Origin of the sequence: Micromonospora mangrovicola (genome assembly GCF_047200535.1) — a bacterium.
GTDB lineage: Bacteria > Actinomycetota > Actinomycetes > Mycobacteriales > Micromonosporaceae > Micromonospora.
Window position 1 is genome coordinate 1 of record NZ_JBJZOG010000033.1, and the last position, 55,397, is coordinate 55,397.

Annotated in this window: 56 protein-coding genes and 4 pseudogenes (1 of these 60 running past the window's edge); 20 read left to right on the top strand and 40 right to left on the bottom strand. The window is 74.8% G+C overall.

The features are described 5' to 3' along the window. Positions 1-222 precede the first annotated feature (222 nt). Complete coding sequence (locus tag ACL02O_RS15605; RefSeq protein WP_412818786.1) at positions 223-771, bottom strand: GNAT family N-acetyltransferase; 549 nt, start codon at positions 769-771, stop codon at positions 223-225. A 160-nt stretch (positions 772-931) separates the two neighbouring features. Between ACL02O_RS15605 and ACL02O_RS15610 the strand changes: the two genes are divergently transcribed. Beyond that, positions 932-1,582: a LysE family translocator gene (locus ACL02O_RS15610; protein WP_412818787.1), complete on the top strand. Its 651-nt coding sequence runs from the start codon at positions 932-934 to the stop codon at positions 1,580-1,582. Positions 1,583-1,600: 18 nt separating this feature from the next. Here the strand turns inward: ACL02O_RS15610 and ACL02O_RS15615 are convergent, their stop codons facing one another. Next, the gene (locus ACL02O_RS15615) at positions 1,601-2,362 is read right to left on the bottom strand and encodes a beta-galactosidase (protein ID WP_412818788.1); all 762 of its coding nucleotides are present in this window, start codon (positions 2,360-2,362) and stop codon (positions 1,601-1,603) included. Between the two features lie 41 nt (positions 2,363-2,403). On the opposite strand from ACL02O_RS15615, the gene ACL02O_RS15620 reads away from it, so the two are divergent. From ACL02O_RS15620 to ACL02O_RS15635, 4 genes are all read left to right on the top strand, one after another. Further along, entirely contained in the window at positions 2,404-3,624 is a 1,221-nt protein-coding gene (locus tag ACL02O_RS15620) for an ROK family transcriptional regulator (protein WP_412818789.1), read from the top strand. Positions 3,625-3,674: 50 nt separating this feature from the next. Further along, positions 3,675-3,887, top strand: a complete 213-nt coding sequence (locus tag ACL02O_RS15625) for an ATP-binding protein (protein WP_412818790.1) — start codon at positions 3,675-3,677, stop codon at positions 3,885-3,887. A gap of 87 nt (positions 3,888-3,974) precedes the next feature. Next, on the top strand, positions 3,975-4,130 hold the full coding sequence (locus tag ACL02O_RS15630; protein ID WP_412818791.1) for a hypothetical protein: 156 nt from the start codon (positions 3,975-3,977) through the stop codon (positions 4,128-4,130). A gap of 24 nt (positions 4,131-4,154) precedes the next feature. Continuing rightward, complete coding sequence (locus ACL02O_RS15635) at positions 4,155-4,469, top strand: substrate-binding domain-containing protein (RefSeq protein WP_412818792.1); 315 nt, start codon at positions 4,155-4,157, stop codon at positions 4,467-4,469. Between the two features lie 38 nt (positions 4,470-4,507). On the opposite strand, the gene ACL02O_RS15640 is transcribed toward ACL02O_RS15635, so the two are convergent. The 4 genes from ACL02O_RS15640 to ACL02O_RS15655 are packed head-to-tail and all read right to left on the bottom strand — an operon-like array spanning position 4,508 to position 7,896. Continuing rightward, positions 4,508-5,017, bottom strand: a complete 510-nt coding sequence (locus ACL02O_RS15640; protein WP_412818793.1) for an NUDIX hydrolase — start codon at positions 5,015-5,017, stop codon at positions 4,508-4,510. Positions 5,018-5,026: 9 nt separating this feature from the next. Beyond that, positions 5,027-5,881 (bottom strand): SDR family NAD(P)-dependent oxidoreductase, encoded by an 855-nt coding sequence (locus tag ACL02O_RS15645; RefSeq protein ID WP_412818794.1) that lies wholly within the window; start codon positions 5,879-5,881, stop codon positions 5,027-5,029. Further along, positions 5,878-7,191: a flavin-containing monooxygenase gene (locus ACL02O_RS15650; protein WP_412818795.1), complete on the bottom strand. Its 1,314-nt coding sequence runs from the start codon at positions 7,189-7,191 to the stop codon at positions 5,878-5,880. The genes ACL02O_RS15645 and ACL02O_RS15650 overlap by 4 nt, the downstream gene beginning before the upstream one ends. Positions 7,192-7,245: 54 nt before the next feature. Next, positions 7,246-7,896, bottom strand: coding sequence for a TetR/AcrR family transcriptional regulator (locus ACL02O_RS15655; RefSeq protein WP_412818796.1), 651 nt, complete (start codon positions 7,894-7,896; stop codon positions 7,246-7,248). A 73-nt stretch (positions 7,897-7,969) separates the two neighbouring features. Here ACL02O_RS15655 and ACL02O_RS15660 point away from each other — a divergent pair, with 73 nt between their 5' ends. Genes ACL02O_RS15660 through ACL02O_RS15670 form a run of 3 tightly spaced genes read left to right on the top strand, consistent with a single transcriptional unit; the run spans position 7,970 to position 11,096 of the window. Then, positions 7,970-9,316, top strand: coding sequence for an MFS transporter (locus ACL02O_RS15660; protein WP_412818797.1), 1,347 nt, complete (start codon positions 7,970-7,972; stop codon positions 9,314-9,316). 12 nt (positions 9,317-9,328) lie between these two features. Then, the gene (locus ACL02O_RS15665; RefSeq protein WP_412818798.1) at positions 9,329-10,447 is read left to right on the top strand and encodes a hypothetical protein; all 1,119 of its coding nucleotides are present in this window, start codon (positions 9,329-9,331) and stop codon (positions 10,445-10,447) included. 58 nt (positions 10,448-10,505) lie between these two features. Then, on the top strand, positions 10,506-11,096 hold the full coding sequence (locus ACL02O_RS15670; protein ID WP_412818799.1) for a pyridoxamine 5'-phosphate oxidase family protein: 591 nt from the start codon (positions 10,506-10,508) through the stop codon (positions 11,094-11,096). A 17-nt stretch (positions 11,097-11,113) separates the two neighbouring features. Here ACL02O_RS15670 and ACL02O_RS15675 read toward each other — a convergent pair whose 3' ends face one another. Next, positions 11,114-12,601: a peptide MFS transporter gene (locus tag ACL02O_RS15675; RefSeq protein ID WP_412818800.1), complete on the bottom strand. Its 1,488-nt coding sequence runs from the start codon at positions 12,599-12,601 to the stop codon at positions 11,114-11,116. 224 nt (positions 12,602-12,825) lie between these two features. Here ACL02O_RS15675 and ACL02O_RS15680 point away from each other — a divergent pair, with 224 nt between their 5' ends. Further along, entirely contained in the window at positions 12,826-13,167 is a 342-nt protein-coding gene (locus ACL02O_RS15680; RefSeq protein WP_046564157.1) for an RNA polymerase-binding protein RbpA, read from the top strand. A gap of 67 nt (positions 13,168-13,234) precedes the next feature. Here ACL02O_RS15680 and ACL02O_RS15685 read toward each other — a convergent pair whose 3' ends face one another. The 5 genes and pseudogenes from ACL02O_RS15685 to ACL02O_RS15705 all read right to left on the bottom strand — a co-directional run bounded on the left by ACL02O_RS15685 (position 13,235) and on the right by ACL02O_RS15705 (position 18,076). Next, positions 13,235-13,753, bottom strand: coding sequence for an FxsA family protein (locus ACL02O_RS15685; RefSeq protein WP_412818801.1), 519 nt, complete (start codon positions 13,751-13,753; stop codon positions 13,235-13,237). Between the two features lie 55 nt (positions 13,754-13,808). Next, positions 13,809-14,597, bottom strand: coding sequence for a polyprenol monophosphomannose synthase (locus ACL02O_RS15690; RefSeq protein ID WP_412818802.1), 789 nt, complete (start codon positions 14,595-14,597; stop codon positions 13,809-13,811). Then, positions 14,593-16,258, bottom strand: a pseudogene (gene lnt / locus ACL02O_RS15695) (apolipoprotein N-acyltransferase); the annotation flags it as partial. The gene ACL02O_RS15690 and the pseudogene lnt, both read right to left, overlap by 5 nt. Positions 16,259-16,361: 103 nt before the next feature. Further along, entirely contained in the window at positions 16,362-17,045 is a 684-nt protein-coding gene (locus ACL02O_RS15700) for an ABC transporter ATP-binding protein (RefSeq protein WP_412818803.1), read from the bottom strand. After that, a complete protein-coding gene (locus tag ACL02O_RS15705; RefSeq protein WP_412818804.1) occupies positions 17,042-18,076 on the bottom strand; it encodes an ABC transporter permease in 1,035 nt (344 codons plus the stop codon). Before ACL02O_RS15705 ends, ACL02O_RS15700 begins: the two co-directional genes overlap by 4 nt. Before the next feature lie 221 nt (positions 18,077-18,297). Between ACL02O_RS15705 and ACL02O_RS15710 the strand changes: the two genes are divergently transcribed. Together ACL02O_RS15710 and ACL02O_RS15715 are read left to right on the top strand one after the other, a co-directional pair. Further along, positions 18,298-19,512, top strand: a complete 1,215-nt coding sequence (locus ACL02O_RS15710) for a sensor histidine kinase (RefSeq protein WP_412818805.1) — start codon at positions 18,298-18,300, stop codon at positions 19,510-19,512. Next, complete coding sequence (locus ACL02O_RS15715) at positions 19,509-20,144, top strand: response regulator (protein WP_412818806.1); 636 nt, start codon at positions 19,509-19,511, stop codon at positions 20,142-20,144. The genes ACL02O_RS15710 and ACL02O_RS15715 overlap by 4 nt, the downstream gene beginning before the upstream one ends. A 607-nt stretch (positions 20,145-20,751) precedes the next feature. On the opposite strand, the gene ACL02O_RS15720 is transcribed toward ACL02O_RS15715, so the two are convergent. The 6 genes from ACL02O_RS15720 to kdd form a co-directional block, all read right to left on the bottom strand. After that, positions 20,752-22,086: a glutamate mutase L gene (locus ACL02O_RS15720; protein ID WP_412818807.1), complete on the bottom strand. Its 1,335-nt coding sequence runs from the start codon at positions 22,084-22,086 to the stop codon at positions 20,752-20,754. Beyond that, positions 22,083-22,475: a 3-aminobutyryl-CoA ammonia lyase gene (kal, locus tag ACL02O_RS15725; RefSeq protein ID WP_412818808.1), complete on the bottom strand. Its 393-nt coding sequence runs from the start codon at positions 22,473-22,475 to the stop codon at positions 22,083-22,085. The genes ACL02O_RS15720 and kal overlap by 4 nt, the downstream gene beginning before the upstream one ends. After that, entirely contained in the window at positions 22,472-23,233 is a 762-nt protein-coding gene (kamE, locus tag ACL02O_RS15730; RefSeq protein ID WP_412818809.1) for a lysine 5,6-aminomutase subunit beta, read from the bottom strand. The genes kal and kamE overlap by 4 nt, the downstream gene beginning before the upstream one ends. Next, complete coding sequence (gene kamD / locus ACL02O_RS15735; RefSeq protein ID WP_412818810.1) at positions 23,230-24,792, bottom strand: lysine 5,6-aminomutase subunit alpha; 1,563 nt, start codon at positions 24,790-24,792, stop codon at positions 23,230-23,232. Before kamD ends, kamE begins: the two co-directional genes overlap by 4 nt. A gap of 101 nt (positions 24,793-24,893) precedes the next feature. Next, positions 24,894-26,459: an amidohydrolase gene (locus tag ACL02O_RS15740; RefSeq protein ID WP_412818811.1), complete on the bottom strand. Its 1,566-nt coding sequence runs from the start codon at positions 26,457-26,459 to the stop codon at positions 24,894-24,896. A 4-nt stretch (positions 26,460-26,463) separates the two neighbouring features. Next, the gene (kdd, locus tag ACL02O_RS15745) at positions 26,464-27,525 is read right to left on the bottom strand and encodes an L-erythro-3,5-diaminohexanoate dehydrogenase (protein ID WP_459560885.1); all 1,062 of its coding nucleotides are present in this window, start codon (positions 27,523-27,525) and stop codon (positions 26,464-26,466) included. A gap of 144 nt (positions 27,526-27,669) precedes the next feature. Here kdd and ACL02O_RS15750 point away from each other — a divergent pair, with 144 nt between their 5' ends. Then, positions 27,670-29,076 (top strand): KamA family radical SAM protein, encoded by a 1,407-nt coding sequence (locus ACL02O_RS15750; RefSeq protein ID WP_412818812.1) that lies wholly within the window; start codon positions 27,670-27,672, stop codon positions 29,074-29,076. Between the two features lie 49 nt (positions 29,077-29,125). Here ACL02O_RS15750 and ACL02O_RS15755 read toward each other — a convergent pair whose 3' ends face one another. The 4 genes from ACL02O_RS15755 to ACL02O_RS15770 all read right to left on the bottom strand — a co-directional run bounded on the left by ACL02O_RS15755 (position 29,126) and on the right by ACL02O_RS15770 (position 30,559). Beyond that, positions 29,126-29,461, bottom strand: a complete 336-nt coding sequence (locus ACL02O_RS15755; protein WP_412818813.1) for a YnfA family protein — start codon at positions 29,459-29,461, stop codon at positions 29,126-29,128. Between the two features lie 79 nt (positions 29,462-29,540). Then, positions 29,541-29,957 carry a MerR family transcriptional regulator gene (locus ACL02O_RS15760; protein WP_412818814.1) on the bottom strand — a complete coding sequence of 139 codons (417 nt, stop codon included), beginning with the start codon at positions 29,955-29,957 and terminating at the stop codon, positions 29,541-29,543. Beyond that, a complete protein-coding gene (locus ACL02O_RS15765; RefSeq protein WP_412818815.1) occupies positions 29,954-30,283 on the bottom strand; it encodes a hypothetical protein in 330 nt (109 codons plus the stop codon). The genes ACL02O_RS15760 and ACL02O_RS15765 overlap by 4 nt, the downstream gene beginning before the upstream one ends. A gap of 81 nt (positions 30,284-30,364) precedes the next feature. After that, positions 30,365-30,559 carry a CsbD family protein gene (locus tag ACL02O_RS15770; RefSeq protein WP_412818816.1) on the bottom strand — a complete coding sequence of 65 codons (195 nt, stop codon included), beginning with the start codon at positions 30,557-30,559 and terminating at the stop codon, positions 30,365-30,367. 172 nt (positions 30,560-30,731) lie between these two features. Here ACL02O_RS15770 and ACL02O_RS15775 point away from each other — a divergent pair, with 172 nt between their 5' ends. Next, positions 30,732-31,343 (top strand): histidine phosphatase family protein, encoded by a 612-nt coding sequence (locus ACL02O_RS15775; RefSeq protein ID WP_412818817.1) that lies wholly within the window; start codon positions 30,732-30,734, stop codon positions 31,341-31,343. 74 nt (positions 31,344-31,417) lie between these two features. Here ACL02O_RS15775 and ACL02O_RS15780 read toward each other — a convergent pair whose 3' ends face one another. The 3 genes and pseudogenes from ACL02O_RS15780 to ACL02O_RS15790 all read right to left on the bottom strand — a co-directional run bounded on the left by ACL02O_RS15780 (position 31,418) and on the right by ACL02O_RS15790 (position 34,062). After that, on the bottom strand, positions 31,418-33,124 hold the full coding sequence (locus ACL02O_RS15780) for a CDP-glycerol glycerophosphotransferase family protein (protein ID WP_412818818.1): 1,707 nt from the start codon (positions 33,122-33,124) through the stop codon (positions 31,418-31,420). A 157-nt stretch (positions 33,125-33,281) separates the two neighbouring features. Then, a pseudogene (locus ACL02O_RS15785) lies at positions 33,282-33,786 on the bottom strand (Lrp/AsnC family transcriptional regulator); the annotation flags it as partial. Positions 33,787-33,840: 54 nt separating this feature from the next. After that, the gene (locus ACL02O_RS15790; RefSeq protein ID WP_412818819.1) at positions 33,841-34,062 is read right to left on the bottom strand and encodes a DUF433 domain-containing protein; all 222 of its coding nucleotides are present in this window, start codon (positions 34,060-34,062) and stop codon (positions 33,841-33,843) included. Between the two features lie 122 nt (positions 34,063-34,184). On the opposite strand from ACL02O_RS15790, the gene ACL02O_RS15795 reads away from it, so the two are divergent. Then, entirely contained in the window at positions 34,185-34,520 is a 336-nt protein-coding gene (locus ACL02O_RS15795; protein WP_412818820.1) for a YciI family protein, read from the top strand. Here ACL02O_RS15795 and ACL02O_RS15800 read toward each other — a convergent pair. The 3 genes from ACL02O_RS15800 to ACL02O_RS15810 are packed head-to-tail and all read right to left on the bottom strand — an operon-like array spanning position 34,517 to position 37,985. Next, positions 34,517-35,713 carry an RNA polymerase sigma factor gene (locus ACL02O_RS15800; RefSeq protein WP_412818821.1) on the bottom strand — a complete coding sequence of 399 codons (1,197 nt, stop codon included), beginning with the start codon at positions 35,711-35,713 and terminating at the stop codon, positions 34,517-34,519. The two genes, ACL02O_RS15795 and ACL02O_RS15800, sit on opposite strands and share 4 nt — an antisense overlap. A 23-nt stretch (positions 35,714-35,736) precedes the next feature. Further along, positions 35,737-36,879, bottom strand: coding sequence for an acyl-CoA dehydrogenase family protein (locus ACL02O_RS15805; protein ID WP_412818822.1), 1,143 nt, complete (start codon positions 36,877-36,879; stop codon positions 35,737-35,739). Further along, entirely contained in the window at positions 36,876-37,985 is a 1,110-nt protein-coding gene (locus ACL02O_RS15810; protein ID WP_412818823.1) for a M24 family metallopeptidase, read from the bottom strand. The genes ACL02O_RS15805 and ACL02O_RS15810 overlap by 4 nt, the downstream gene beginning before the upstream one ends. Before the next feature lie 141 nt (positions 37,986-38,126). Here ACL02O_RS15810 and ACL02O_RS15815 point away from each other — a divergent pair, with 141 nt between their 5' ends. Further along, positions 38,127-38,459 (top strand): putative quinol monooxygenase, encoded by a 333-nt coding sequence (locus tag ACL02O_RS15815; RefSeq protein WP_412818824.1) that lies wholly within the window; start codon positions 38,127-38,129, stop codon positions 38,457-38,459. 131 nt (positions 38,460-38,590) lie between these two features. Further along, complete coding sequence (locus ACL02O_RS15820; protein WP_412818825.1) at positions 38,591-38,809, top strand: hypothetical protein; 219 nt, start codon at positions 38,591-38,593, stop codon at positions 38,807-38,809. Between the two features lie 7 nt (positions 38,810-38,816). On the opposite strand, the gene ACL02O_RS15825 is transcribed toward ACL02O_RS15820, so the two are convergent. From ACL02O_RS15825 to ACL02O_RS15870, 10 genes and pseudogenes are all read right to left on the bottom strand, one after another. Further along, positions 38,817-39,713: a Gmad2 immunoglobulin-like domain-containing protein gene (locus tag ACL02O_RS15825; protein WP_412818826.1), complete on the bottom strand. Its 897-nt coding sequence runs from the start codon at positions 39,711-39,713 to the stop codon at positions 38,817-38,819. Next, entirely contained in the window at positions 39,701-41,095 is a 1,395-nt protein-coding gene (locus tag ACL02O_RS15830) for an ATP-binding protein (RefSeq protein ID WP_412818827.1), read from the bottom strand. Before ACL02O_RS15830 ends, ACL02O_RS15825 begins: the two co-directional genes overlap by 13 nt. A 6-nt stretch (positions 41,096-41,101) precedes the next feature. After that, the gene (locus ACL02O_RS15835; RefSeq protein WP_412818828.1) at positions 41,102-41,782 is read right to left on the bottom strand and encodes a response regulator; all 681 of its coding nucleotides are present in this window, start codon (positions 41,780-41,782) and stop codon (positions 41,102-41,104) included. A gap of 86 nt (positions 41,783-41,868) precedes the next feature. After that, entirely contained in the window at positions 41,869-42,423 is a 555-nt protein-coding gene (locus ACL02O_RS15840) for an AMIN-like domain-containing (lipo)protein (protein ID WP_412818829.1), read from the bottom strand. Positions 42,424-42,603: 180 nt separating this feature from the next. Then, positions 42,604-44,386, bottom strand: a pseudogene (locus ACL02O_RS15845) (IucA/IucC family protein). Continuing rightward, positions 44,383-44,958, bottom strand: a complete 576-nt coding sequence (locus tag ACL02O_RS15850; protein ID WP_412818830.1) for a GNAT family N-acetyltransferase — start codon at positions 44,956-44,958, stop codon at positions 44,383-44,385. Before ACL02O_RS15850 ends, ACL02O_RS15845 begins: the two are co-directional and overlap by 4 nt. Then, a complete protein-coding gene (locus ACL02O_RS15855; RefSeq protein ID WP_412818831.1) occupies positions 44,955-46,223 on the bottom strand; it encodes a lysine N(6)-hydroxylase/L-ornithine N(5)-oxygenase family protein in 1,269 nt (422 codons plus the stop codon). The genes ACL02O_RS15850 and ACL02O_RS15855 overlap by 4 nt, the downstream gene beginning before the upstream one ends. Positions 46,224-46,332: 109 nt before the next feature. Then, positions 46,333-47,826, bottom strand: a complete 1,494-nt coding sequence (locus ACL02O_RS15860) for a pyridoxal phosphate-dependent decarboxylase family protein (RefSeq protein ID WP_412818832.1) — start codon at positions 47,824-47,826, stop codon at positions 46,333-46,335. A 153-nt stretch (positions 47,827-47,979) separates the two neighbouring features. Continuing rightward, on the bottom strand, positions 47,980-48,816 hold the full coding sequence (locus ACL02O_RS15865; RefSeq protein ID WP_412818833.1) for a siderophore-interacting protein: 837 nt from the start codon (positions 48,814-48,816) through the stop codon (positions 47,980-47,982). Next, positions 48,813-49,845: pseudogene (locus tag ACL02O_RS15870) on the bottom strand (ABC transporter substrate-binding protein). The gene ACL02O_RS15865 and the pseudogene ACL02O_RS15870 overlap by 4 nt, the downstream one beginning before the upstream one ends. A 104-nt stretch (positions 49,846-49,949) precedes the next feature. On the opposite strand from ACL02O_RS15870, the gene ACL02O_RS15875 reads away from it, so the two are divergent. The 4 genes from ACL02O_RS15875 (at position 49,950) to ACL02O_RS15890 (ending at position 53,890) form a co-directional block, all read left to right on the top strand. Continuing rightward, a complete protein-coding gene (locus ACL02O_RS15875; RefSeq protein WP_459560886.1) occupies positions 49,950-50,993 on the top strand; it encodes a FecCD family ABC transporter permease in 1,044 nt (347 codons plus the stop codon). Continuing rightward, positions 50,990-52,015 carry a FecCD family ABC transporter permease gene (locus ACL02O_RS15880; RefSeq protein WP_412818834.1) on the top strand — a complete coding sequence of 342 codons (1,026 nt, stop codon included), beginning with the start codon at positions 50,990-50,992 and terminating at the stop codon, positions 52,013-52,015. Before ACL02O_RS15875 ends, ACL02O_RS15880 begins: the two co-directional genes overlap by 4 nt. 29 nt (positions 52,016-52,044) lie before the next feature. After that, on the top strand, positions 52,045-52,932 hold the full coding sequence (locus ACL02O_RS15885) for an ABC transporter ATP-binding protein (protein WP_412818835.1): 888 nt from the start codon (positions 52,045-52,047) through the stop codon (positions 52,930-52,932). Between the two features lie 64 nt (positions 52,933-52,996). Then, entirely contained in the window at positions 52,997-53,890 is an 894-nt protein-coding gene (locus ACL02O_RS15890) for an arginase family protein (protein WP_412818836.1), read from the top strand. A gap of 92 nt (positions 53,891-53,982) precedes the next feature. Here ACL02O_RS15890 and ACL02O_RS15895 read toward each other — a convergent pair whose 3' ends face one another. Further along, a complete protein-coding gene (locus ACL02O_RS15895) occupies positions 53,983-55,260 on the bottom strand; it encodes an MFS transporter (protein WP_412818837.1) in 1,278 nt (425 codons plus the stop codon). 76 nt (positions 55,261-55,336) lie between these two features. Continuing rightward, positions 55,337-55,397, bottom strand: the 3' end of a protein-coding gene (locus ACL02O_RS15900; protein ID WP_412818838.1) for a hypothetical protein. The gene runs 422 nt beyond the window's last position; only the last 61 of its 483 coding nucleotides appear in the window; the start codon falls outside the window, past its right edge — the gene reads right to left on this strand; its stop codon occupies positions 55,337-55,339.

A 55,397-nucleotide genomic window follows, 5' to 3' on the forward strand; every position in this document is an offset into this window, starting at 1 on the left:
ACCGGCGTCGGAGGGCGCGCCGGAACCGGCAGCGGCCGGCGTCGTGGCGGGGGGTGTCGAGACCATCGATGCGGCAGCCGGGTCACTCATGCCCGCACACCTCGCTCCGCTGAGCGCGAGCGGTACGCCCGCGCGGCCGGCGTTGACGATGTGACCACGGTATCGGCCCGCAGCCACGCTGGATACCCCGGCGAACATTCACCGACAAGCCCGCTGTTGCCGTCAGGCTCGCCGGCGGACGTGGCGGTGGCCGTCGCGCGGGAACGGCGGCCGGGCGGGGAGGATCTCCACGAAGGCGTACCCGCTCTTCTCCGCCACCCGGCAGGAGGCCGGGTTGTCCACCTGGTGCAGCAGTTCGAGCCGGGTCAGGCCATGCGCGGCGAAGCGGGCGAACGCCCAGGAACTGACCGCGTCCACGGCGCGCGGCGCCACTGCGCGCCCGCGGGCCGGTGCGGCCGTCCAGTAGCCCACCTCGGCGTTTGGCCGGCCGGGGATGACTTCCTTGAGCACCACGCACGCGACCAGGCGCTCCCCCTGCGAGATCGGCTCCAGCACGGCAAAGCTGAATCGGCGGTCGGCCGCCCACCCCTGCCGGCTGCGGCGCAGGAACGCGCGGGCCTCGGCGCGGGTGGTCACCGGGCACCGGGTCCAGTTCCGCAGCACCGGGTCCCGGTATGCGGCCAGCAGCGCGTCGACGTCGCCGTCGCGCCACGGCCGCAGCAGCAGTTCGGGCGCGGCGGACGTGGCCGGGGCGCGCAGGACGATCGGCATTGCCGCATTCTCCCCGGCCGCACCGACGCGCGGGCGCCCCGGGCCGATCGTTGCGGCGAGGCGGCACCGGACGTGGGGCCGCCGGAGTCGGCCATGCTGGACGGGGGCCGTGTCCGCGCCCGGCGTAGGGTCGCTGCCAGGACACGGAACGGGGGTCGTCATGGTCACGGTGGGCGCGCTGGTGGGAATCGGCCTGGTGGCGTTGGGCCTGGTGCTCACACCCGGCCCGAACATGGTCTACCTGGTGTCCCGGTCGGTCACCCAGGGACGCCGGGCCGGGCTGGTGTCACTGCTGGGGGTGGCCGTCGGTTTCCTGGTCTACCTGGCTGCCGCAGTCGCCGGGATCGCCACGGTGTTCGTGCTGGTCCCTGCGCTGTACGCGGCGGTGAAGCTGGCCGGCGCGGCGTACCTGCTGTGGCTGGCGTGGCGGGCGCTACGCCCGGGCGGGACGTCGGCGTTCACCCCGGCGCCGCTGCCGCCGGACCGGCCGCGGCGGCTGTTCACCATGGGCCTGGTCACCAACCTGCTGAACCCGAAGATCGCCATCCTGTACGTGTCGCTGCTGCCCCAGTTCGTCGATCCGGCGCGCGGACACGTGGCGGTGCAGAGCCTGCTGCTCGGGCTGACCCAGATTGTCATCGCGCTGACCGTGAACGCGCTGATCGTGCTCACCGCCGGCAGCGTGTCGGCGTTCCTCACCCGGCGTCCGACGTGGGCGAAGGTGCAGCGGTACGTGATGGGCAGCGTGCTGGCGGGTCTCGCGGTGCGGATCGCCGCGGACCGGTCCCGCGCCGCGGTCGCCGCCCCCTGACCCGGTACGCGCCCGCCCTCACCGGCGCGACTCGCGGAGCACGGCCACGCCGCCGGCCGGGACGGTCACCGCGCCGGCGACCGGCCCGCCGGTGATCAGTTCCAGCCCGGCGGCCGGGACCGGCTGAGGCCGGCCGGTGTGGTTGAGCAGGAACAGCCAGCTCCGGTCGCCGTCGCGGCGGCGGACCGCCTCCACGCCCGGCGGGGCCTGCGGGCAGACCGGGGTGACGCCGGCGGCCCGGGTCGCCTCGATGAGCAGCCGGCGGTAGGTGTCGTCGTCGGGGCGGGTGGAGACGTACCAGGTGAGGGCGTCGCCGACCCGGTGGCGGGTGACCGCCGGCGGGCCGTCGAGTATCCCGCCGAGGTACGCGGTGACCGGCTCGGCCCCGGCCAGCCGCACGGTCTCCGCCCAGATCCGGCCGGTCCCGCCGCTGCTCAGCGGCAGCCGCTCGTCGTCGGCCAGCGGGTGGAACTCTTCCACCCGCACCCCCAGCAGTTCCGGGTACGCGCCGGGGTAGCCGCCGAGGCGGATCCGGGCGTGCTCGTCGGCCACCCCGCTGAGCCAGGTGACCAGCAGGTGACCGCCGGCCCGGACGTGGTCGCGAACCCAGTCCACGGTGGCGTCGGAGGCGAGGTAGAGCGCCGGGAGGATCAGCCGCAGCACGCTTCGGCGGTCGGTGGATGCGCCCGGCAGGGACGGCTTCACGGCGCACTCCCACGGGGCGACCGGCAGCAGCCGGTCCGGGCCCACCGCGGCGGTGGGCGATGATGGGGGCGCCACCACCGGGACCCGGGACCCTCGGCGCAGGAAGCGGGCAGCTCGTGATCAGCATCCACACGCCACTCCAGGCGACCGATCTCGGCGACGTGCGGGTGGCCAACCGGGCCGTGGTCCTGCGGCACGTCCGCCTGCACGCGCCCTGTTCCCGGACCGACATCGCGGCGCACACCGGGCTCAACAAGGCCACCGTCTCCAGCCTGGTCAGCGAGCTGATCGACCGGCGGTTGCTGCGCGAGACCGGGCTGACCGAGAACCGGGTCGGCCGGCCCGCCACCATGCTGGTCCTCAACGGCGAGCCGTACGCGGGGCTCGGCCTGCAGATCGGCGCCGACGAGCTGGTCGTGGTCGCCGTCGACCTCGGCGGCAACCGGCTGCTCACCTGGCGGCGCGCCTTCGCCGCGGCGACCGCCACCCCGGGACAGACCGTGCAGGCGCTCGCCGCGCTGGCCGGGCGGGCGATCAACCGGGCCGGCGGACAGGGCCGCGGCGTGCTTGGTCTCACCGTCGGTGTACCGGGGCTGGTCGGCACCGACGACGACGTCCCGCTCGCCCCCGCGCTGGGCTGGCGGGCCGTGCCGCTCGCCGCCGAGCTGCGCCGCGCGCTGCGCGACCCGGGCTTCGCCGTCGGCGTCGACACGGACGCCAACCTCGCCGTGCTGGCCGAGCAACGACATGGCCCGTACGGCGGCACGGCCGACCTGGTCCACCTCACCGGTGGGGTCGCGGTCGGCGCGGGGCTGGTCTGCGGTGGCCAGTTGCTGCGCGGCGGCCGGGGTTTCGCCGGCGAGATCGGCCACGTGCCGCTGGACCCGTCCGGGCCGGTCTGCGCCTGCGGGCGGCGCGGCTGCCTGGCCGCGCTCACCGGCGTGGACGCCGTGGTCCGCCGGCTGCTGCCTGACGCCGACCGGGACGGCCCGGTCACCGACTACCTGCCGGAGATCGAACGGATCCAGGCCCTCGCCCGCTCCGGCGACAATGCCGTGCTGAGCGGCCTCGCCGAGGTCGGCCGGCAGCTCGGCCACGGGGTGTCCGTCCTGGCCAACCTCCTCGACCCGCAGGTGATCGTGGTCGGTGGGCACTTCGCCGCGCTGGCGCCCTGGCTGCTGCCGGCGGCCCGGGCCGAACTCGCCGCCCGCACCCTGGCCCCGCAGTCCGGCGGCTGCCGGCTGGAGGCGAGCACCCTCGGCTCGGCGGCCAGCGCCCTCGGCGGTGCCACGGCGGCCCTGGCCACCGTCGAGGCGGGACGGTTGCCGGCCGCCTGACGGCCCCGCGTTACGCACCCCTGGCCCGGCTCGGATACCTCGGCGACCAGGTGGCCGTGGACGTGGTCGACGACGGGGTCGGCTTCGACCCGGGCAGCTCCCCGGCTGGCGCCCCGGGTGGCGGCGGGTTCGGGCTGGCGGCCATGCGGGCCCGCGTACAGGCCCTCGGCGGCACTCTTGAGGTCCGGTCCGCGGCGGGCCGGGGCACGGCCGTGAGCGCCCGGCTCCCGGTGGCCTTCCGCGCGGCCGGGGGGTCACGGTGACGGGTGCGCAGATTCGGCAGCGTCTCGACGCCGACGGCCGGCTGGTCGTCGGGGCCGAGGCCGCCGCCGTGTTCACCCCCGAACTGGTTGCCGACGGGAGCGCCGAGGCCGCCGCCCTGGCCGCCGCCGCCGACGTGGCCCGTCTACGCGCGCGGCACCGGCTTCGCGCACCGTACCCGGGCCGGGATCCTCGCCGCCGCCGAGCGACTCGGGGTCGACGCGGTGGCCCTGCCCAGCGAGTAGGGCCCGGCGGCGGTCCGTCGCGACGTGGCGGCGCTGCTGGAGCGGCACCCGGACGTCACCGGCCTGGTGGTGCAGCACGAGTCGGCCGTCGGCCCGGTGCTGGCCGCGCTGCCGCTGCTCGGCCGCCGGGTACCGCAGGACGTTTCGGTGGTCGCCATCTGCCCCGACCAGCTCGCCGAGCAGTCCGGGCTCACCTGCGTACCGGTCCCCGCCGAGGAGGTCGGCCGGCAGGCGGTGACGCTGCTGATGCGGCGGCTGCGCGACGAGCCGGTGCCGGAGGTGACGCTGCTCGAACCCCGGCTGACCGTTAGGGACAGCAGCGCCCGGGCCGGCCGGTGACCCCGGGGCCGGGGCAGGCCCGGAGCGTGCGGTCCGGCTCAGAGGTTGTCCGGCTGGTGCAGCGCCGGGTGGTGCTCGCCTGGCGCGGCGTACCAGGCGGCCCGGTCCGCCCGCAGCGCGGTGGCGATCCGCAGCCGGGACCAGTCGTCCAGTTCGGGCAGGTCGTCCGGGTCGAACCAGTCGACCGCGAGGGACTCCTCGCCGTCGACCGTGGGCGCGCCGCCGACGGCCCGGCAGTGGAACCAGACGTTGAGGTACTCGCAGGCGTCGCCGTTCGGGTAGACGACCGGGTGGGTGGCTACGCCGCCGATCCGCTCGATCTCGACCTTGACGCCGGTCTCCTCGTGCACCTCGCGCAGCAGTGCGTCGGCCGGCTGCTCGCCCGGGTCGACCACCCCGGCCGGGATGGACCAGCGGCCGTTGTCGCCCCTGCGGGCCAGCAGCAGCCGCCCGGCGTCGTCGGTGACCACCCCGCTCACGCCGTAGAGCATCAGCAGGTCGTGCCCGATGTGGCGGCGCATCCGGGCGATGTAGGGCGACAGTGGCATGGCGGCACCCTACCGGTGGGGCTCCCGGTGCCGCCGCACCATGCCGGCCGCCAGTGGCGCGCCGTCCAGGTCACCGGCGGCGATCCGACCGGCGACGGTACGGCGTACCAGGCGGTCGGCGAGGGCGGGCGCGTGTCGGGCCAGGGCCAGCTCGACGCGCCCCCGGCTGGTGGTGGCGACGTCCCGGGGCGCCCGGCGGGCGGTGGCGGCCCGCAGGATCGCCGCGACGACCCCCTCGACCGGTTCCGGCCGGGACACCCCGCTCAGCGACAGCCCGGCCCGGACGGTGCTGTCGTGGATCGGTGAGGCGACCATGCTGGGGTAGACGACGCTGACCCCGACGTGCGTGCCGACCTCGTGGCGCAGCGCGTCGGCGTACGCGACCAGGGCCCGCTTGCTCACCCCGTAGGCGGCGGCCAGGGGCAGCGGCAGCAGGGCCATCCGGCTGGCCACGAAGATCACCCGGCCGTGGGCCGCCTCCAGCGCGGGCAGCGCCGCCGCCGTGGTCCGCCACGCGGCGAGCAGGTTGACCTCGAGCTGCTGCCGGACGGCATCGTCGGGGGGCAGTTCGGCGGGCGCGGGCCCGCCGACACCGGCGTTGTTGACCAGCAGGTCCAGCCCGCCGAGGCGGGCCACGGCGGCCCGCACCGCCGCGGGCACGGCGGCCGGGTCGGTCAGGTCGCAGCCGAGCACCGGCACGTCGGCGTCCTCGTCCGGGTGCAGGTCCAGTCCGGCGACCCGGGCGCCGGCGCCGGTGAGCGCGGCGCACAGGTGCCGCCCGAAGGTGCCCCGCGCCCCGGTGACCAACGCCCGCCGCCCGGCCAGCCCGTTCGCGCCGCCGGGACGGATGCCTCGCCCGCTCACCGGGCCGCCCCCGCCCGGCGCCGCCCGGCGGCCAGTTCCCGGTCGAGTTCGGCCAGGTACGCGTCGAAGTCCACCCGCATGTGCGGGCGGCGCTGCCCCCACCGGGCGGTGGCGGCGCACAGCTCGGCGCGGCAGGCCGCCGCCTGCCGCGCCGGGTCCGGTGGCGCCCAGGTGCCGGCAAGGCGGCCGGCGACCAGCCGAGCCTGCGCCTCGACCAGCGGGAACGCCGCCCCGGTGGACTGCATCAACCCGACGAACGCCAGACCGGGGGCGTCGAGGTGGAAGACGTGCCGGTACAGCGGCAGCCGGTCGGCGCCGTCGCCGAGCAGGGCGGCGTCGAGGAAGGGCACCGCCACCCGGTAGCCGGTGCACCAGACCACCAGGTCCACCTCGTCGGTGCGGCCGTCGATGAATTCGACCCGGGCCCCGGCGAACCGGGCGATGCCGGGGCGGGCGTGGATGTCGCCGTGGGTGAGCCGGGACAGCAGCCCGTCGGAGAGGGTGGGGTGGTCCTGGAGGAAGCCGTGGGCTGGTGCGGGCAGCCCGTAGCGGCTGGGCGGGCCGACGGTGGTGGTGAGCATGGTCTGGCTGATCCGCTGCCGCAGCCGCCAGGGCAGCCGGCGCGCGAGGGCCCCGTTGAGGGTGTCCGAGGGGCGGCCGAGCAGGTACTTGGGCACCACCCAGACGCCCCGGCGCAGCGACAGCAGGGTGCGGGTGGCCGCGTACGAGGCGTCGACGGCGATGTCCATCGCGGAGTTGCCGCCGCCCACCACCAGGACCCGCCGGCCGGCGAGCTGGTCGGGTCCCCGGTAGTCGTGGCTGTGCAGCTGTTCGGCGGTGCACTCGCCCGGGTAGCCGTCGGGCAGCTTCGGCACCCGGTTGTGGCCGTTGGCCACCACCACCGCCTCGACGTCGACGCGGACCGGGCCGTCGGGGCCGGTGGCCTGCACGGTCCAGGTGTCGTCGGCGGCGCGGGTCACCCGCTCGACGGTGTGCCCCAGCAGGACGTCCTCGCGCAGCCCGAACCGGTCGGCGTAGTCGGCGAGGTAGCCGGCGACGCGGGTGTGGTCCGGGTAGTCGGGCCAGTCGGCGGGCATCGGGTGGTCGGCGAACTGGGTGCGACCCTTGCTGGTGTTCAGGTGCAGGGTGCGGTACGCGGGCGAGCCCGGCGTCCCGTACACCCAGAGACCACCGACGGTGCCGGCGGTCTCGAACGCCACCGCCGGCACGGCCGCGTCACGCAGCGCCTTGAGGGTGGCCAGCCCGGCCGCCCCGGCGCCGACCACCGCCACCCTTGGCCGTGCCGCCATCCCCGCCTCCTTAATCCAACGCCCGATGGATAATGCCCAGCAAGCCGGGGGCCGTCAAGAGCCGGCCGGCGGGTACAGCCCGTCGAGGAAGCGGTGCACGAACGCCCGGAACTCCCGCCGTTCCCGGGCCCCGGCACCGCGCTGCGCGGCGAGGGCCACCACATGCCCGTGCACCGCCCAGACCAGGCTGCGCACGGTGACGTGCGGGGTCGGCTCGACCAGCGTCCCGCGCTGCGCCGCGGCGTCGAGCAGCTGCTCGACCAACCCGTACAGCGGGGCCGCGTACCGCTGGTCGAGTTCGCCGTGCCGGTGCGGCTCCAGCCAGCGGCGCAGCCACAGCGCGGTGGTCTCCGGCCGGTCCTCGAGGAAGTCCACGAAGACGTCGACCAGCTCGTGCAGCGCGCGCAGCGCCGCGCCCGGGCCGGCCGCCAGCGCGTCCCGGGCTCGTTCGCCGGCCGCGTGCAGCACCTGCTGCTCGGCCGTGAAGACCCGGGCGAAGCAGGCGTCGTACAGCTGCGCCTTGGTCCCCGTGTGGTGCGCGACGGTGGCCACGTCGACGCCGGCTGCGGCGGCGACGTCGCGCAGGCTGACGGCGTCGAAGCCACGCTCGGCGAAGAGCGTGGTGGCGGCGGCGAGGACCAGGCCGCGGGTAGGTCGCTGGTCGTCGCGGCGAGGTCGGCCCGGTCGCCGGCGGGGCATGGTCATCCCGCCATTGTTCCCCCTACAATCCATCATCCGTTGGATTGGCGGGGCGGCGCGCCCGGGGAAGGATGCGGACATGACCGGGCTCGACGGCGACGTCTCCCTGCGGCAGGGCCCCCTGTTCGGCTTCGCCGCCGGCTCGCTCGGCATGGGCGTCTGGCTGACCGTGCCGGGGCTGCTGCTGCTCTACTTCCTCACCGACGTGCTCGCCGTGGCCCCCTGGCTGGCCGGGCTGACCCTGCTGCTGCCGAAGATCGCCGACGTGGTGCTGCACCCGTGGGTGGGGCACCGCTGCGACGTCGAGCAGGCCCGCCGGGGGCACCGGCGCCGGCTGCTGCTCGCCGGCTGCGCCCTGCCGCTGGCCTTCGCCGCGCTCTTCGCGGTGCCCGGCGGGCTGACCGGCGGCACCGCCGCGGTCTGGGTGGCGCTGCTGTTCATCGCCGGGAACCTGCTGTTCGCCGCGTACCAGGTGCCCTATCTGGCCACCCCGGCGGACCTGCGGATCGGCTACCACGAACGCACCCGGCTGATGGCCTTCCGGATGATGGTCCTGACCGTCGGCATCCTGCTGTCCGGGCTGCTGGCGCCGCTGCTGGCCGGCGGGGACGCCCCCACCCGCGGCGGCTACCTGCGGATGTCGATGCTGCTCGGCGCCGGGATGCTGGTCGCGATGTTGGTCGGGGTCACCGGGATCGACCGGCTGCGGCGCGCGGCGGCCGCCCCGGCCGCGACGCACCAGGCGGGCGGGTGGCGCGCCCTCACCGAGAGCCTGCGCGACCGGCAGTTCCGCTGGCTGGTCGCCGCCTACCTGGCCATGTCCACCACCACCCACCTGATCCTCGCCGGCGTGCCCTACTACGCCGAGTACGAGCTGGGCCGCCCGAAGCTCACCACCGTGCTGGTGGCCGCCTTCCTCGCGCCTGCACTGCTGGTCACCCCGGCCTGGCTGGCGGTGGCCCGCCGGGTCGGCAAGCAGCGGGCACTGCTGGCCGCGCAGGCCACGTTCGCGGTCGGCACGCTGGTCCTCGCGGTCGGCCGGCCGGTCGGGCTGCCCGTCCTGGTCACGGTGGTGGCGGTCCTCGGGGTGGCGTTCGCCGCCCTGCAACTGCTGCCCTTCTCGATGCTGCCCGACGTGATCCGGGCCGCCGCAGCCACCCGCGCCGGCACGTACACCGGCGTGTGGACGGCCACCGAGGCGACCGGCGGCGCGCTCGGCCCGTACGCCTACGCCCTCTGCCTGGCCGTCGGGGGCTTCGTCGCCTCGGCCCCCGGCCAGACGGTGACCCAGTCACCGGCCGCCCTGGCGGCCATCCGGTACGGCTTCGGCCTGCTGCCCGCCGTCGTGATGGTGGTCGCGGTGCTGCTGCAACTCCGGTACACCCTGGACCGCGTGGCCCGCGCCGCGCCGGTGGCGGGCCACTAGACTTCGCCCCCGATGGACGCCCAGCCCGCCCCCGAGACCCGCCCCTGCGCCCACTGTGGGCGCGACGTGCCGCAGCGCGCCAGCGCCGGCCGGCCGTTCCGCTACTGCCGGGACAACGACGGCGCCTGCCAGCGCGCCTCCCGCAACTCCCGGATGCGCCACCGCAACTCTCCCGGCCTGCCCGGACAGGTCGCCCGCACCTGGGAGGCGGTGGACCGGCTCGACCAGATCGTGCAGACCCTCACCGAGGCGTTGCACGCCGAACTCTCCCCGTCCGGGGTGGAACGGCAGCTCGCCCAGCTCCGCGCCGAAACCGCCGCCCAGGTGGCGGCCGCGCACGGCGAACGGGACGAGGCCCGCCGGGACGCCGAGGACGCCGCCGCGACCGCCGCCCGGGCCCGCCAGGAGGCCCGCACGGCGCAGGCCGAGCGGGACAGCGCCGGCGAGCACGCCGAGCGGGCCGAGGCGGAGGCCGCCCGCGCCGCCGACCGGGCGGCGCGCGCCGAGGCGGCCCGGGACGAGGCACGCGGCGCGGCGGGTGCCGCAGAGGCGCTGCGGGTGCAGGCCGAGCGGGACCGCGACGCCGCCCGCCACGAGCTACGTGCCCTGCGGTCGGAGCTGGACGGCGAACGCCGGCGGGTCACCGACCTGACCGCCGAACGGGACGCCGCCCGCGCCGACGCCGAGCGGGCCACCCGCTCGGCCGCCGAGGCCCTGGCCCGCGCGGAGCAGCTACGGGCCGAGGCCGACCGGGCGCGAGCCGACGCCCAGGTCACCCGGACGGCGGCCGAAGAGGCCCGGGCGGAGGCCGGCGAGGCCCGGCGAGCCCGGGAATCGGCGGAGACCGCCCGAGAACAGGCCGAGGCGACCCGGGCGGAGGCCGTCGCGGCGACCACCGCCCTGCGGCAGGAGCTGGCCGTCCGCACCGGTGAGCGGGACGCCCTGGCCACGGAGCTGACCGCCGCGCGGGACGCCGCCGGCGCCGCCGAGGCCCGGCTGGCGGAGCTGACCGTACGGCTGGCTGCCGCCGAGGCCGACCGCGACGCGGCCCAGCGCCGGGCCGGGCAGCTCGCCGACCAGGTCAGCGACCTGGCCAGCGCCCTGGCGCGGCTCGGCACCCGGCCGGGCTGACCCGCCACCGGCTGGGACGGGGCAGCGGCGACGGCCCGCCTGCGGCGATGATGCGAACGTGGGAAAGACGTACGCGCGCATCGACGGCCGGCTGCGGACCTTCATCGAGGCACAACCGATGTTCTTCACCGCCACCGCGCCCCTGGCCGGCGACGGCACCATCAACCTCTCCCCCAAGGGCCTGCGCGGCTCCTTCGCCGTGCTCGACGAGCTGATGGTGGCCTACCTCGACTTCGCCGGCAGCAACGCCGAGACCATCGCCCACCTGCGGGAGAACGGCCGCATCACGCTCATGTGGTGCGCCTTCGACGGCCCGCCGAACATCGTGCGCGTGCACGGGCGGGGCGAGCCGGTGTTCCGCGACGACCCCCGGTGGCCCGAGCTGCTGCGCCACTTTCCCGACATCGACCCGGGCCCGCACGGGCTGCGCGCGATCGTCCTGGTCCGCGCCGAGCTGATCCGCGACACCTGCGGGTACGCGGTCCCGCTGATGACCTACGAGGCCGACCGGGACCTGCACGGCCAGCGGTTCGCCCGGGAGGACGACGCCTCGCTGAGCGCGTACTTCGCCGGCAAGGAGCATGTGGCGACCAGCATCGACGGGCTGCCCGGCCTGCCGCTGCCGCTGCCGCCGACCCCGGCGGTGTGACGCTCGGCGGGCACCGGTCAGTGGATGCCGGCCATCAGGTGCCGGATGTGCCGGGCGAACATCACCGCGCCGAGCCCCAGCACCACGGAGGCCAGCCCGAAGGTGAGGAAGTACGTCGGCTCGGGCCAGGTCTCGGCCAGCCGGGCCACCTGGCCACCGATCGCGTCGCCGACGGCGGAGGCGAGGAACCACAGGCCCATCATCTGGCTGGCGTACTTGACCGGGGCCAGCTTGGTGGTGGCCGACAGGCCCACCGGGCTCAGCGCCAGCTCACCGGCCACCTGGACGGCGTACACCGCGACCAGCCACCAGGGCGAGACCAGCCCCCCGCCCCCGCCCACGGCGGCCTGCGCGGCGGCGGCCATCAGCACGAACGACAGGCCGTTGAGGATCAGGCCGACCGCGAACTTCATCGGCGTGGACACCCGGTGCCCCAGCTTGAGCCAGAGCCAGGCGGCCAGCGGCGCGCCGATGATGATCAGGATCGGGTTGACCGACTGGAGCCAGGACGCCGGGAAGGTGAAGCCCAGCACGTCCCGGTCGGTCCGGTCGGCGGCGAAGATGTTCAGCACCGACCCGGCCTGGTCGTAGATCAGCCAGAACGCGGCGGCGAACACGAACAGCCAGGTGTACGCCTTCATCCGGCTGCGCTCGGTGGCGCTGATCTCCCGGTCGGTGAGGATCCGGGTGAAGTACCCGACGGCCACCAGCACGGTGACCAGGGTCAACAGGTTGACCACGGTGTTGACCGTGAAGAACCCGAACAGGGCGAGCACCGCGAGCACCACCAGCACGGCCAGGACGACCAGGCCGATCCGGTTCAGCGCCCGGCGCCGGTCCGCGCCCAGCAGCGGGTCGGCGGGCCGGGCGCCCGCGTCGCCCAGGTTGCGCCGGCCCAGCACGTACTGGAGCACGCCGAAGGTCATACCGATTGCGGCGGCGCCGAAGCCCAGATGCCAGTTGATCTTCTCGCCGAGGAAGCCGGTGATCAGCGGGGCGATGAAGGCGCCCAGGTTGATGCCCATGTAGAAGATCGAGAAGCCGGCGTCGCGGCGCGGCGAATCCCGGTCGTACAGGTCGCCGACCATGGTCGAGATGTTGGGCTTGAGCAGGCCGGTGCCGAGCACGATCAGGGTCATGCCGGCAAACACGCTCCACCGCACCGGGATGGCCATCACATAGTGGCCGCACGCGATGACCACACCACCCCACAGCACGCTGCGGCGGGCCCCCAGGAGCCGGTCGGCGACCCAGCCGCCGGGCAGCGCCATCAGGTAGACCATCGCGTTGTACGTGCCGTACACGGCGTTGGCGGTGGACTCGCGGATGCCCAGCCCGTTGTCGGCGACGGCCGCGGTCAGATAGAGGACCAGGATGGCCCGCATGCCGTAGAAGCTGAACCGCTCCCACATCTCGGTGAGGAACAGGGTCGACAGCGCCCGCGGATGACCGAAGAAGGTCTTCCCGCCGGGCGGTCGGGCTCCGATCGGCGCGTCACCGGCCATGCTCACCTCCGCAGGCGTGGAGGCGGCTAACATCCCCGTTGACAGGCAGATCACTCCACCGATTCGGCCCGGCCGGGGACGACCCCGCCGGGCGGCCGTGATGTCCGGCTACCCTTGGAGGGTTCCCCCACCGCGCGGACCGTTTCGGCGCGGACGGGAATGGCCCGACGAGGACGGACCGTTACACCGAGAAGACCAGCACCACCAACGAGGGGAAGCCGATCATGGGCGAGCGCATGCTGCGCGGAAGCCGCCTTGGCGCGGTCAGTTACGAATCCGACCGCAACACGGAGCTCGCGCCGCGTCAGACCCGCGAGTACCTGTGCGCCAAGGGACACCAGTTCGAGGTGCCGTTCGCCGTCGACGCCGAGGTCCCGACGACCTGGGAGTGCAAGTTCGACGGCAGCGTCGCCCGGCTGGTCGACGGCAGCGAGCCGGAGCAGAAGAAGGCCAAGCCGCCGCGTACCCACTGGGACATGCTGCTGGAGCGGCGGTCGATCGCCGAGCTGGAGGACATCCTCGCCGAGCGGCTCCAGGAGGTCCGCACCCGCCGCGGTCGCGCCTGAGCGCACCTGACGACCGAAACGCCCCCGGGGATCACCCCGGGGGCGTTTCGTCACGTACGGGGCCTTCTCACTGGACGATCTCGCCCTCGATGGCCCGGCCCGGCTCCGGCGGCTGCGGCTGTGGCGCGGGTTGCTGCGGGCCGGGCGGGGGCTGCGGCGCACCCCGGCGGACGCGGACCACGCGCGGGCCGAACAGGTCACCGGCGACCATCGACGACACCCGCCCCTCGGCGACCCGCTGCACCCCGACCCGGGCCAACCGGCGCACCGGCGGCACCAGCAACAGCAGCCCCGACACGCCGCTGACCAGGCCGGGCAGTGCCAGCAGCAGCGCCCCCAGCAGGCCGACCAGGCCGTCGGTGACCTGCCGACCGGGCGGCTGCCGGGACTCCACGGCGGCGCGGAAGCCGCGCCAGGCCCGCATCCCCTCACGGCGCAGCAGCACCAGGCCCAGCAGCGACGCCGCGAACACCAGCAGCACCGCCGCGCCGAACCCGACAGCCCGGCCCACCAGGACGAACACGGTCAGTTCCAGCACTGCGAGCAGCAGCAGGGCCGGTGGTACGTATCTCAGTCCTCGGCGCATCTCACCTCATCAGCCACGGGCGTCATCACGCCCTTCCAGCATGACACGCCGACGCTCACGGCCACCGGGCCAACGCGTCGGACCGGCGCGCCGCGGTACGCCGGTCCCGCAGCCCCCAGGTGGTGATCCGCCACAGCGCCTCGGCCACGATCAGCGGGCTCATCTTGCTGTCGCCGTGCTCCCGCTCGACGAAGGTGATCGGCACCTCGACCATCCGCACCCCGGCCCGGTGCGCCAGCCGGGACAGCTCCACCTGGAACGCGTAGCCCTGGGAGCGCACCGAGTCCAGGTCGATGGCGTCCAGCGCGCTCGACCGGTACACCCGGTAGCCGCCGGTGGCGTCGGAGACCGGCATACCCAGCGCCAGCCGGGCGTACAGATTGCCGCAGCGCGACAGCAGCAGCCGCCGCAGCGGCCAGTTCACCACCCGGGCGCCACGGGCCCACCGGGAGCCGATCACCACGTCGGCGTCGCGGGCGGCGGCCAGCAGCGCCGGCAGGTCCTCCGGGGCGTGTGAGCCGTCGGCGTCCATCTCCACCACGGCGTCGTAGCCGCGCCGCCGGGCCCAGGCGAAACCGGCCAGATAGGCCGCGCCGAGGCCTTCCTTGCCCTGCCGGTGCAGCACGTGCACGTGCGGGTCGGCACCGGCCAGACCATCGGCGATCGCCCCGGTGCCGTCCGGGCTGTTGTCGTCGGCGACGAGGATGTCCACCGCGGGCGTCGCCGCGCGGACCCGCGCCACGATCCGGCTGACGTTGTCGGCCTCGTTGTAGGTGGGGATGACCACCAGCACCCGTCCCAGGCCGGGATGGTCGACCGTCCTCCTGTCGGCTGCCACGACCACCGTCGTACCGCCTCCCCGCCGGCGTACCGGCACCGTCTCCTACCCGGGGTCGACCTCCCGGCGGCGGCGCAGCATGGCCGCGCCGGCCAGGGCCGCGACGGCGAGCGCCGCGAGGGCCATCTCCGGCCACACCCCGGCCCGGGTGGCGGGGGTACGCCCGTCACCGAGCTGCATCTGCCGTACCACCACGGCCGCGGTGTTGAACCCGGTGCTCCCGTCTACCCGCCCGTCGGGGGAAACGAACCCGGACACCCCGACCGTGGAGGCCATCAGCGCGCTGCGGCCGTGCTCGACGGCGCGCAGCCGCACCATGGCCAGCTGCTGCCGCGCCTCGGCCACGTCGAAGGTGGCGTTGTTGGTCTGGACCACCAGCAGCTGGCCACCGCCGGTGACGGTGTCGCGGACCAGGCCGTCGTAGGCGACCTCGAAGCAGATCACGTCACCGAGGCGGACATCGCCGCTGTCCAGCACCCCGGCGCGGGTGCCGGGGACGAAGTCGGAGCGGACCCGGTCGACCTCGGAACTGACCATCCGGGCGATGTTGCGCAGCGGCACGTACTCGGCGAACGGCACCGGGTGCCGCTTGGTGTAGAGCTGGTCGAGGTCGGGGCCGCTGCCGGGGCGCCACAGCAGGCCCGCGTTGCGGACCTGCCCCTCCCCAGGGCCGAGCAGCACCGCGCCGACCAGGATGGGCGCGCCGATCGCGTCGGCGGCCTGGGAGATCCGGTAGCCGGCGCCAGGGTTGCGCAACGGGTCGATGTCGCTGGAGTTCTCCGGCCACACCACCAGGTCGGGGTGGCGCTGGGTGCCGGCGGTCACCTGCTCGGCGAGCTTCAGCGTGGCGTCGACGTGGTTGTTGAGCACGGCCTGCCGCTGGGCGTTGAAGTCCAGCCCGAGGCGGGGCACGTTGCCCTGCACGATGGCGACGGTGACGGTGTCGCCGCCGCGTACGCCGGTCGGGACGAGGCCGCCGACGGCGAGCAGGGCGGCGAGGGCGGCGGCCAGCCCGGCCACCGGCCGCCACTGCCCGGCGGGCCGGCGCCAGTCCCGCCAGGCGAGGGTGACCAGCAGGCCACCGGCGAGCGCGACGGCGAAGGTGACCAGCGGGGCGCCGCCGAGCGCGGCCAGGCGCAGCAGCGGGGAGGTGTCCTGGCTGAACGCCAGCCGCCCCCACGGGAACCCCCCGAACGGGGTCCGGTCGCGCAGCGCCTCCTGCCCCACCCAGAGCAGCCCGGTCACCGCCGGCCAGGCCCACCGGTGCCGGTCGGCCAGCGGCGACACCCAGGCGGTGGCGGCGCCGAGCAGCGCCAGGTAGCCGGCCTGCAACAGGGACAACAGGAGCCACGGCAGGTAGCCGGTGTGCAGGTTGGTCCACTCCAGCAGCGGCGCGAACAGCGCCACCCCGGTAAGGAAACCCAGTCCGGCGCCGGCGCGCAGCCGCCGCCGGTGGGTGGCGGCGGCGAGCAGCGCCACCCCGACCGGGGCGAGCGCCCACACCCCGTACGGGGGGAAGGCGGCCAGCAGCGCCAGGCCGGCGACGACGGCCATGGGCAGGGCCGCGGTCAGCGGCAGGGGGCGCGGGCGCGCCCCGTCGCGTGCCACGTCGGTGGCACGGGTCTGTTCCCGGTCGAGCGTCGTCACCGGCACCTCACCACGATCACGAGCCGAAGGCTACCCGGCCCGGCCGGGTTCCGGCTGCGGCGGCCGCGCCGCGACCGGACGGCGGTGACGCGGGCCGCCGTTCCGTCCGGTTCCGGCGCCCGGTCAGCGGGCCGGCGCGGGGACGTGCAGCCGGCCGTCGTGGACCTCGGCGATCCGGTCGACGGCGCTCAGGTGGGTGCGGTCGTGGGTGACCAGGACGGTGGCGGTGCCCCGCTGGTGGGTGAGGCCGGTGATCAGGTCGATGACGGCGGCGCCACGGTCGTGGTCGAGGGCGCTGGTGGGTTCGTCGACCAGCAGCACGGTGGGGTCGTTCATCAGGGCACGGGCGATGTTGACCCGTTGGCGCTGGCCGCCGGAGAGCTGGTGGGGCCGTCGGCCGGCCTGGTCGGCGAGGCCGACGGCGTCGAGCAGCGCCATGGCCCGCGGGCGGGCCCGGGCCGGTGAACGGCCGTCGAGGTGGGCCATGACCTGGAGCTGCTCGACGGCGGTGAGGGCGGACAGCAGGTTCGGCTGCTGAAACACGATGCCGATCCGGTGCCGGCGCAGGTCGGCCAGGTCGGCGCGGGTCAGGCCGGTGGTCGGGGTACCGGCGACGGTGACGGTGCCGGAGTCGGCGGTGATCAGCGTGGCGGCGACGGCCAGGAGGCTGGACTTGCCGGAGCCGGAGGGGCCGACGACCGCGGTGAGCGTGCCCGCGGGGGCGTCCAGGGTGATCCGGTCGAGGGCGGTGAGGCGGCCGCCGCCGTCGGGGTAGGTGAGGGTGATGTCGGTCAACGTCAGGCTCATCGGGCGCTCCCCAGGGCGGTCAGCGGGTCGACGGAGGTGATCCGGCGGATGGACAGGGCGGCCCCGAGCACGCCGAGGACGATGATCACGGCGGCGGGGACGGCCACGGTGGCCGGGGTGAGCCGGAACGGCACGGCGGAGCCGGCGACGAGGGCGCCGAGGCCGGCCGCCGCGGCGGCGCCGACCAGGGTGCCACCGGTCAGCAGGACGGCGGCCTGGCCGAGCGCGTCGCGCAGCAGGTTGGCGGTGGCGGCGCCCAGGGCCTTGAGCACGGCCACGTCGCCGCTGCGCTGGATGGTCCACACGCTGAAGAACGCGCCGATGACCAGCGCGGCGATGGCGAACAGGAAGCCGCGCATCAGTTGCAGCGAGCCGTTCTCCGCCGCGTACGAGCCGATCGCGGCGAGCGAGTCGCCGGTGCGCACCGTCGTCGTGCCCGCGGCGGCGTCACCGGCGGACACGTCGACGGTCGAGGTGGTGGACAGGGCGATGACGGTGGCGGTGGGGCCGGCCACCCCGGTGGGGGGCGCGGCGGCGCGCCAGGTGTCGAGGCTGACCCAGATCACCGGGGTGTGGCTGTAGGAGGCGTGCCCGGCGACGGCGGCGACGGTCAGCGTCCGCCCGCCGAGGGTGACCGGGTCGCCGGCCCGCACGTGCAGGTCGTCGGCGGCCGGTACGGACAGCACGGCCGACCGGGCGTCGATCCGCCCGCCGTCGGGGGCCAGCGGCGAGCCGGCGCGCACGCCGAACGCGGTCACCGCGACGCCGCCGTCCCCGGCGGCGGCCCGGGTGGTGGTGATGCCCAGCGGTTCGGCGCTGGTGACGCCGGGAGTCGCGGCCCAGCGCCGCCACTGGACCTCGGTGACGGTGGAGTCGGCGTACGACAGGTCCTGCCCGTGGGCCGGCGCGGCGAAGGCGATCCGGTCGGCCGGCAGGTCGCTGACGGCGGAGACATTGTCCCGGCCCAGGCCCGCGGTGAGGCCGGACAGCAACCCGACCAGCAGGCTGATCAGGGCGACGACGGCGCCCATGAGGGCGAACCGCCCTCGGGCGAACCTCAGGTCTCTCCATGCCACGTACACGACGGGTCCCTGCCCTCTCGACGGCGGATGCGTTGCCCCTCCACGGTCGCCGCCGGAGGTGGTGGTGGGCATCTGGCGCAGGAGGGCACTTCGCGGGCCGTCGGTGGGTGGGCGGTTTCCATCTTTTGGCAGAGGGCGGGACGGGGACCGGCGCCTAGGCTGGAAGAACTGTGAACACGGCCGCCACCACCACCGTCACGCCGGGCTCCCGGGCGCTGGCCTGGTGCCTGCACCTGCTGGTCGCCGGCCTGCTCGTCCTGGCCGCCGGCCGGGCGGTGGCCGGCGCCGCGTCGCACGCCGCCGCCGTCGTGGTCGCGGCGGTGGCGCTGGGGCTGGCGTACGCGGCCGGTGGGCTGCTGCCCCGCGCCCGGTCCCCGCGGCGGGTCGCGGCGGGCTGGCTGGCCGTGCTCGGCGCGCTGTGGCTGGTGCTGCTGGTCCTGTCCGCCGACGGGGTGTGGCTGGCCTTCCCGCTGTACTTCCTGCAACTGCACCTGCTGCCCCGCCGCGCCGGCCTGGTCGCCGTGACGGCCACCATGCTCGCGGCGATCGTCGCGTTCACCGCCCACCGGGGCGAGTTCACCCTCGCGGTGGCGGTCGGTCCGACCCTCGGCGCCGTGGTGGCGGTCGCGGTGGTGTGGGGTTACCAGGCCCTGTACCGGGAGAGCGAGCAGCGGCGGCGGCTGATCGACCAGCTCACCGCGGCCCGCGCGGAACTCGCCGCAGCCGAGCACACCGCCGGGGTGCTGGCCGAACGGGAACGCCTGGCGCGGGAGATCCACGACACCATCGCCCAGGGCCTGTCCAGTATCCAGTTGCTGCTGCGCGCCGCCGAGCGGGCCCTGCCCGACGCCGCCGACACCGCCGCCCGGCACGTGGCGCAGGCCCGCCAGGCGGCCGTGGACAACCTGGCCGAGGCCCGCCGGTTCGTCGCCGCGCTCGCCCCGCCGGCGCTGGAGGGCACGACGCTGCCGGACGCGTTGCAGCGGCTGTGCGCCACCACGTCCGCCCGGCACCGGCTCGCCGCCGGCTTCCACCTGGCCGGTGACCCGGTGCCGCTGGCGACCGCGCAGGAGGTCGCCCTGCTGCGGGTCGCCCAGTCGGCCCTGGGCAACACGGTCCGCCACGCGCGCGCCACCGCCGCGCAGGTGCGGCTCGGATACCTCGGCGACCAGGTGGCCGTGGACGTGGTCGACGACGGGGTCGGCTTCGACCCGGGCAGCTCCCCGGCCGGCGCCCCGGGTGGCGGCGGGTTCGGGCTGGCGGCCATGCGGGCCCGCGTACAGGCCCTCGGCGGCACTCTTGAGGTCCGGTCCGCGGCGGGCCGGGGCACGGCCGTGAGCGCCCGGCTCCCGGTGGCCTTCCGCGCGGCCGGGGGGTCACGGTGACGGGTGCGCAGATCCGGCTGCTGCTGGCCGACGACCATCCGGTGGTGCGGGCCGGGCTGCGGGCGGTGCTGGAGACCGAACCGGGGCTGCTGGTGGTGGCCGAGGCCGCCACCGCGGAGGAGGCCGTCACCCGGGCCGCCGAGGGTGACGTCGACGTCGTGCTGATGGACCTGCGGTTCGGTCGGGGGATGACCGGCGCGGAGGCCACCGCCGCGATCACGGCCCGCCCGGGTGCGCCCCGAGTGGTGGTGGTGACCACCTACGACTCCGACGCCGACACCCTGCCGGCGATCGAGGCCGGAGCCACGGGCTACCTGCTCAAGGACGCGCCGCCGGAGGAACTGGCGGCGGCGGTGCGTACGGCGGCGGCCGGGCGTACCGCGCTGGCGCCGTCGGTCGCCGACCGGCTGCTGCACCGGCTGCGCAGTCCCGCCACGACACTGACCCGACGCGAGACCGACGTGCTGGTGCTGGTCGCCGAGGGACTGTCCAACCGGGCCGTCGGCCAGCGGCTGCACCTGACCGAGGGGACGGTCAAGTCGCACCTGGCGCGGATCTACACCAAGCTGGGCGTCGACTCGCGGACGGCGGCGGTCGCCGCCGCCACCGACCTCGGACTGATCCGCCGCTGACCCCCGCAGCTCCCCTGCCCCCCGGGCCACACCTGCTCGGCGTCCGGTTCGCCCTGCCGGCCGGGGCGAGCCGGAGCAGCCGTCGGAGGTCAGCTGTTCCGGTTCGAGCCGGATGTCAGCGCGCCCGTTCGAGGGCCGGATCGGCCCGGCGCCGGCCGCCGTCTACAAGATCATCACCGGCTGATCGGCGGGCTGGAGACGGAAATCGGGGCGCGGCGTAAGCCGCGCCCCGATGCTCCCAGGCCCTCCCCGGCCGGTGGGGCGAGGGCGAGCGGCGGCGACCTTCGGACCGACCGGACGCGGACTGGCTGCCCCCGCCTGGCCGTTGTCTACTGGCCGTGCCTTTCACCCTGCCCGTACACCGGTAACCGCGGCCGGTTCGCGCCGCCCCGCCGACCCCCGCCCGCTGGACCTGGCCGCCGCAACCGCATCGGGTCGCTCGGCCAGCGGACGAAGGGACGAAGCGAACAACAGCCGCTTCCCGTGGTAGGACTCAAAGACGGTACGGCGTCGACCCCCGCCGCTGTCAACCCGCCCCGGCCTGTCGTGTGTTGCGCCACGGCGTGTCGCGTCGGCGCGTCTCGATGCGTGCGCGGACGGCGACACCTCACCGATCCAGGTGCCGGCGCAGCAGCGTGGCCGCCGCCTGCGGATGCTCGGCGGCGAGCAGCCCGGCGGCGGCGAGGACGTAGTCGACGTCGACGACCGGGCGGGCGGCGCGGGGCAGCGGCCACCCGCCCGCGTGATCGGTGAGCACCGCGTCGAGGACGGCGGCCGCGTCGGCGGGATCGGCGTGGCGCAGCACACCGCCGGAGCCGACCACCAGTTTCACGTCGCGCAGGTCCCGTCCGGCGCGTTCCCCGGTGGCCGCGCCGCGGGCGTGCCGGCGCAGCGCCACGGTCGCGGCGAGCGCGGCGATGCGCCGGTCGGCGGCCCGGTCGGCGTCGTCGGCGGGCAGGAAGCCGGGGTCGGCGGCGCGCACCGCCGCGGCGGCGGCCAACCGGTCCTGCTCCCCCGGGGCGAGGAGGCGCTCCTCGGCGGCGGCGCGCACGACGCCGGGGGCGCTCCACCGCATGCCCAGGTCCCCTTCGACGGTGCGGGCCCGCCACAGGGTGCCGGCGACCTCCTGGCTGGGGCCGCTGCCGCGTTCGTCGGGGGTGAGCACCGAGTACACGTCCGTGGTGGCGCCGCCGACGTCGACGACGGCGAGGTCGCCGCCGAGGGCGTCGGCGAGGACCTCCACGCCGGTGAGCACCGCGTCGGGGGTGGCGGCGCGGACCAGGCGGGTGAACCGGCTGCCACGGGACAGTTTCTTGCCGCCGATGACGTGCCGCAGGAACACCTCGCGGATCGCGGCGCGGGCGGAGGCCGGGGCGAGCACCCCGATGCGGGGCAGCACATTGTCGGCGGCGGTGACCGGCACCTTCGCGGCGGCCAGCACGGTGCGCAGGTCCTCGCGGGCGTCGGCGTTGCCGGCCAGCACCACCGGCACCCGCCAGCGGGCCCTCGCCAACCGGGTGGCGTTGTGGGTGAGCGTGTCCGCGTCGCCGCCGTCGGTGCCGCCCACGAGCAGCACCACGTCGGGGCGGGCGGCGCGCAACGCGCCCAGGTCGGCCGCGCCGAGCCGCCCGGCGGCGACGTGCACCACGTTGGCCCCGGCGGACAGGCCGACCCGCCGGCCGGCCTGCGCGGTCACCAGCGGCTCGTAGCCGATGACGGCCAGCCGCAGGCCACCGCCGGCCGACGAGCAGACGTACCAGGGCAGGTCACCGCCGCCGAGCCCGGCGGCGGCCGCGTCGACGGCGGCGTCCAGGCCGTGCAGCACGTCGGTGCCGACGGTGGTCGGCGCGGACGCCGCCGCGACCAGCCGGCCGTCGTCGAGGTCGACCACCGCCGCCTTGGTGTACGTCGACCCGACGTCGGCGCAGACGGCGACGTTCACGCCGCCGGGGGTACCACGACCGTGCCGGTCGCGGTGACCGCGACGATCGGCTCGGCGAGGACCTCGGCGGCCGACTCGCCGCGGTCGGGGCGGCCCCGGCACACCACCCGCGCCGCGAAGTCGATGGTGCGGCTGCGGGTGCCGACCCGGGTGACGGTGGCCACGACCTCGAGCACGTCCCCGGCCTTCATCGGCGCCGTGAACTGCACGTCGGAGTAGGAGGCGAACAGCCCCTCGTCGCCGTCGGTGCGGATGCACACCTCGGTGGCGACGTCCCCGAACAGGCCCAGCGCGTACGCCCCGTCGACCAGGTTGCCCGCGTAGTGGGCGTGGGAGTACGGCACGTACCGGCGGTGGGTGACGGTCAGGCCGACCCGGGAGTCGCTCATGCTCTCGCCTTCTTGTTCGTGATCAGGGCGTGGACCAGGTAGCTGGCGACCTCGCCGGGGGTGGTGCCGCGGCCGAAGATCCGGTCGACGCCCAGCTCCCCGGTCATCGTCTCGTCGAAGCGGGGGCCGCCGACGATCAGCAGGGGCCGCTTCCCGGCGGGCATGGCCTCCCGGAACGCGGCGGACATCTCGCGGGTGTTGTGCAGGTGCGCGTCGCGTTGGGTGACGACCTGCGACACCAGCACCGCGTCCGCCTTCTCCTGCCGGGCGGCCTCCACCAGCTCGGGGACGCTGACCTGCGCGCCCAGGTTGGTGACCTTCAGCTCCCGGTAGTACTCCAGGCCCTTCTCCCCGGCGATGCCCTTGACGTTGAGGATCGCGTCGATGCCGACGGTGTGCGCGTCGGTGCCGATGCACGCGCCCACCACCGACAGCTTGCGGCGCAGCTTCTGCTTCACCACCGTGTTGACCTCCTTGGCCGACAGCAGCGGGAAGTCCCGCTCCACGACCTGCACCTGGGACAGGTCCACCAGGTGGTTGACGCGCCCGTAGACGACGAAGAAGGTGAACCCGTCGCCCATCTGCTTGGCGTGCACCAGCATCGCCGGGTCGATGCCCATCTTGTTGGCCAACTGGACCGCGGCGCCCTCGGCCCGCTTGTCGTGCGGCACGGGCAGGGTGAACGACACCTGCACCATGCCGTCGCCGGTGGTGTCCCCGTACGGCCGGACGATCTTCTTCTTCGCCGCCGCGCTCACGCGCGCTCCCCTTCCAGGATCTCGGTGGCCGGGTTGTAGTAGTCGCCTTCGTGCTTCGCGACGCCGTCGAGGCCCTTGCCCCGGTCCGCGGGCCGCTTCATGATCCCGAAGGTGCCCTCGGCGATCGCGGTGAGCAGGGACTGCTCACCGATGCGCTCGAGCAGCTCCACGGCCTCGGCCAGCACCCGGTGAGCGCGCTGCTGGATGAACCCCCCCGGGGCGGGCACGAAGTCCTCGTGCAGCCCACCGGCGGCGCCCAGCACGTACCGCACATTCTGCAGGGCGATGTCGCGGTCCGACAGCCACGGCGTCACCACGGCCTCGGTCATCATGCCGACCAGCAGGATGCCCTGCCCGGTCATGGTGCCGACCAGGTTGAAGAACCCGTCGAGCAGGTTGCCGCGGAACACGTCACCGGTCATGTGCTTGGTCGGCGGCATCCACTTCAGCGGCGCGTCGGGGAACAACTCCCGGGCCAGCAGCGCGTGCGCCAGCTCCAGCCGGAACGACTCCGGCAGGTCCGGGTTGATCTCGAACGCGTGCCCGAGGCCCAACAGCGGGTCGGCCAGCCCGGCCTCGTGCGCGAAGTACTCGTTGAGCAGCTGCGACACGGTCACCGTGTGCGCCTCGTCAACAGCGTCGGCGGTGGTGAGGTAGTTGTCCTCACCGGTGTTGATGATGATCCCGGCGCGGGCGTGCACCTGCCGGGAGAACCGCTGGTCGACGAAGGTGCGGATCGGGTTGATGTCGCGGAACAGGATCCCGTACATCGAGTCGTTGAGCATCATGTCCAGCCGTTCCAGGCCGGCCAGGGTGGCCATCTCCGGCATGCACAGGCCCGACGCGTAGTTCGTCAGCCGCACGTACCGGCCCAGCTCCTTGGACGACTCGTCCAGCGCGGCCCGCATCAGCCGGAAGTTCTCCTGCGTGGCGTACGTGCCGGCGAAACCCTCCCGGGTGGCGCCCTCGGGCACGTAGTCCAGCAGCGACTGCCCGGTGGAACGGATCACGGCGATGATGTCCGCGCCGGCCCGGGCGGCGGCCTGCGCCTGCGGGATGTCCTCGTAGATGTCGCCGGTGGCCACGATCAGGTAGATCCACGGCCGCTGCTTCGGGTCCCCGTACCGCTTGACGAGCCGGTCCCGCTCGGCGCGGCGCCGGTCGATCTGCCGCACCCCGGCGGCGACCGACTTGCGGGCGGCCCTACGCGCGGCAGTGGCCGCCCTGCCGGTGGGCTGGTCGAACCGCACCGACCCGGCGGCGGCCTTCTGCGCCAGCAGCGTCACGTCGCTGATGCCCTCGCGGGCCAGGGCGTCGAACACCGGCACCGCCACCCCGTGCCCCAGCCCGACGTCACCGACGACGGCGTCGACCAGCCGGTTCACCCATGGGATGCCGTCCGGGTCCGCGCCGCTCACCCCGGCCAGCCGCAGCACCGCCCGCTCCACCGACACGGTGGTGTGGCTGCGCGCCAGATCCACCACCGGCTGCCCGGCACGGCGCGCCAACTCCCGCGCCCGCGCCACCAGCGCCGGATCCAGCCCAAGCTTGCCTGTCACGCCGTCACCCCGCCGCGCTCGGCGACGCCGTGCCGGCGCCGGTGCTGTGTCGATGATTCGCTCGCAAGCTCGCTCACGCACGCCCTTCCTGATAGCTCACGTCACTGCTCCTGGTAGATCACGTCACCGCGCAGCACCGTCGCCCGGCACACCGGCAGCGGCGTCGGATCCTGCGCGCCGCGCGCCTCCGGGTCCTCGGCCTGCAACACCGGCAGGCCCCGCTCCACCCCCGCCGGGGTGGACCACACCGCGAACGTGGCCGGCGCGCCCAACGCGAGCACACCCTCGTTGTCCAGGTGCACCGCCCGCCAGCCGCCGCGGCTGTGCGCGGCGAACGCCGCCCGCACACTCATCCGCTGCGCCGGGTTGTGGTGCGCCGCCGCCGCCCGCACCGAACCCCACGGGTCCAGCGGCGTCACCGGCGAGTCCGACCCGAAGGCCAGCGCCACCCCGACCGAATGCATGGCACCCATCGGGTTGGACTCCAGCGACCGGGACAGCCCCAACCTCGACTCGTACATCCGGCCCGCGCCGCCCCACAGCCGGTCGAACGCCGGCTGCATCGACGCGACGATGCCGTACTCGACGAACCCGGCGATCAGCCGCTTGCTCATGATCTCCGCGTGCTCGACCCGGTGCCTGGCCGCCCGCAGCCGATCCACGCCCAGCTTCTCCGCCGCCCCCGCGAACCCGTCGAGGACCGTGGCGATCGCCGCGTCCCCGATGGCGTGGAACCCGCCCTGCAACCCGTGCGCCGCACAGTCCAGCAGATGGTCACGCACCTGCTCGGCGGTGACGTACCCGTGCCCGCAGCCCCCCGGCTCCCCGTCCAGGTACGCCGCCGACACGTGCGCCGTCCGCGACCCGAGCGCCCCGTCGGCGAACAGGTCACCACCGGCCCCGACCGCGCCCAACTCCCGGGCCCGCGCCGCGCCCAGCAGCTCCCCCCAGTACCCGTACACCTCGGGCACCCCGGCCCCGGAGATCGCCAGCAGCCCGGTGAAGTCCTCCTCGTCGGAGATCTCCGGGCCACCGCACTCGTGCACCGCGGCGATCCCCAGCGACGCCGCGTGCCGCAGGGCCACCCGCTGCGCGGCGATCCGCTGCGCCCGGGTCACCGAGCCCTGCGCCGCCGCCCGCACCACATGGTGGGCGTCGCGACGCAGCCACCCGGACGCGTCGTAGCCGGCCGCGGCCGTCACGTCCGGGCAGGCCGCCAGCAACGCCGCCGACACCAGCGCCGAGTGGATCGACGCCTGCGACAGATACACCTTCCGGCCCCCGGCCGCCTGGTCCAACGCGGTCGCGTCCGGCAGCGTCCGATCCGACCAGGTGGACTCGTCCCACCCGTGTCCGAGCACCACGGCGTCGGCGGGCAGTGTCGCCGCGAACGCCGCCACCGCCTCGCACACCGAACCCGCCGAGTAGGTACCCGACAGATCCAGCCCCGACAGCGCCAACCCGGTGTCCGTGGCGTGCACGTGGGCGTCCACGAACGCCGGCGTCACCAGCGCCCCGTCCAGCACCACCACCCGGTCGGCGGCCGGCGCGTCGGCGTCGGCGCCCAGCCACGCGATCCGGCCGTCGCGCACCAGCAGCGCCGTCGCGCGCGGGTCGGCCGGACAGTGCAGCACTCCGCCGCGGTACAAGGTCGAGGGGTTCGTCATGGTGTCAGTCTGCCGCCAACCGCGCCTCGAACAGACGACGCACCCCCGGCTCGGCGCGCAGCAGCTCCAGCGCCAACTCCGCGTGACCCGGCACGTACCCGTTGCCGACCAGCATCGTCACGTCCGCCGCCAGACCCTCCGCGCCCAGCGCCGCCGCCGCGAAGCTCGTCGCCATCGAGAAAAAGATCACCGTGCCGCCGTCCTCGGTGGCCAGCACCGCCCCGTGCTCGCAGCCCGGCACGTCCACGCACACCACCGTCACGTCGGCGGGCGCGCCCAGCGCGGTGGTCACCGCCGTCGACAGGCCCACCGGGTCCCGGGCGTCGGCCAACGCGACCACGTCGGCCAACCCGGCCGCGTCGAGGGCGGCCCGCTCCCCGGCCACCGGCACCACCCCGACCGTGCGGCCCGCACCCGCCCGCCGCGCCGCGGCCAGCGACAGCGACCCGCTCTTGCCGGCCCCGCCGATCACCGCCACGGTCACCGGCCGCGGGTCACCCTCCCGCCGGCGCCGCGCCACCTGCTCGGCGACCACCCGCGCGGTCAACGCCGGCGCTCCGCACACGTCCAGCACGGCCAGGGACAGTTCCGGGTGCAGGTCCGCCGGGAGCACCGCCGCGATCGAACGGGCGAACAGGATCGCGTACCCGTCGCAGGGCACCTGCTCGCTGCGCCCGTCCCAGCGCGCCAGGCCGTCCAGGATCATCAGCGGCGTCAGGGTCAGCGAGACCAGCGTCGCGACCCGGTCGCCCGGCCGCAGCCCCAGCGGCGAGCGCCTGCCCGCCTCCTCGACGGTGCCGATCAACATGCCGCCGGAGCCGGTCACCGGGTTCTGCATCTTCCCCCGGGCAGAGATGATCTCCAGCACCTCGGCGCGGACCTTCTCCCCGTCCCCGCCGTGCTTCTCCGACAGTTGCCGGAAGCTCGCCGCGTCCAGGTTCAGCCGCTCCACCCGGATCCGCACCTCGTTCGAGGCGATCCGCGGGTCCGCGTCCAGGCGCCACGCCGCCTGCGGCAGCACCCCCGCCGGTTCCACAACGCGGTGCAGGCCCACCGGTGACGTCACGCCGACCCCCTATGCTCAGCCGCTCGAACCCCTGACCAGGACTCGCATCGCGGGAAAACTTCCGGCAGAATAATTTCTTCACCGGATATTTTCCAGTAGCCTTCGCAAACGTTGATCAACCCGCACCGCCAACGAGGAGGGGCCGTGACCCAGACCCAACCGGTGGAGACCATCCCAGCGCCCCGCTCCGCGCCGGTCGCGGTCCCCACCGCCGGACAGCCCTACGAATACCGCCGCAGCCCTCTGGTCGAACCCGACTGGACCCGCTTCCCCGGCTGGCGCCACGTCACCCGCGAGCAGTGGGAGAACGCCCAGTGGCAGCGGGTCAACTGCGTCAAGAACATCAAGCAGCTGCGCACCGTCCTCGGCGACCTCGTCGACGAGACCTTCTACGCCGACCTCGAGGCCGACCAGAAGGCCCTGGCCACCATGTCCATGCTGGTGCCCCCGCAGATGCTCAACACCATGGTGCCGTTCGAGCCCATGACCACCGAGGCGCTCCTCGCCGACCCGATCCGCCGCTACATGATCCCGGTCGCCTCCGACCGGCGCACCGACTGGCCGTCGCACCCGTACGCCACCCGCGACAGCCTCCACGAGCACGACATGTGGGTCGCCGAGGGCCTCACCCACCGCTACCCCACCAAGGTCCTCGCCGAACTGCTCTCCACCTGCCCGCAGTACTGCGGCCACTGCACCCGCATGGACCTCGTCGGCAACTCCACCCCCACCGTCGACAAGCTCAAGCTCACCCTCAAGCCCGTCGACCGCTACGACGCCCACATCACCTACCTCAAGGCCCACCCCGGCGTCCGCGACGTGGTCGTCTCCGGCGGCGACGTGGCCAACGTGCCGTGGAAGAACCTCGAGTCCTACCTCATGCGGCTACTCGAGATCGAAACCATCCGCGACATCCGGCTCGCCACCAAGGCCCTCATGGGCCTGCCCCAGCACTGGCTCCAGGCCGACGTCGTCGAGGGCCTCGAACGCGTCGCCCGCACCGCCGCCCGCCGCGGCGTCAACCTCGCCATCCACACCCACGTCAACCACCGGCAGTCCCTCACCCCGCTGGTCGCCAAGGCCGCCCAGACCGCCCTCGACGTCGGCGTCCGCGACGTCCGCAACCAGGGCGTGCTCATGCGCGGCGTCAACGCCACCAGCGCCGACCTGCTCGACCTCTGCTTCGGCCTCCAGGGCGAGGCCGGCATCCTGCCGTACTACTTCTACATGTGCGACATGATCCCCAACGCCGAGCACTGGCGCGTCCCCGTCTGGCACGCCCAGCAGCTCCAGCACGACATCATGGGCTACCTGCCCGGCTACGCCACCCCGCGCATCGTCTGCGACGTCCCCTTCGTCGGCAAGCGCTGGGTGCACATGCTCACCGAGTACGACCGCGAACGCGGCATCTCCTACTGGACCAAGAACTACCGCACCTCGATCGAGTCCGCCGACCTCGAAGCGCTCAACAAGCGCTACGCCTACTACGACCCGATCGACACCCTGCCCGAGGCAGGCCAGGCCTGGTGGGCAGCCCACCGCAACGACTGACCCGCACCACCCGTCGCCCCGCGGCCCCACGGCCGCGGGGCGACGCGCGTCAACCCCGCGGCCCGTACATGATCACGGCTACCCCCAGCAGGCAGATCGCCGCGCCCGCCACGTCCCACCGGTCCGGCCGGAACCCGTCCACCAGCACACCCCACGCCAACGAGCCCGCCACGAACACACCCCCGTACGCGGCAAGAATCCGGCCGAAGTGCGGGTCCGGCTGGAACGTCGCCACAAACCCGTACGCCGCCAACGCCAACACGCCCGCCGCGACCCACCACAACCCCCGGTGCTCCCGCCAGCCCTGCCAGACCAGCCACGCTCCCCCGATCTCCGCCAGCGCAGCCAACCCGAACAACAGCAGCGAGCGCAGCAGCACGGTCACCCCGCGACCCCAACCACCCGCGCTCCCACCCCTACGCCGCTGAACCCGGGCCCACCCGCCCGAGCCGCCGAAGCCGCCGTCAACCCGTCACCTCGGACCCCGCCTCGAACGGTATCGGGCACCCCTCGGCGGCCGCACACTCCACCAGATCCGCACACCCCACCGCCACCGCCGCCCGCAACGTGCCCGCCACCACCCGCAGCTCCGCGATCCGCGCCTCCACCTCGGCCAGCTTCGCCACCGCCCGCGACCGCACGTCCGGCGCGCCCCGCCGCCGGCGCACCGCCAGCAGCTCCGCCACCTCGTCCAGCGTGAACCCCAACCGCTGCGCCGCCTTCACCGCCCGCAGCACCGTCACCGCCTCCACCGGATAGACCCGGTGCCCGCCCGGGCTGCGCGCCGGCTCGGCGAGCAACCCCCGCCGCTCGTAGTAGCGCAACGTCTGCGGATTCACCCCGGCCGCCGCCGCGACCTCCCCGCTGCGCAACCCGCTCACCACCGCTCACCCCCGGCCCGCGCCGCGAGCGCGTCCAGCACCCCGACGTACGCCTCGGGCACCGCCACATCCACCCGGATCGCACCGGCCACCGGGGTGACCGTGAACGCGAAGAAGGAACAGCATCGCGACTCTCGCGCGGTGAGGTCACGGACCATCGCCTCGGCGCCGACGGCCAACTCCCAGCGCAACCGCGTCGGCGACACCCGGCGCTGCCGGCGCAGCCCGGTCCGGAACAGCTCGTCGAACTCGGCCACCCGCAGCGGCCGTTCCACCGTCGGCAGGGTGCACGACTGCGGCACCCAGCCCTCCTGATCGGCGTCCATGCCTCGACCGTAAACCCGTACCCGGGTACCGGATGCAAGCGACGGCGGGCCCCCGGTGTCCGGAGGCCCGCCGTCCACGGGTCACTTCTCGAAGGCGTCCTTGACATCGCGGCCGGCCTGCTTCGTGTCCTGGCCGGACTGGCGAGCCCGGGCGGCGCTCTGTTCGCTCGCGCCCTCCGCCCGCAACCGTTCGTTGTCGGTGACGTCGCCGATCCGCTCCTTGGCGAGGCCGCTCAGCTCCTGAGCCTTGCTCTTCGCCTTGTCGGTGAAGCTCATGGGACTCCCTCCGCTGCCGCGGTGTGCCGGGCCGAACGGCCCGCTCTCTCCTCGCGTCCCCGTCCGGTGGCCACTGAAACCCCGGTGCCTTCGGTGACCGAGCACAATGCCGCTAGGGCATCCTAGGATACTAGGTGAACGCTGAGGCCGGGCGGCTGGTTAACTGGACGACATGGGAGAAATCCTGCTGATCCGGCACGGCGAGACCACCTGGAGCGCCAGCCGCCGGCACACCTCGTACACCGACCTGGCGCTCACCCCCGACGGCGAGCGGCAGGCCCGCGCCCTGGCGGCGATGCTGGCCGGCCGCCGGTTCGTCCGGGTGCTGTCCAGCCCCCGGCAGCGCGCCCTGCACACCGCCCACCTCGCCGGGCTGACCGTCGACTCCGCCGACCCGGACCTGGCCGAGTGGGACTACGGCGAGTACGAGGGCCGCACCACCGCCGACATCCTCGAGGACCGCCCGCACTGGAACATCTGGACCGACGGCTGCCCCGGCGGGGAGTCACCGGCGCAGGTCGGCGAACGCCTCGACCGGGTGCTCGCCCGGATCGCTCCCCTGCTCGACCGGGGCAGCATCGCCCTGGTCGGGCACGCACACAGCCTGCGGGTGCTCGGCGCCCGCTGGATCGGACTGCCGCCGTCGGCCGGCGGCCTGCTGCGGCTGGACACCGCCACGGTCAGCGTGCTCGGTCACGAGCACCGCCGGAGCGTCATCCTGCGGTGGAACCAGCCGGTTCCGCAGACGACCGCGGCAGGCCCGGACCGGGCGACCCGGCACTGATCCTCGGCGGCCGGTTGTCGCCCGGCCCAGGTCCAGCGCCAAGGCGAACCGGAGCCGATCGATGCCGATCGCCGTCACAGATAGCGCGAGGCCTCGTCGAGGAAGCGCTGCGCGTACCGGTCCGCCGGGATGTCCCCGAGGTAGTACTTCTTGAGGTCGCGGCGGGTGGTGGCCATGGGGTCGGTGCCGAGGAGATCGTCGAGGGCGGCGTCGAGTCCCTGCACACGGCCGCCGTGGGCGTCGATCACGTAGGCCGCCCGCGCGAGCGGAAACGCCCCCGGGAACTGCGCCGCCGGCGCCGAGACGGCCACCATCACAAAAGGCTTCTCCGAGTACAGGTAGTCCGCCACCACGCTCGACACGTCCGACACCATCGCGTCCGAGGCGTTGAAGCAGTCGGCGACCGACATCGCCACCTCCGCCTCGACTCCGAAGACGTGTGGCCGCCCGTTCATCCGGCGGTCGTCGGCCAGCAGTGTCCGGATGCGCGCGCACTCGCGGGTCAACTCCGCGGACCGCTTCGTGTACGGATGCGGCCGGAAAACGACGCTGCACCCGCGAGCGACGAGCGCCTTGACGATGTCGTAGCCGACGAGCAGCGACGAGTAGTTCGAGTCGGCGTAGAAGCCGGCCCACGTCGGCGCGTACAGGATCCGGGGGTTGGCGATCGAGGCGATCGGCCCGGTGGCGATGGCGACGTTCTCCACCTGAGGACGCCCGACGATGGCGAACATCTCCGCGGGCATGCGTACGCCGTTCGCCGCGAACCGGTCGATCGCGGCCTGGCCCGCGACGAAGTTCCGGTCGTAGATCCGGAAGACCGGGTTGTGACTCGGCACCTTGTCGCTGTCGCCATGGTTGAGTTGGATGTGCGTCAGGTTCGTGTAACGGACGACGTGGTTGTTCACGGTTGCGGTGTTGACGTAGAAGGCCGCCCGCAGCGACGGGGCGACGACGTCGTCCAACTGGTTGAGCCCCATCCGCAGCACGACCGGGACCGTGGTCAGACCCACGACCTCCTTGAAGTTGGTCTGGTTGCGAACCACCACGAAGAACTTCCTGCCGAGGCGTTCCAGGTAGGGCAACCACATCGCGAGCTGGTAGGCGGTGCCGGCCGGCGCGTTCCAGTGCACGAGAAAGACCGGCTCGTAGGCGGTCAGCGCCGCGTGCAGTTTCGTCTCCCGGCCACGCCGCGCCAGCACCGCCCTCAACCCCTGCAACCCGGTGAACAGAGTGAACCCGAGCGCCGCGGCCGCCACCGCCAGCGCGATCCCCCCGACCAGGTCGGTGAACGCGCAGACCAGCGCCACGAGCACCGCAGCGCCGTTGGCCAGCGCCACCCGGCCCGGGCTCCGGCCGCGCTCCGGCTGCGAGCCGATTCCGGGCAGGTTGGCCGCGACCGGGTAGACCGCCGCGTACATGGCCGCCAACAGCGGTTCGCTGAGAACCGCCAGCCCCGCGACGGCGACACCGACGGCCAGCGTGGGATCGAGACCGTGGACCGCGCCGAGCAGGTAGGCGCAGGCGAGCAGGAGGACGCGCGCCACGACGGAGGTTCCGGCGGCCACCGCACCGCGGCGCCACGTCCAGCCCAGCAGACAGAGCGCGGCAACGGCCGGGGCGAGCGCCCAGAGGCGGGAGTCGCCCACCGCCGCCAGCAGCAGGGCGGCAAGGGCAGGAAGCTCGACCGCCAGGGCGGGCAGTCGCGCCCCGGCGGCCGACGTCCGCGCCTCCGCCAGCCAACCGCTGAACCGGGACCGGCCCGGCTTCGACGCCGTCATCGCCCGACCCCGAACGCCCGACCTCGGCACGTCGCCTGGAAGCTCTGTCGCAAAGCCAACTCCTTCACCCACGGGCTGGACCCGCTCCTCGCGGCTCGCGGCTCGGTCGTTCACAATAGGCGGACCGGAACCGCCCACGGGTCCCGGCCGCGCCGGCACCCGTGCGCGAACCCGCTGACTCAGCCGATGCCACGGAGCCGGTGCTGATTCACCTGGTCCGGGCCGACCTTCGGCGGGCGATGCTCGTACGGGGTGGAGAGCACGACGGTCGTCCGGGTGGTGACGCTCGCGGCCGTGCGGATCTCCTGGAGCACCCGCTCCAGGTCGGCCGGCCCCGCCACCCGGACCAGCAGCAGGTAGAAGTCCTCCCCCGCCACCGAGTAGCAGGAGTCGATCTCCGGCAGGTGGGCGAGCCGCTCCGGCGCGTCGTCCGGCTGCGACGGGTCGAACGGCCGGATCGCCACGAACGCGGTCAACGGCAGGTCCAGAGCCTCGAACGAGACCCGCGCGGCGTACCCCTTGATGACGCCGCGCTGCTCCAGCCGGCGGACCCGCTGGTGCACGGCCGACACCGACAGCCCCACCCGCTCGGCGAGGTCCGTGTACGACAGCCGACCGTCACCGGTGAGCGCGGCGACGATGGCCCGGTCGATCTCCTCCACGCGGTGCAACCTACCGGAGTGAACGCTCCCACGCCGCACCCGGCCCGCCGGCCGTCACGCTCGGCGGACCGTCCGGTCGCGAACCGCGTCCGCGGCGTAGTTCAGCACCTCCGCCAGGTCGTCCTCGTCGAGGAACGGCAGGTCGGTGAGGATGTCGGTGACGGACATGCCGTCGGCCATCATCGCCAGCAGCGTGGCAACGGGGATCCGCGACTGCCGTACGCAGGGCGCACCCCTCATGACGTCGGGGTCGACGGTGATCCGCGGGAATGCCACCGCCACAGGTTAGTGGTCCCGGCGGGATTTCCGTCCGACGGCGTCGAGTCGGGTGGCCGCCCGATCGTCAGACAGTCGAGCGGGTCGGCAACCGGCCGCCCGCAGCGAACGAGGAGAGACACGTGCGCTACACGATGGTGATCTGGGGCGACGACTCGACGGCCAAGGACCCGGCCCTGATCGACGAGGTCGACGCCTGGTGGCAGAAGTGGCACGCCGCCGGCAAGGTCGTCCGGGGCGGGGCGAAGCTGGACGACCCGGGTGCCACGAAGACCGTCCGCCGGGGCACGGACGGGCAGCCGATGGTGACCGACGGCCCGTACCTCGAGCTGAAGGAGATCATCGGCGGGTACATCCACCTCGAGACCGACAACTTCGACGAGGCGGTGGCGGTGGCAGCCACCTGGCCGGCGATCGCCGCCGGGTACACGGTCGAGGTGCGCCCGATCGTCGGCTAGGCGGCGAGACGGCGGGCGAGCAGCTCGCGTTCGGCCGGGTTGGTGGCCAGCGCGAGCGCCCGCCGCGTCGCCTCGACCGCCTCGCCGTCGCGGCCGAGCGCCCGCAGCAGCTCGGCCCGGGTGGCGTGCCAGAGCCGGTAGCCGGTCAGCCGGTCACCGAGGGCGTCGACCTCGGCGAGGGCCACCGCCGGTCCGTGGGTGTACCGGGTGGCGACGGCGCGGCCCAGCCGGACCACGGGGGTCGGCTGCACCGCGTCCAACCGGTCGTAGAGGGCGCGCACCGCCGTCCAGTCCGTCCGGTCGACCGAGGGGGCCAGGGCGTGCTGGGCGGCGATGGCCGCCTGCAACTGGTAGGGCCCGGCTGTCCCCGGGGCGGCGGCGCGGCGCAGCCGGGCCACCGCGGCGCCGATGAGCGCGGCGTCCCACCGCCGGCGGTCCTGCTGCTCGAGCAGGACGATCCGGCCCGCGGCGTCGAAGCGGGTGGCGGCGCGGGCCTCGTGCAGTTCCAGCAGCGCCGCCAGGCCGGCCACCTCCGGCTCGCGGGGCATCAGCTCGACGAGCTGGAGCGCCAGGTCCAGCGCCTCCCGGGCGAGGTCACGCCGCTGCGGCGTCTCCGCCGACGAGGCCAGGTAGCCCTCGTTGAAGACCAGATAGACCACCGCGAGCACGGCGCGCAGGCGGGCGGCGTACTCCTCGGCGGGCGGCAGGTCGAAACGCACCCCGGCCCGGCGCAGCTGCCGCTTCGCCCGGACCAGACGCTGGGCCATCGTGGCGGTGGGCACCAGGTACGCGGCGGCGATCTGCTCGGCCGACAGCCCGCTCACCGCGTTGAGGGTCAACGCCACCTGGGCCGGCTCCGCCAGGCCGGGGTGGCAGCAGGCGAACAGCAGCGCCAGCCGGTCGTCACCGGTGGACCCGGCCGGCGGGGTCCGCGCGAGCAGGGCCGCCTTCGCCCGGCCGGTGGCGTCGCGGCGCAGCCGGTCCAGGGCCTTGCGCCAGGCGACGGTGACCAGCCAGCCCGAGGGGTGCTCCGGCACGCCGTCGGTCGGCCAGTGCCGCAACGCCTCCCCGACGGCGTCCTGGAGGGCGTCCTCGGCCAGGTCGAGGTCGCCGAGGCGGCGGGTCAGCACGCCCAGCATGCTGCCCACCTCGGCCCGCCACACGCGGTCGAGCGCCGCCGTCGGCTCGGACATCGGCCCAGGCTACGACCGGGGGCTCAGCCCTTGGCGAGGGCCCGGGAGATGACCAGCCGCTGGATCTGGTTGGTGCCCTCGACGATCTGGAGCACCTTCGCCTCCCGCATGTACCGCTCGACCGGGTGATCGGCGACGTAACCGGCGCCGCCGAGCACCTGCACCGCGTCGGTGGTCACCCGCATCGCCACGTCGGTGGCGAAGAGCTTCGCCTTCGCCGCCTCGATCGAGTACGGCCGGCCGGCGTCGCGCAGCCGCGCGGCGGCCAGCATCAGGGCGCGGGCCGCGGAGATCTGGGTGGCGTGGTCGGCGAGGCCGAAGCCGAGGCCCTGGAAGTCGATGATCGGCTTGCCGAACTGCCGGCGCTCCTTGGCGTAGCCGACCGCGTAGTCGAGGGCGGCCTGGGCCAGCCCGACGGCGCAGGCGGCGATGCCGAGGCGGCCGGAGTCCAGGGCGGACATGGCGATGGTGAAGCCCATCGCCTCCCCGCCGATCAGCCGCTCGGCGGGCACCCGGGCCCCGTCGAAGGCGATCTGGGCGACCGGGGAGGCGTGCAGGCCCATGGTCCGCTCGGCGGCCTGCGGGTGGATGCCCGGGGTGTTCCGGTCGGCGAGCAGGCAGGAGATGCCCTTCGAGCCGGGGCCGCCGGTACGGCAGAAGATGTTGTAGAAGTCCGCCACCCGGGCGTGCGTGATCCACGCCTTGGTGCCGGTGACCACGTAGTCGTCGCCGTCGCGGACCGCCTTCGTGGTCAGCGCCGCCGCGTCCGAGCCCCCCTGCGGCTCGGAGAGGCAGTACGCCCCGAGCAGCTCCCCGCCGATCATGTCGGGCAGCAGCTTGCGCTGCTCGTCGCTGCCGTACTGGGCGAGCGGGTAGCAGGACAGGGTGTGCACGCTGACCGCCTCGGCGACGGCGAGCCACCGGCTGGCGAGGATCTCCAGCACCTGGAGGTAGACCTCGTACGGCTGGGCGGCGCCGCCGTGCTCCTCGGCGTACGGCAGGCCGAGCAGGCCGGCCCGGCCCAGCGTGCGCAGCACCTCGCGGGGGAACTCGGCACGCTCCTCGAAGTCGGCGGCCTTCGGGGCGAGTTCGCGGTCGGCGAGCTCGGTGGCGAGGTCCAGCAGGTCGTGGGCCTCGTCGGTGGGGAGGATCCGGTCGACGTTCATAGCGCGATTAGCTCCGTGGGGGTGGTGTTGAGCCGTTGGCCGCCGTCCGTCGTGCAGACGACGATGTCCTCGATCCGGGCACCGTGCCGCCCGGCGAGGTAGATCCCGGGTTCGACCGAGAAGGCCATGCCGGCCTCCACGGGTCGGGGGTTGCCGGCCACGATGTAGGGCTCCTCGTGAGTGTCCAGGCCGATGCCGTGACCGGTGCGGTGCAGGAAGGCGGCGCCGTAGCCGGCGGCGGTGATGACGTCACGGGCGGCCGCGTCGACCGCCTCGGCGGTGACCCCGGGGCGCACCGCGGCCACCGCGGCGCGCTGGGCCTCGTACAGCACCGTGTAGTAGTCGGTGAACTCGGCCGGGGCAGGGCCGCCGACGACGTAGGTGCGGGTGCAGTCCGAGCGGTAGCCGGACGGCATGGTGCCGCCGATGTCGACCACCACCGGCTCGCCGGCCCGGATCGGCCGGTCGGCGGTGCCGTGGTGCGGGCTGGCGCCGTTGGGGCCGGCGGCGACGATGACGAAGTCGACGCGCACGTGGCCGGCCGTCCGGATCGCGGCGGCGATGTCGGCGGCCACCTCGACCTCGGTGCGACCGGGACGCAGCCACTCGCCCATCCGCGCGTGCACCACGTCGATCGCTGCGCCCGCCTCGGCGAGCGCGGCCACCTCCGCGGCGGACTTGCGGACCCGCAGTTCCCGCAGCACCTCGGAGGCGAGGCGCTGGGCGGCGTCGGGCAGCGCGGCGCGCAGCGCCAGAACCTGCTCGGCCCACATCCGGTCGGCCAGCCCCACCGCGCGCACCGGGCCGGGCAGGGCCGCGCGCACCAGCGGGTACGGGTCGGTGCCGTCGGGATGGTCGACGATGCGCACGCCGGTGGCCGGGGCGGCCCCCGCGCCGGGGCGTTCCAGGGTCGGCACGATCAGGGTGGGCTCGCCCTCGGCGGGCAGCACGAGGCAGGTCAGCCGCTCGCCCTCGTGGGCGTCGTACCCGGTCAGGTAGCGCAGGTCGGAGCCGGGCGTGAGAAGCAGCGCGTCGAGGCCGGCGGCGGCCGTGGCGCGTCGCGCGGCGGCCAGCCGCTCGGCCGGGTACAGCTCGTCGGATCCCACCCCCCGAGCTTAACGGTCGTTTGGGCTCCGGCGGGAGTCGGTCGCCCCGACCACGGCCGGCGGCCCGGTGCGACGGACTGCGTCCCGACCGGACCGCGCCGTACGCTCGGTGCGGACGCGCCACGGAGCGGAGGGAGCACCATGGATTCTGCGGGTCGGATCGGGCGGCTGATGACCATGCGCGCCCAGCCGGGCCGGGGGGCCGAGGTCGCCGACGCGTTGCTGCGGGTGACCGACGGCCTGCGCGGGTTCCCCGGCTGTGAGCTGTACGTGATCAGCCGGGACCAGGTCGACCCGGACACCGTCCGGGTGACCGAGGTGTGGTCCGACGAGGAGGCGGTGCAGGCGGCGCTGGCCGCGGCCCCCGCCGCCGTCGGGGCCGCCCCGAGCATCGCCGATGTGCTGGGCATGCTGGCCGGGCCGCCCGAGCGGGTGGACGTCGTGCCGCTCGGCGGGGTCGGCCTGCCGGTCTGACAGTCCGGGCGCTGCCCTGCGTGCGGTCGACGGCGGCGCCCGCCGGACCCGGGGCTGATCGTCGCGGGACGAGCCGGGCGCAACCCCGCCAATCCGCCCGCGCGGCCTCCCGCCTCGCTACCGTCAGTGGTGTGGCGATCGTGAAGGTGCTCCTGCGTGGCGGGCCGTACGACGGAATGCCGGTGGACTGGGAGGTGCCCGACGCGTACGACCCGCCGCCGACGTACGAGCTCAGGCTCCATGGCGCGCATGAGGCGACCGAAGTTTTCGAGTACCGGCGGGTGGGGCGCGCTCCGGACGGTGCGCAGGAGTCGTGGATCTACGAGGCGCCCGAGGCCGGCGCCCGGTAGGGGCAGGTCACCCGGTGGCCGCCAGGACCACGGGGACGGCCACCGAGTTGATCCGCGAGCCGTCGAGCGCGGACACCTCGTACACCTCGATGGTGCCCGGGCCGGCGGTGGCCCGCCGGTAGCGGACGCTGATCCGGTAGTCGCCGCGACAGCCGGAGCCGCAGGTGGCGACGGTGAACCCGGTGCCGATCTCCCGGCCCGCGCCGTCGAGCACGCGGACGCTCACCGTCGCCTCGAAGACGTCGGCGGTCCCGGTGACCGTCACCGGGCTGGTGAGCCGGTCGCCGATGGACGGACCCGTCACCACGATCGGGGGCAGCAGGTCGGTGTAGTCGTCGCGTCCGGTCGGCCCGGTGTCGGTCGAGGTGAAGGCGACCCGCCGCACGGTGGGAAACTGGGTCAGCGTCCAGACCACCTGCGCCCGGCGGAACCGGACGGTCGCCGCGCCGCCGGTGTCGAACCCGGCGGGAGTGACCAGCGTGGCCACCTGGCCGACGATGCGGCTCACCTGCGCGCCGGGCGGGACCAGGGAGGTCATCCCGGTGGCGGTCTCGGCCAGCGACGGGCCGGCGGCGAGTTCGCTGAGCGCCGCTCGGGAGGTGGCCAGGGTGGCGGGCAGGGTACGCCGGGCGGGTACGAGCTTTCCGCCGCGGATGAACCAGAGCTGCACGGTGATCGTCCCGTCGGCCACTGGCGTCGCGGCGCTGCTCGGGGCCGGCGCCGACGGGGTGCGCCGGCCGGGCGAGGGGGCGCCGGCGGGGGTGCCGGGTGCCGTGCCGGTCGGCTGGGCGGCGGTGGTCGGGCCGGCTCCGGCCGGGGCCGGGCCGAGGGTGCCGGTCGAGGCCGGCGCGCAGCCGGCGGTGAGCACGAGCAGCGCCGCGAGCGGCGCGATCAGGCGTCGCACCGGTCACCTCCGTCGGCGGGCAGTTCGAGACGGAAGCAGGTGCCCCGGCCGACCTCGCTGCGGACCTCGAGCCGACCGCCGAGCAGCCGGGCGTTCTCCAGGGCGATGGCCAGGCCGAGACCGCTGCCGGCACCGGTGCGGGCCGGGTCGGCCTTGTAGAAGCGGTCGAACAGGTGCGGCAGGTGCTCGGCGGGGATGCCGGGCCCCTGGTCGGTGACCTCGACCACCAGCGACGTCCCGCCGTGGCGTACCTCGGCCCGGACCTCGCCGCCGCCGTGCTCGACCGCGTTGGACACGAGGTTGGCCAGCACCCGTTCCAGTCGGCGCGGGTCGGTGGCGACCGAGGGTGCCTCACCGGCCACGGTCACCCGGTCGGCCCACCCCCGCGCATCGGCGATGCCGCGCAGCACGCCCACGACGTCCACCGGCCGGATCGACACCGCCTCCCGCCCGACGTCCAGACGGGAGATCTCCATCAGCTCCTCGACCAGCCGGCGCAGCCGGACCACGTCGGCGACGAGGAGTTCGGCGGCACGGCGGGCGTCGGCCGGCAGGGTGTCCAGCTGCTCGGCCAGCAGCGACGCCGCCGCCACCAGGGCGGTGACCGGCGTACGCAGCTCGTGCGCCACGTCGGCGGTGAACCGCCGCTCCCGGGCCCGGGCGCGGGACAACGCGTCGATCTTCGCCTCCAGCGCCTCGGCCATCTCGTTGAAGGACGCGGCCCAGTCGCTGAACTCGTCCCGGCCGCCGACCGGCAGCCGGGTGTGCAGCAGTCCTTCGGCGACCGCCCGGGCCGCCCGGCTGGCCTGGCCCACCGGTTCGAGGGTCCGCCGGGCCAGGGCGCTGCCGACCGTGGCGGCGAGCAGCACCACCGCGACCCAGCCGACCGCCAGGGCCGTGCGGAGCTGGTCGAGATCGTCGACGACCTCGTCCTCCAGGCTCACCACGTACAACTGCGCGGTGGAGCCGGGGATCCGGCCACCAACCATCAGCAGGTGCGGTCGCGCGCCGGCGGGTGAGCGTTGGAAGCCGAGCTGCCCGGCGGCGACCGCGTCGCGCAGGGCCGGACCGGGCGTCGGCGCGTACCGGGGATCGGATGCCTGGACGTCGGCGGTGACCAGCAGCACCGGCCGTCCGTTCTGCGCGAAGGTGGCCAGCAGGTCCGCCCGGCGCGCGTCGGTCAGCGGCAGGAACTGCGCAGCGAGAAGGAGCTGGTAGCGGGCGTCCGCCGCCGCGCGTTGCAGCGAGCCGTCGAAGCGGGCCTGCCGCAGCATCACATACGACCCGCCGGCGAGCGCGCCGGCGGACACCCCGGCGATGAGGACGAACGCGACGACGAGCCGGCGCCGCAGGCGCCCGGGCGCGACCCTCCCCGTCGTCATCGCCGCTCACCCCGTCGACAGCTTGTAGCCGGCGCCGCGGACCGTCCTGATCAGGGTCGGGGCGCCCGGATCGTCCTCCACCTTCGCGCGCAGCCGCTGCACCGCCACGTCCACCAGGCGAGAGTCGCCCAGATAGGCGTGCCCCCACACCCGGTCGAGCAGCAGTTCGCGGGTGAACACCTGGCCGGGCCGGCGGGCCAACTCCAGCAACAGCCGGAACTCGGTGGCGGTGAGGGTCAGCTCCCGGCCCGCCTTGCGGGCCACGAACCGCGCAGGGTCGATCTCCAGCGGCCCGGTCGTCACGATGCCCTCCTCGACCGGGGCGACGGTCCGGCGCAGCACCGCGCGGACCCGGGCGACCAGCTCCGGCAGGTCGAACGGTTTGCGCAGGTAGTCGTCCGCGCCGCACTCCAGCCCGACGACCACGTCGATGGTGTCGGTGCGGGCGGTGAGCATCAGGATCGGCACCTGGCTGGTGCGCCGGATCCGCCGGCACACCTCGAGGCCGTCGAGGCCGGGCAGCATCACATCGAGGACGATCAGGTCGACCGGGCGGGCCCGCCAGGCGGCGAGGGCCGCCGGGCCGTCGACTGCGGTGTCCACCCGAAACCCGGACCGCCGCAGACCGAGGGCGGTGACCTCCCGGATGGAGGCATCGTCCTCGACGACCAGTACGCGGCCCTCCATGATGCACTCAGGGTAGCCCGGTGCGACGTCCCGGGACCCTGACGCAACGGTCCGTGACGGGGGCCGGTCGGCCCCCGTCACCGGGCTCACTGCTGCCACTGGTGGGCGACGTCGAGGACGATCCGGCTGTGCGTACCCGGGCCGCTGAGCACGAAGACCCGGTACGGGAGCCGGGCGCGGACGCCGACGGCGAAGGTGGTGTAGCCCTCGAAGCTGCCGCCGAAGACCACGTCGCGCAGGGTGCGGTAGCCCAGCACGGTCGCGCCGTGATCACCGGCGCGGTACGGCACCGTGGCCACGTGGTTCCCGTCGTAGGCGGGCGCCCGCAGGGACACCCGCAGCAGCGCGCCGCCGGCCGTGTACGGGGACAGTGCAAGCCCCTGCCCCTCGGTCCAGGTCTCCCCGTACGCGACGGAGAAGCCGTTCGCCGGACCGGCGAACTCGAAGACCACCCGGTCCCAGCAGTCGTGCCGACCGGTGCGGACCTCGACCAGCGGGGCGCCGCTGAGCACGCCGCCCGCCTTGTCCGTGCTACCCCAGGTGATCCCGCAGTACGGGGTGGCGGCCGTGGCGCCGCCGGCGCCCGCGACCAGCCCGCCGAGCACGACCACCAGTGCCAGCAGTGCTCTCCTCAGTCTCATCGCTGTCCTCCTGTCGATGCTCCGGACGACCACCGGACCGTCTCCGGCGGTCCCGGACCCGACCGTCGACCCGTCGTGCCACAGTGGCTTCGCAACGGGGTAACCGCCGGGTAACAGCGGAACGCCGCGAGCGGGTCACCGGTCGGCCGCCGGCAGCACGGCCGGGTCGACCGGGTCGGGTCAGGACGACCGGGCCGGGGCGTACGGGGCGATCGGGTTGGTCAGCTCCCCGGCCAGTTGCAGCGCGCCGGCCGGGTCGGCGAGGTCGACCATCTGCTGGTTGTCGCGCAGTTGCAGCCGGTTGAGGCAGGACCGCGCGAAGGTGGGCGCGAACAGGTCGTACCGCCGGAAGCGGGCGGCCAGGTCGGGGTTGGCGGCTTGGTAGTCGGCCGCGCACCGCGCCACGGTCCGCCAGAACGTCTCCTCGTCGATCAGGCCGTCGGCGGCCAGCAGCGCCCCGAGGTGCCGGAGGAAGCCGTCGAACACGTCGGTGAACAGCGACAGCAGTCGCAACTGCTCGGGCACATCGGCGCGGATGCGGGCCACCTCGGCCGGAAGCGGGGCGGCCGGGTCCAGCACGGCGATCTCCTCGGCGATGTCCTTGAGGATCACCCGTTCCACGACGCCGCCAAGCAGGACCAGGATGACGTTCTCGCCGTGTGGCATGAACACCAGGTCGTGAGCGTAGAAGGCGTGCAGCAGCGGGACCAGGTAGGCGTCCAGGTAGCGGCGCAGCCAGTCGGCGGGGGCCAGCCCGGCCCGCCCGACCAGCGCCGCGGCCAGGGGCCGGCCGGCCGGGTCGACGTGCAGCAGCGAGGGCCATGGTGGCCAGCCGCCGGCCCGGCGCGAGGCCGGGCAGCGGGCTCTCCCGCCAGAGGGCGGCCAGCATCCTCCGGTACGGCGAGTGCCGGTCGGTGGCCGCCTCGTACTGCCGGTGCCGGTAGCCGACGGCGGCGCGTTCCCGCAGGATCGACACCCCGGTCCGGGCGAACACCGCGTCGCCGGCGAGGAGCTCGGCGAGCCAGTCGTTGATGGCCGGGGTGCCCGCCATGTACGGGGCGGACAGCCCCCGCATGAAGCCCATGTTCAGCACCGACAGCGCGGTCTTGACGTAGTGCCGGTGCGGGGCGGCGGCGTTGAAGAAGGTGCGCACGGACTGCTGGGCCCGGTACGCGTCCGGCCCCTCGCCGAGCAGCACCAGCCGGCGGGCCGCCAGCTCCCCGGCGAAGGTGACCGCCAGCTTGTTGCACCACTGCCAGGGGTGCACCGGGACGAGGTGGTGGTCGGCCAGGTCGAGGCCGAGGTCGGCGAGGGTGGCCGCGAACCGGTCCAGGGTGTCGGCGTCCAGTTCGGCGCGGATCAGGCTGTCGTGGTCGAGGCCGGCGCCAGCGCTGAAGGTGCTGTGGTCGCGGTGCGCGGCCAGCCAGATCAGCCGGACGTCGGCGGCGGCCTCCGGGGCGTAGCGGTGGTGGTCGTCGACGCCGAAGCCGAGCCGGCCGCCGTTGGCGACGAAACCGGGATGCCCCTCGGTCATGGCCGCCTCGACGGTCTGGAAGTCCGCGTCGGCGAGATCGGCCGCGGACGGTCCGGAGCGGCGCAGCCGGTCGGCGAGGGCGGCCAGGGTGGCGGTGACCTCCTCCAGGTACAGCGGCAGGGTCCGGTCGGTCAGCCCGAGCGGGTCGCGCAACTCGTGGCAGAGGTCGACCGCGTCCAACGGCAGCTCCCGGCCGTCGCGCGTGCGGCGGATGCTGTCCGGGTCGACCTGCCAGTGGTCCAGGGCGTACCGCCGGGCGGCGAAGGTGTAGACGGCGTTTCCCGCGCGCACCGCGTAGCCGCCGCCAGCCGCCACCGGGGTGATCAGCCGCTCGTGGGCGAACTCGGCGAGGGCCTTGCGGACCAGGTGGCGGTTGGCCCGCGCCCAGAGCCGCGGGGTGAGGTGCGCGACGGCCTGGGTCCGGGTCATCGGGCGGGTCCTTCCGGGTGGCCGGTGGCGGCGCGGAACCGCTCCCGGGTGCAGGTGCTCAACAGGGCGGTCTTGGTGGGCAGGACGAGCGGGCCGACGACGGTGAAGCCGACCTCCGCGTTGCGGGCGTGCACCGCGGCGTTGCGCAGGTCCGGCTCCACCACCACCCGGTGCACGGTGAAGTCGGCGAAGAGCCAGTCCAGGACGGTGGTGAGCACGGCCCGGGTGAAGCCGGGCACGGGCGTGTCGGTGGGGGCGCAGAGGAAGTGCATGCCGACGTCGCCGGGGCGGGCGGCGTAGCGGCCGGCCAGTTCGACGCGCGCGGGGTCGTAGCGTTCGGCGAGGAAGGCGGGGACGCCGCGCCACAGCCCGAGGTACGCGTCGTGGTGCGGGTCGGCGGCGATGCGGCGGTACTCGGCGACGACGCCGGCCTCGTCGGCGTCGAGCATCTGCCAGAACGCCGCCTTGGGGTGGGTCAGCCAGCGGCACAGCAGCCGGGCGTCGCCCTCGGGATCGAGGGTACGCAGGGCGAACTCCCCCAGCCGGGGGTCGCGTCGGGTGTGCACGATCATGCCGGCGCCCCGAACTCCTGGAAGGCGATCCGCCGCTCGACCGGATAGTGCTCGCGGCCGAGCAGCTCGCGGATGATGACCGAGTTGCGGTAGGCGCCCATGCCCAGGTCCGGTGAGGTGACGCTGTGCGCGTGGGTGGCGGCGTTCTGCAGGAAGATTCCCCGGCCGGTGTGGTCGATGCTGTAGTTGCGGGCGACCGCGAAGCGGCCGTGGTCGTCCCAGCGGATGCGGTGCCGGACCGGGGCGAGGAAGTCCGGCACCCGGTAGCGGTAGCCGGTGGCCAGCACCAGGCCCTCGGTGCGCAGAATGCGCTCGCGGCCCTGTTCCCGGTGCCGCAGGCCCAGAATCCAACCGCCGCCGTCACGGCCCAGTCCGGTCAGCTCGGTGTCGGTGAGCAGCCGGGCGCGGACCGGATCGGTGGCGCTGCGGGCGTAGAGCAGGTCGAAGATCGCGTTGATCAGGTCGGCGTCGATGCCCTTGTGGAGGCCGTGCTGGGCGGCCTCCAGCCGGTAGCGGGCCGCCTCGGGCAGGGCGTGGAAGTAGTCCACGTAGTCCGGCGAGGTCAGCTCCAGGGTGAGCTTGGTGTATTCGAGGGGGAAGAAGCGCGGCGAGCGGGTCACCCAGGTCAGCTCGTAGCCGTACCGGTCGGTGTCGGCGAGCAGGTCGTGGAACACCTCGGCGGCGCTCTGCCCGCTGCCGACCACGGTGACGCTGCCGCAGCGGCGCAGTTCGGCCCGCTGGTCCAGGTAGCGGGAGCTGTGCAGGGCGTCCAGGCCGGCGGCGGCGTCCGGCAGGTGCGGCGGCGTGCCGGTGCCGAGCGCCAGGTGCCGGGCCCGGTGGGTGGTCGGGCCGTCGGCGGTGACGGCGTGCACCACGTACCGGTCGTCGGCGGGATCGTGCTCGACGGCGGTGACCCGGTGCCCGAGGCGGACGGTGTCGAGCTTCGCCGCCGCCCACCGGCAGTAGGCGTCGTACTCGACGCGCAGCGGGAAGAAGTTCTCCCGGATGTAGAAGGGGTAGAGCCGTTCGGTCTCCTTGAGGAAGGCCAGGAAGGAGTACGGGGAGGTCGGGTCGGCGAGGGTGACCAGGTCGGCCAGGAACGGGGTCTGCAGCCGGGCGGAGTCCAGCAGCATGCCGGGATGCCAGGCCAGTCCGGTGCGCGCCTCCAGGAACAGCGCGTCCAGCTCGGCGATCGGCGCGGTGAGGCAGGCCAGGCCCAGGTTGTACGGGCCGAGCCCGATGCCGATGACGTCGTGCTCGCTCACCGGGCTCTCCTTCCGTTTTCGACTGCGGGGCTCGCGAGCTCACTCCTCGCGCTCACCGGGCTCTCCTTCCGTTCCCGACTGCGGGGCCTCGCGAGCTCACTCCTCGCGCTCACCGGGCTCCCCCCTCCAGGTACGCCTCGGCGTGCCCGGCGATCAGGTCCAGCACCCGCCCGACGTCGGTGACCGTGGTCTCCGGGTTGAGCAGGGTGAGCTTCAGGTACTGCCGGCCGTCGACGACGGTGGCGGCGACCATGGCCGCACCGGAGGCCGTCATCGCCCGGCGGGCGTACCGGTTCGCCGGATCGGCGCGGGTGGCGTCCGGGCCGGCCGGCAGGTGGCGGAAGACCACGGTGCTCAGTGGGGACCGGGGCAGCACCTCGAAGCGGGGGTCGGCGCCGACCAGCGCCCACGCCGCGGCGGCCCGGTCGAGGACCTCGTCGAAGAGGGCGCCGACCGCGTCCGGGCCCATCACCCGCAGGGTGAGCCAGAGCTTGAGCGCGTCGAAGCGGCGGGTGGTCTGCAGGCTCTTGTCGACCTGGTTGGGCACCGTCGCGTCGGCAGGGTTGAGGTAGTCGGCGTGGTAGGTGGCGTGTCGCAGGGTGCGCCGGTCGCGGACCAGCAGGGCGCTGGAGGAGACCGGCTGGAAGAACGACTTGTGGAAGTCGACGGTCACCGAGTCCGCCCGCTCCACCCCGGCCAGCAGGTGCCGGCGGGTCGGCGAGACGAGCAGGCCGCAGCCGTATGCGGCGTCGACGTGCAGCCACACCCTCTCGGCGGCGCACGCCTCGGCCAGCTCGGGCAGTGGGTCGATGCTGCCGAAGTCGGTGGTGCCGGCGGTGGCCACGACCGCCATCACCACCTCCCCGGCGTGCCGGCGGCGGGCAAGTTCGGCGCGTACTTCCGCGGGGCGCAGCCGCCGGTCGGCGTCGATGTCGACGGTGACGACCGCGTCCGGCGCGAGGCCGAGCAGGTCGGCGGACTTGCGTACGCTGAAGTGCCCGGCGGTGGAGGTGAGCACCCGCAGCCGGGGCAGCAGCTCGCGCCCGGCGCCGCGGCGGGCGCAGGTCTCCTGCCGGGCCAGCAGCAGCGCGTGCAGGTTGGACTGGCTGCCGCCGCTGGTGAAGACGCCGTCGGCGGCGGGACCGAGGCCGAGCCGCCCGGCGGTCCAGTCGATCAGGCGGCGCTCGACGAGAGTGGCGCCGCCGCTCTGGTCCCAGGTGTCCAGCGAGGAGTTGACCGCGCTGAGCACCGCCTCGCCGAGCAGCGCGGGCAGCGCCACCGGGCAGTTGAGGTGGGCCAGGTAGCGGGGGTGGTGGAACCAGACCGCGTCGCGCAGCCAGACCTCCTCCAGTTCGTCGAGGGCGGCCGTGCCGTCGCCGAGCGGCCGGTCCAGGTCGATGGCGTCGATCCGGCGGGCGAGGGCGTCCGGGCCGATCCCGGTGAACGGCCGGTCGACGGCGGTGACCTGCCGGGCCACCCGGTCGACGCCGGCGAGCACCACCCGCCGGTACGCCTCGGCGGTGCCGGCGTGCAGCAGTTGGCCGCGGGCGGCCGGCCCGGGTCGGGGCGGTGCCGCCGCCACGGGTCGCACCTGGATGGTCATGTGCTCCTCCACGGGTCGTGGGCAGCCGGCACCGGCCCACGACACGGGCGGGCTGCGCGATTGGCGGGATGGTGGAACGGGTGTCGGGCGGTGGTGGCTTTCCGATCGGTGCCGGCGGCCCCGGCGCGGCTCCGGCGCCCGGGCCGGGTGCGGTCAGGCGGTGGCGGCCTCGGCGCGGAGGTCCTCCTCGCAGGCGCCGCGCCGCCAGTAGCCGGCGAAGCTGACCCGGGTCCGGTCCAGGCCGCGCTCGCCGACCAGGTGCCGGCGGACGGCCCGGACCATGCCAGCCTCCCCGGCGATCCACGCGTACGGGGCGGCGCCGGGCAGCCGGGCGGCGCGCAGCGTGTCGGCCAGCTGGCCGCCGCCGGGGGCGGCGCCGCCGCGGACCAGCCAGGTCACCTCGGCGCGGGCGGCGGTGGGCAGCGGCTGGATGTCGGCGGCGGCGGGCACCTCGACGAAGGCGCGCACCGGCGTGCCGGCGGGCAACCAGTCGAGGATGCCGGCGACGGCGGGCAGCGCGGTCTCGTCGCCGACCAGCAGCACCGCGTCGGTGCCGGCGGGCGGCTGGAAGCGGACGCTGCGCTCATCGGGCACGGCCGGGCCGAGCAGCAGCACCGGGTCACCGGGGCGGGCCCGGGCGGCCCAGCGGGTGGCCGGGCCACCGTCGCCGTGCCGGACGAAATCGATGTCCACCTCGGCCCGCTCCGGCCGCTGCGCCCGGATGGTGTACGAGCGCATCACCGCCCGCACCTGCGGGTCCAGGGCGCGCCACGCGGCGTACCAGTCCTCCCCCGCCCCGACCGGCACGACCGGAGCGTGCTGGCCCGGGTGGGGCAGGAAGAGGGAGACGCTCTGGTCCCGGCCGCCGCCGGCGAACCCGGCGAGGTCGTCGCCGCCGAAGGTGACCCGCACCAGGGCGGCGCCGACCGGGCGGGTGGCGACCACCCGGGCGGCGTGGAACCGGTACCGCAGGGCGACGCCGGTGGTCACGCGGTGACCTTCCGGGCCGCTCGGATGGCGGTGGCCAGGTTCTCCAGCAGCGGGGCCGCGCCCGCGTGGGAGAAACGCGGCACCGCGTCCCACGGGGTGACCTGGCCGGCCTGGACGGCGGGCAGCCGGATCCAGGTGGGCTTGGTGGCGAGGTCCTTCGGTTGCAGGGCGGTGGGCCGGTTGTCCAGCAGAATCAGGTCGGCCGGGAACCGGCCCGTGTTCTCCCAGCTGAGCGCCTCGAAGTAGTCGCCCTGTTCGAGCTTGGTCGGCACTACCAGGTCGACGCCGAGTTCGGCGAAGTACATCAGGTCGGTGCTGACCTTCGGGTTGGAGACGTAGAACAGGTCGGGGCTGCCGGAGGCGGCCATCACCCGGATCCCCGGGTTGGCCCGGACCGCTTGGCGGACGGCGTCGGCGGCGGCGGTGAACCGGGACTTCGCCGCGGTCACCTTCGGGGCGGACAGGTCGGCGCCGAGGCTCTCGGCGAGCTGCGCGTAGCGGTCGATGGGTGTGGTCATCGGCACCCGCGCGGTAGTGATGGCGACGCTGGGCGCGAGCGGGAGGATCTTGGCCATGCTCTCGTCCGGCACATACCAGAGCGCGCCCGGGTCGTACATGTGGGTGACCAGCAGGTCGGGGCGCAGCCGCCGCGTACTTCTCCAGGTTGAACTCGCCCCAGGCGTTGCCGAGGATCTCGACGCGGTCGACGTCGAGCTCCCCCGCCTGCGGCTCCTTGCCGCCGTCGGCCCGCCGGGTCTCGCCGAACACGCCGACGATCCGGGTGTCGAGGCCGAAATCGACCAGCGCGGCGGCCACCCCGGTGAAGGCGACGACCCGGGACGGCCGGGCGGTGGCGGTGACCCGCTCCCCGCGGTCGTCGGTGAAGGACCAGGGGCCGCCGGTGGGCGCGGCGGCGGGCGTGCCGCCGTCGGAGCCGCAGCCGGCGAGGAGGGCGGCGAGGCCGGCGGCGCCGCCGGAGGCGAGCAGGCCGCGGCGGGTGAACCGGCGGCCGGACAGGGTGTCGGGCATGGCGATGTCTTTCGGTACGGGCCGGAAAATGACCATGGACAGCAAGGTTAGGTTAACCTAACCTAACTTCCTGTCAAGCTTGCTTCCGCCATCCGGAGTCCACACTGTCCGTCGTCACCTCACCACGATCCGCCGCCGACGCGGGGGCCCCGCCCGGTCGACGCCGGGGCGTACGCGTCGCCGGGCTGGCGCTCGGCCTGCTGCTGCTCGCCGCCGTGACCGTGCTCAGCCTCACCGTCGGCGCGAAGCCGCTCCCGCTCACCGACGTGTGGCACGGCCTGACCGACCCCGCCTCCCCCGAACACGCCGTGGTGCACCGGATGCGGCTGCCCCGCACTCTGCTCGGCCTCACCGCCGGTGCCGCCCTCGGCGTCGCCGGGGCGGCCATGCAGACGCTCACCCGCAACCCGCTCGCCGACCCCGGCCTGCTCGGCATCAACGCCGGCGCGTCCGCCGCCGTGGCCACCGCCACCGTCGCGCTCGGCGTCACCGCCCTCGACCACCAGGTCTGGTACGCGCTGCTCGGCGCCGCCCTGGTCACCCTCGCCGGGCAGGCCGCGGGCGGCGGCCGGCACGCCACCCCCACCCGGCTGGCCCTGGCCGGCGCGGCGCTCAACGCCGCCCTCTACTCGTACGTCAGCGCGGTCATGCTGGTCGACACCACCTCCCTGGAACGGCTGCGGTTCTGGACCGTCGGCTCACTGGCCGCCGCCCGCACCGACACCCTCCCGGCGTTGCTGCCCTTCGTCCTGGCCGGCCTGGCACTGGCCCTGCTCATGGCCCGCCCGCTGGCCGCCCTCGCCCTCGGCGACGACGCCGCCCGCGCCCTCGGCGCCCACCCCGGCGTGGTCCGGGCCGCGGTCGTCGCCGCCGTCACGCTGCTCTGCGGCGCGGCCACCGCCGCCTGCGGGCCGATCGTCTTCGTCGGGCTGCTCGCCCCGCACCTGGTCCGCGCGGTCGCCGGCCCCGACCCGCGCCGCCTGCTGCCCTGGAGCGTGGTGTACGCACCGGTGCTGCTGCTCGCCGCGGACGTCGCCGGCCGGGTGCTCGGTCGGCCCGGCGAACTCCAGGTCGGCCTGGTCACCGCCGTCCTCGGCGGGCCGCTCTTCCTGTACCTGGTCCGGCGGGGACGGGTGGCCCGCCCATGATCGTGCTCCGCCTGCCCGGTGGGCTGTCGCTGCGCCTGCGCCTCCGCGCGGTCGCCGTCGGCCTCGCCGGTGGCCTGCTCGCCCTCGCCCTCGGCGTGCTCGCCGTCGCCACCGGCGACTACCCGATCGCCCCCGGCGACGCGCTGCGCGTACTCGCCGGGGGCGGCGGCCCCGCCGACCGGTTCATCGTCACCGAGCTGCGCCTGCCCCGGCTCGCCACGGCCCTCGCCGCCGGCGCCGCGCTCGGCCTCGCCGGGGCGGTCTTCCAGTCGGTGACCCGCAACCCGTTGGGCAGCCCCGACGTCCTGGGCGTCACCTCCGGCGCGGCCACCGGCGCGCTGGTCGTGGTGGCGCTCGGCGGTGACAGCGCCGCCCTCGGCGGGGCCGCCGTCGCGGGCGGGCTCAGCACCGGCGCGCTCCTGTACGTCCTCGCCGGGCGACCCGACGCCGCCGGGCAGCGGCTGGTGCTGGTCGGTATCGGGATCACCGCGATCCTCACCGGCGTCAACGGCTGGCTGCTCACCCGCGCCCCGCTGACCGACGCGGCCCGCGCCGCGCTCTGGCTCACCGGCAGCCTCGACGGGCGCGGCTGGGCGAACGCGCTGCCCCTGCTCGCCGCGCTGGTGGTGCTGCTGCCCGCCGTGCTGCTCGCCCGCGCCCCGGCGCTGCGGCTGATCGAGATGGGCGACGACACGGCCGCCGCGCTCGGTGTTCCCGTGCACCGGGTCCGGCTCGGCGTGCTCGGCGCGGCCGTGCTGCTGGTTTCGCTCGCCGCGGCGGCCGCCGGCCCGGTGTCGTTCCTCGCGCTGACCGCGCCGCACCTGGCCCGCCGGCTGACCCGGGCCCCCGGGCCGAATCTGCTGCCGGCCGCGGCGCTGGGTGCCGCGCTGCTGGTCGCCGCCGATCAGCTCGCGCAACACGCGGTCGCCGGCCACCAGCTGCCCGTCGGCGTGGTCACCGGCGTGCTCGGCGGCGGCTACCTGGCCTGGCTGCTGACCGGCGAACGCCGCGGCCGGCGATGACCGACCTGTCCACGACTGGAGAACTCCCCATGGCACCCGAGCCTCCCCGGCTGGTCGGCGACGCGCTGACCCTCGCGTACGACCGGCGAACCGTCGCCGAGGACCTCACACTGGCCGTTCCGGACGGCTCGTTCACCGTGATCATCGGACCGAACGCGTGCGGCAAGTCGACCCTGCTGCGGGCCCTCGCCCGGCTGCTGCGGCCCACCCGGGGCGCGGTGCTGCTCGACGGCGTCGACATCCACCGCCGCCCGGCCCGCCAGGTCGCCCGTACCCTCGGGCTCCTCCCCCAGTCCGCCGTCGCCCCGGACGGCGTCACCGTGGCCGAGCTGGTCGCCCGGGGCCGCTACCCGCATCAGGGACTGCTGCGCCAGTGGTCCCGCGAGGACGAGCGGGTGGTGGCGGAGGCGATGGCCGACACCGGGGTCGCCGAGCTGGCCGACCGGCTGGTCGACGAGCTCTCCGGCGGGCAGCGGCAACGGGTCTGGATCGCCATGGCGCTGGCCCAGCGGACCCCCCTGCTGCTGCTGGACGAGCCGACCACCTACCTGGACATCGCCCACCAGGTCGAGGTGCTGGACCTCTGCGCGCGGCTGCACGCGGAGCAGGGCCGCACCCTGGTCGCGGTCCTGCACGACCTGCACCAGGCCGCCCGGTACGCCACCCACCTGGTGGCGATGCGCGCCGGGCGGGTGGTGGCCGCCGGGGATCCGCGCCGGATCGTCACCGCGGAGCTGGTCGAGGAGGTGTTCGGCCTGCCCTGCCGGATCCTCGAGGACCCGGAGACCGGCAGCCCCCTGGTGGTCCCGGCGTCCCGCCGCCGCGCCGTCGACGCACCCACGTCGCGGGGCGGCTCATCCTGCGGCACTCGACAGGTGCACCCGGCCACGCTGCCGACCGGCAAAGGGCACGGCTGAGAATGCATGCAAACGATGCGGCAATTCATGCAGCGCCGGCTGGGCGGCGGGAACGGAACGCCGGATGACGGGCTTCACGGTGGTGGAGGTGCCGCAGTGGCAGGGGTCGGGGTCGGCCACGGCGCGGCGGCTGCGACGCGGAGCGGCCGCACTCGCCGCGTTGATCCCGGCGGATGAACGGGTACGGATCGAGGTCGGCGACGAGCCCGGCACGGCCGGCGACGGGGTCGGCGCCCTGGGCGTCCTGGTGCGGAACCTGCACGCCGTCCGGGCCGCACAGGCCGATGTGGGGGGACGGACGATGGTGACTGTCGGCGGGGACTGCGGCGTCGGACTGGCGCCCGTCGAAGCCGCACTCGCCCGCTTCGGCGCGGGCCTCGCCGTCGTCTGGCTGGACGCCCACGGTGGCCTCAACACACCGGCCTCCTCGCCGTCGGGGGCGGTCCACGGCATGGTGCTGCGTGCGTTGCTCGGCGACGGTCCGCGTGACCTGACGCCCACGCGGACGCTGAGGCCCGCGCAGGTGGTTCTCGCCGGGGTACGCGCCCTGGACCCGGGCGAACGGGCGTTCATCGAGGGCAACGCGATCGCACACCTCGACACGCCGCGGCTGGTCGAGCCGTCCGCGCTCGTCGACGCGGTCGCCGCGACCGGCGCTCACGCCGTCTACCTGCACATCGACCTCGACCGGCTCGACCGCCGACTCTTCGCCTCGGTCGGCACCGGGGAGCCGGGCGGCCTGACCCCGGATCAGCTCACCGTGGCCGTGCACGCCCTCGCCGCCAGGTTCACCGTCGCCGGACTCGGCATCACCAAGTACGAGCCCGGCCGCCCCGCCGACCGGGACCTGCCGGCGGATCTGGTCGACGCGTTCGTCCCGGTGATCCGGCCGGCCCGCTCCGCCGGCCCGCCCGACGTTTCTCGCGGCCGGGGCCCCACCGTCACCGGCCCCGTCTGACCGGCCGCGCCGGAGCGGGCCGCGCCGGAGCGGGCCGCGCGACGCGAGGGCACCCCACCGTCCCGGCGGAGGGATGCCGCCACGAACGTGGATCACCGCCGCCGCGCGGGGCCTCCGGCCGCCGCCCGCAACGACTCCCGACCCCGGCCGTCCTCCGACTGGGGGCCGACCGGTGGCCCGACCACGCCGGCCGGAGAGGTCGTCGTGGTCGGCGTGTCGTGCCTGCCCCGGCGCATCGCCGTGCGGACCGCGCAGACCAGGCAGGTCGCGGCGGCGACGACGAACGTCGGGCGAGCGCCGAGGTGGGCGGCGGCGGAGCCGAGGGGGATCGCCAGCGCGACCGGCCCGAACATCGCGGTGTTGGCGGTCCCGGCCACCCGGCCGAGCAGTGCCGTCGGCGTGTTCGTCTGCACCGCGGTCACCGCGGCGACCAGGCCCCAGGGCAGGCCGACACCGGCGATCACCGAGGCGGCGACCGCGCCGGGCCACCACGGCAGGCAGCGCACCAGGCAGCTGACGGCGAACAGCGTCGTGCCGGCGACGCCCACGGTGACGGGGCTCCACCGGGCGAGGAGTCGGCCGACGACGAGGCCACCGACGACCGACCCGGCCCCCTGGGCGCTGACCAGCACGCCGAGGAAGGTCGACGGCAGGCCCAGCATCGTGGTGACGATGGCGTAGTTCGCCGCGGTCGTGAAGCCGGACATGGCGATCGCCACGGCGGCGAGCGCGACCGTTCGACGCGGCGCCGGTTGTCCCGCCAGGACGGCGAGCCCCGCGCGAAAGCCGTGCCGCCGCTCCGTCGGCAGGTCGGGCGGCGTCCGTCGCAGTCGGACGGCCGCGTACAGGACGGCGACCAGGACCGGCATCGCCGCGCTGACCACGACGACCGGGTGCCCGCCGCGCCACCCGTAGAGGCCCGCGCCGACCAGGGGTGCCACCAGCTTCATGCCCTCCTGCGCACTGGACCGCCAGCCGTTGACGTCGCCGAGTTCCGTGGGCGACAGCGCGGCGGGCAGCAGCGCGGTCTCCCCGGCGTCGATGAGCACGTAGCTGAGACCGTAGGCGCACGACACCGCGAAGATGAGCCACGTCTGGCCGGGCCCCCGCACGGTGAGGAGGCTGAGCAGGACGGCGGCCAGCGTGAGGTTGACCGCCACCACCAGCGGTCGCCGCGACGCCCGGTCGAGCAGGCCGCCCAGCCAGGGGCCGGCGAGCACCGGGGCGTACACGCAGAGTCCGGCGAGAGCGGCGAGGCTGGTGGAACCGGTGAGGTCGAGGATCCAGATTCCGGCCACCAGTGACATCGCGCCGCTGCCGAAGCCCGACAGCAACGAGATCGCCACGAACAGGCCGGCGTTGCGGCGCATGAGGCCCCCCAGGTTGAGCCGAGACGACTCAGATCCTCAACCTTGAGCGGATACCAGGCAATACTGTCGGAACTCGTCATTCATTCATTGACAGCAGCCGGGCCAGGTCCGTCGCCGCCGCCTGCGCCGGCACCGGC

Bases quoted from the DNA above. Each gene is read 5' to 3' on its own strand.
- ACL02O_RS15605 (WP_412818786.1), bottom strand. From the start codon at position 771: ATGCCGATCGTCCTGCGCGCCCCGGCCACGTCCGCCGCGCCCGAACTG.
- ACL02O_RS15610 (WP_412818787.1), top strand. From the start codon at position 932: ATGGTCACGGTGGGCGCGCTGGTGGGAATCGGCCTGGTGGCGTTGGGC.
- ACL02O_RS15640 (WP_412818793.1), bottom strand. From the start codon at position 5,017: ATGCCACTGTCGCCCTACATCGCCCGGATGCGCCGCCACATCGGGCAC.
- ACL02O_RS15650 (WP_412818795.1), bottom strand. From the start codon at position 7,191: ATGGCGGCACGGCCAAGGGTGGCGGTGGTCGGCGCCGGGGCGGCCGGG.
- ACL02O_RS15655 (WP_412818796.1), bottom strand. From the start codon at position 7,896: ATGACCATGCCCCGCCGGCGACCGGGCCGACCTCGCCGCGACGACCAG.
- ACL02O_RS15660 (WP_412818797.1), top strand. From the start codon at position 7,970: ATGACCGGGCTCGACGGCGACGTCTCCCTGCGGCAGGGCCCCCTGTTC.
- ACL02O_RS15665 (WP_412818798.1), top strand. From the start codon at position 9,329: ATGGACGCCCAGCCCGCCCCCGAGACCCGCCCCTGCGCCCACTGTGGG.
- ACL02O_RS15675 (WP_412818800.1), bottom strand. From the start codon at position 12,601: ATGGCCGGTGACGCGCCGATCGGAGCCCGACCGCCCGGCGGGAAGACC.
- ACL02O_RS15680 (WP_046564157.1), top strand. From the start codon at position 12,826: ATGGGCGAGCGCATGCTGCGCGGAAGCCGCCTTGGCGCGGTCAGTTAC.
- ACL02O_RS15685 (WP_412818801.1), bottom strand. From the start codon at position 13,753: ATGCGCCGAGGACTGAGATACGTACCACCGGCCCTGCTGCTGCTCGCA.
- ACL02O_RS15700 (WP_412818803.1), bottom strand. From the start codon at position 17,045: ATGAGCCTGACGTTGACCGACATCACCCTCACCTACCCCGACGGCGGC.
- ACL02O_RS15705 (WP_412818804.1), bottom strand. From the start codon at position 18,076: ATGGGCGCCGTCGTCGCCCTGATCAGCCTGCTGGTCGGGTTGCTGTCC.
- kal (WP_412818808.1), bottom strand. From the start codon at position 22,475: ATGAGCGACTCCCGGGTCGGCCTGACCGTCACCCACCGCCGGTACGTG.
- ACL02O_RS15740 (WP_412818811.1), bottom strand. From the start codon at position 26,459: ATGACGAACCCCTCGACCTTGTACCGCGGCGGAGTGCTGCACTGTCCG.
- ACL02O_RS15765 (WP_412818815.1), bottom strand. From the start codon at position 30,283: ATGGACGCCGATCAGGAGGGCTGGGTGCCGCAGTCGTGCACCCTGCCG.
- ACL02O_RS15770 (WP_412818816.1), bottom strand. From the start codon at position 30,559: ATGAGCTTCACCGACAAGGCGAAGAGCAAGGCTCAGGAGCTGAGCGGC.
- ACL02O_RS15775 (WP_412818817.1), top strand. From the start codon at position 30,732: ATGGGAGAAATCCTGCTGATCCGGCACGGCGAGACCACCTGGAGCGCC.
- ACL02O_RS15780 (WP_412818818.1), bottom strand. From the start codon at position 33,124: ATGACGGCGTCGAAGCCGGGCCGGTCCCGGTTCAGCGGTTGGCTGGCG.
- ACL02O_RS15800 (WP_412818821.1), bottom strand. From the start codon at position 35,713: ATGTCCGAGCCGACGGCGGCGCTCGACCGCGTGTGGCGGGCCGAGGTG.
- ACL02O_RS15805 (WP_412818822.1), bottom strand. From the start codon at position 36,879: ATGAACGTCGACCGGATCCTCCCCACCGACGAGGCCCACGACCTGCTG.
- ACL02O_RS15815 (WP_412818824.1), top strand. From the start codon at position 38,127: ATGGATTCTGCGGGTCGGATCGGGCGGCTGATGACCATGCGCGCCCAG.
- ACL02O_RS15830 (WP_412818827.1), bottom strand. From the start codon at position 41,095: ATGACGACGGGGAGGGTCGCGCCCGGGCGCCTGCGGCGCCGGCTCGTC.
- ACL02O_RS15835 (WP_412818828.1), bottom strand. From the start codon at position 41,782: ATGGAGGGCCGCGTACTGGTCGTCGAGGACGATGCCTCCATCCGGGAG.
- ACL02O_RS15840 (WP_412818829.1), bottom strand. From the start codon at position 42,423: ATGAGACTGAGGAGAGCACTGCTGGCACTGGTGGTCGTGCTCGGCGGG.
- ACL02O_RS15850 (WP_412818830.1), bottom strand. From the start codon at position 44,958: ATGATCGTGCACACCCGACGCGACCCCCGGCTGGGGGAGTTCGCCCTG.
- ACL02O_RS15860 (WP_412818832.1), bottom strand. From the start codon at position 47,826: ATGACCATCCAGGTGCGACCCGTGGCGGCGGCACCGCCCCGACCCGGG.
- ACL02O_RS15880 (WP_412818834.1), top strand. From the start codon at position 50,990: ATGATCGTGCTCCGCCTGCCCGGTGGGCTGTCGCTGCGCCTGCGCCTC.
- ACL02O_RS15885 (WP_412818835.1), top strand. From the start codon at position 52,045: ATGGCACCCGAGCCTCCCCGGCTGGTCGGCGACGCGCTGACCCTCGCG.
- ACL02O_RS15890 (WP_412818836.1), top strand. From the start codon at position 52,997: ATGACGGGCTTCACGGTGGTGGAGGTGCCGCAGTGGCAGGGGTCGGGG.
- ACL02O_RS15895 (WP_412818837.1), bottom strand. From the start codon at position 55,260: ATGCGCCGCAACGCCGGCCTGTTCGTGGCGATCTCGTTGCTGTCGGGC.